This is a genomic window from Curtobacterium sp. MCPF17_047 (genome assembly GCF_003234045.1).
GTDB lineage: Bacteria > Actinomycetota > Actinomycetes > Actinomycetales > Microbacteriaceae > Curtobacterium.
In genome coordinates this window covers 56,292-111,356 of sequence record NZ_QKSF01000010.1, presented here as the reverse complement: position 1 = coordinate 111,356, position 55,065 = coordinate 56,292, and the positions used below count along the sequence as shown (strand labels likewise).

Here is a 55,065-nt window from a genome sequence, read left to right as displayed (position 1 = left end):
CGGTACTTCATCGAGGTTGCGACGGAGGGCTCGATCAGCGCGGCAGCTGACTTGCTCTACGTCGCGCAGCCGACGCTGTCCGCGGCGATGAAGGACCTCGAGACGCGGATCGGACGCCCGCTCTTCACCCGCTCGGCCCGGGGAGTCGTGCTCACCGTCGACGGCGTCGAGTTCCTCGGGTACGCACGACAGGTCGTCGAGCAGGTCTCCCTCCTCGAGCAGCGCTACGTCGGTGGGCAGCCCTCGCGTCGGCTGCTCGGGGTGTCGGCACAGCACTACTCGTTCGCCGTGGAGGCCTTCGTCCGGATGGTCGAGGCGGCCGCTGCGGACGAGTACGAGTTCTCCCTCCGCGAGACGCGCACGTGGGACATCATCGAGGACGTCCGCACGCTGCGCAGCGAGGTGGGCATCCTCTACCGCAACGACTTCAACCGCCAGGTCCTCGGCAAGCTGATGCGTGACGCCGGCGTCGTGTTCACCCCGCTCTTCGTCGCGCAACCACACATCTTCGTCGCCCGGCGGAACCCGCTCGCGTCACGGGAGCGCGCGACCCTCGCAGACCTCGCCGATCTGCCTCGGCTGACGTTCGACCAGGGCGCGAACAACTCCTTCTACCTGGCGGAGGAGATCCTGTCGACGATGTCGAGCAAGCGGGAGATCCGCGTCTCGGACCGGGCGACGATCTTCAACCTCATGATCGGCCTGGGCGGGTACACGATCTCGACCGGCCTCATCAGTGACGACCTCGACCCGGAGATCGTCGCCATCCCGCTCGACGTCGACGAACGCATCGAGATCGGGTGGATCGCCCACGCCTCGGTGCCCCTGACCGTGCAGGCGCAGGCCTACCTGGACGAGCTGCGAGCGGTGGTCATCGGCTACGGCGTCGAGCCGCTCGGGTAGGCGGGCCGCTACCTCGCGGGAACGGGCAGGATCCGCCGCCGACCGAGGTCGTCGAGGAGCTCCACGAGCCGGTCCGCCGAGTCGTGGCACTCCGCGAACCCCGCCTGCCGGATCTTGATCAGCGACGAGACGTTGTCCCACGTCGAGTTCAGGATCATGTCCGCGAACCGCCAGTCGACGAGGTCCGCGTACGGGGTGGCGACCAGCCCGTGCCGTTCGACCATCCGCTGCCACAGGTCCTCCCGGGAGGGCATCACCTGCGCGAGTTCCATCGACTGGGGTTCGGCCAGGTCCAGGCCGTGGTGGTCGGCGAGGCGTTCGAACAGGTGGCTCCAGCGCACCACGTCGCCGTTGGTGAGGTTGAACGCCTGCCCGGCTGCAGCCGGCGTCGTGCCGGCCCAGTCGGTGGCGCGGGCGAGGAGCTCCGCGTCCGTCATCTGGTAGAAGATGCCGTCGTACGTGGTGCGGGCGCCGGGGAACCGCAGCGGCAGCCCCAGCTCCTTCGTCATGCTCACGTACGTCCCGATCGCCATGAGCAGGTTCATGGGCGTGCCCTGCGCGTACCCGATCACGGCCTCGGGCCGGAGCACGGTCATCGCGAAGCCTCGGGAGGCTGCGCGCTCGCGGAGCAGGTCCTCCTGGTCGTAGTAGAAGTTCGGCACCATCAGGCGCGGGTCGTCCTCCTTCGCCGGCGTCCTGAAGCGCCCGAGGTGTGCCCCGTAGTACTTCATCCCCTGGTAGAGGGTGACGTGCCGGAGCGGAGCGCCGAGACGGTCGAGGGCGTCGAGCGTGTTTTCGAGGAGGGCGACGTTCGGGGCGATCTGCTCGGCGAGGTCCGCGTGCTCCACGTACGCGGCGAACGCGAGACGCGTCGTGTCGGCAGCCGGGCGCAGTCCGTCGACGGCCGCCTCGGCGTCGGACAGGTCGACCGGCAGGTGGTCCCACCCGGACACGGGCCCCTGCGGAGCGCGACGACTGGCCCCACGGGTGCGGACACCACGGCGGGCGAAGTGCTCGACCACGCTGCGCCCGACGACACCACCGGCTCCGACGACGAGGACCACGTCGCTGCTGTCTGCTGGTGTCCCTGAGGCGGGCGATCCGTCGGTCATGATGCGGCTCCTGTCGGGTGGTGAACGCTGCGCAGCTGCTGCCGCGCCGGTGCCGATCCTGCCCGGCGGACCCCGGCCGCAGTCCAGGAACGGTCCGCGATGAGCGACGAGCGACGAGCGACGAGCGGGAGGCACGGTGCCAGCTGGCACCGTGCCTCCCGTCCGTCACACGGACCGCCCGGCGTCGAGACGTACCGCCTCATCCGACAGCGAGGCTGACCGAGCGCATGGCTGCTCCGCGGAGGACGCCGTCCTGCCCGAAGCCACCGCCGGCGCCGGGGAGCCCGTGACCTCGACACACCGATTCGTGGAGTCCCCGTCAGGATCGCCCCGCACCCGACACTTCTGTAGTGAGAGGGGGCATCCGTGGAAGAGGACACCGAAGCCGACGCAGCACTGACTCGTCGGCTCGCGAGCGGGGAACGAACGGCGTTGGCCGACGCGTTCGACCGGTTCGCGCCGACACTGACCCGGTACGCGTGGGCACTGGCCGGCAGCAGGCAGGACGTCGAGGAGCTCGTGCAGGACACGTTCCTGACGCTCTGGCAGAAGGGCGGCGAACTCGACCTCGCCACGAGCGCACTGCTGCCGTGGTTGCTGGTCGTGTGCCGGAACCACGCACGCAACCAGTCCCGGCGCCTCGCGAAGGGGGCCGCTGACGAGCTCCCCGAGGACCTGCCGACGCCGCCCGACGCCGACGAGGCCCGCGAACGCCTGCGCTGGGTCCGCGACGAGATCGCGACCCTGGCCCCGACGGACCAGCGCATCTGCGAACTCTGCCTGCTCGAGGGGCACTCGTACGCGGAGGCTGGGCAGATCCTCGGCCTCAGCGTCGGGGCCGTCACCCAGCGGGTCTCCCGCTCGCGCGCACGACTGAAGAAGGCGGTGATGCACGATGAACACTGAGCCCCCCACCGGAGACGACCTGCAGCGGATGCTCGTCTCGATGAAGCAGACCGTCCTCGACCGCGCCGAGGACCGTCGCCCCGCACCACGCCGACGAGGCCGCCGAGCCGGCATCGCCATCGGCGTGATCGCCCTGCTCGGCCTCGGTGCCACGAGCGGCGGTGTGGCCCTCGGGATGATCCCGCAGCCCTTCACTGCATCGGCACCGGCTCCTGCCCCGAGCCCTTCCGAACCGGCGATGCCCAGCACCCCGGCGTCCGCACCGGTCCAGGAGACGCCGGACCCCGTGCCGACACCGACCCCCACGCCGACACCCGTGACGCGTGCGGGCACGCTGCCGACGGACTGCCGGGCGCTCGTCCCGGCGTCCGAGTACGACCGGCTGTTCGGTTCGACGCCGCTCCAGGACCCTGCCGGCAGCGAGGCGGGCAGTGACGGAGACCACCAGCCGACCGTGGACCTCTCGTGCATCTGGCGGGACCCGCGTGCGGACGTCAGCGGGCTCAGCGTCGACCTCGGCTCCGACACCGCCGAGACGATCGCGGACTACGAGAGCCTCCTCGTGCGGACCGGGTACACCTGCTCGGACAGCGGCGCTGGTCGGCTGTGCCGGATGACGCGGGCGGACGAGGTCTACCCGGTCGACACCACGTTCACCTTCTACTCGGAGGGATCGACCTGGTTGCTCATCCGCCAGACCAACTTCCCCACGAACGGTCTGCTCCCCGCGATCCAGCAGGAGGTCTGGGGGTAGCGGTGCCGGGGGAAGGCCGAGGTCGCGAGGGCGACGACGGGCGGGAAGCAGCCATTGGGGGGTGCTTCCCGCCCGTCGCGCAGATCACGCGGGTCCTGGGCCGTCCCGATCCTGCGTCCGCGTAGCGTCCCGCGCACCACGTCACCGACCCAGGGAGTCACCTCATGTCCGAGAACAACACCGTCATCCGCAGCATGCACGACCTCGGCCTCGCGGCCTGGTTCGGAGGTCAGCTCATGGGCGCGATCGGCCTCAACGGTGCCGCCGCCGGGGCGAAGGACCCTGTCGAGCGCCTCACCCTGTCGTCCGTCGGGTGGGCGAAGTGGGCGCCGGTGCAGCTCGCGGCGCTCGCGGTCCACGGCGTCGGTGGGATCGGGCTGATCATCGCCAACCGCGACCGTCTCGGTGTCCAGCAGGGCGCACGCACGAACACGGGCCTGAAGCTGGCGCTGACCGGGGCCGCCCTGGTCACGACGTTCTGGTCGGCTGCGGTCGGCAAGAAGATGGCCGAGCACGCCCGGGAGGGCGCCACGGGCACGACCGAGCCGAACGCGAACGCGTCGGACGCGCTCAAGGCGGCGCAGGGGCAGCAGAAGATCCTGCAGTGGGCCACGCCGGTCCTGACCGGTGTGCTGCTGGTGATGGGCGCGCAGCAGGGCGAGCAGCAGCGTTCGAAGGCCGGCATCCTCGACAAGTGGCGTCGCTGACCAGGCCGGCTCCCGTCCGTCACGTCGACGGCCGTGGTGCACCACCAGCAGGAGGACCGCTCACTGCCCGGGGATCGCGACGATCCGCTCGTGGTCCCAGGGCTCGGTCCACCCGACCCGGTCGAACAGGCCGTCCAGCAGGGTCGCGGTGAAGCCCCACACGACGTGCGACCCGGAGTCGGCGTGGACGGTGAACGCCGGCCCGCGCCAGGTGCGACCCGCCCGACGGAACACGGTGGTGCCGCGGTTCGCCGCGTCGAGCAGGTCGGCGACCGGGGTGCGGAAGACAGCGGCGGATTCGGCTTCGTCCACCACGCGGATCGGGGACGGCGCGCGCCACCAGCCGAGCACCGGCGTGACCAGGTGCCGGGAGTGCGCCAGCGGCACGGGTGCAGCCGACCCGAGCACGTCGACGCCCGTGACGTCGAGGCCGGTCTCCTCACGCGCCTCCCGCAGTGCGGCAGCCACGACGTCGGTGTCACCGGGGTCGACGCGTCCGCCGGGGAAGGCCACCTCGCCGGCGTGGGAGCGCAGGGTGCTGGCACGGGCGAGGAGGAGGACGTCCAGGTCCCGCGAGACCTCGGCCGCTCGTGCCGGTCGCTCGCTCGGCACACGGTCGAGCGGGCCGAACAGCATGAGCACCGCAGCCTGCCGTGGGTCCGGTGCCGACGGCATCCCGCTGACCAGAGGTGCGGCGCCGGGCGCGACGGCCGCCGCGAGCTGCGCCCGCGCGGTCACGACGCGAGCCGGTGGAAGCGGGCGGACGACGTGCTGGGCAGGACCACTCCGTCAGCCTAGGCATGTGTCGGGAGCGCTGCCCGTTGCCCACGGCGGGCGCGGTGCGCGAGACTCGGGGCATGGGGAACGAGGGAACAGGCCGATCAGAGGTCGTGGCCGTCAGCCGCGACCACGACCACCGGTTCAGCAAGCCCGTCGTCGACGAGGTGACGCTCGTCGAGGGGTGGGGCATCGAGGGCGATGCACACGCCGGGACGACCGTGCAGCACCGGTCCCGCGTCGCTCGGGACCCCTCGCAACCGAACCTGCGCCAGGTGCACCTGATCCACGCCGAGCTGTTCGACGAGCTCGACGCGTCGGGCTACGTCGTCGAGCCCGGGCAACTCGGCGAGAACGTCACCACCCGCGGGGTCGACCTGCTCGGGCTGCCCACCGGAGCGCTGCTCCACCTGGGCGACGACGCGTGCGTGCGGGTCACGGGCCTCCGGAACCCGTGCCAGCAGATCAACGGGTTCGAGCCGGGGCTGCTCCGCCAGGTGCTCGGCCGGGACGAGGACGGGTCCGTCTCGCGCAGGGGCGGAGTGATGGGCGTCGTCGTGACCGGGGGAGTCGTCCGGCCCGGCGACGGGGTGCGGGTCGAGCTGCCCGAGGGCGACCTCCAGCCGCTCAGTCCGGTGTGACGACGGCAGCGGTGCCCGGTCCGCCGTAGAATCCCGTGTGATCTCCGAGCGTCTCGAACCCAGCGGCATCGACCCGGCCGACCTGAGCGTCACGCTCCGGGTCCTCGAGCAGCTCACCGACATCGACGAGACGCACGCTGACTTCGTCCGCGTCCGTCAGGCGACGGCGAAGATGTTCAAGGCCGTGAAGCGCGCCCACCGTCTCGAGAAGCGGGCCGTCGTCGCCGACGCGGATCGTCGCGTCATCGCCGCCACCGCGACCGGGGCGTCCGACCGCATCGACGACGAGACCCGCGGCATCCAGATCAGCACCTCGTCCGGGTCGTCCACCGCCGGCACCCTGCTGAAGTCCCGCCCCTGCTACATCTGCAAGCAGCACTACACGCTGGTCGACGCGTTCTACCACCAGCTGTGCCCCCGCTGCGCTGCGATGAGCCACGCCAAGCGCGACGCCCGGACCGACCTGACGGGCAGGCGGGCGCTGCTCACCGGCGGACGCGCGAAGATCGGCATGTACATCGCGCTCCGGCTGCTGCGCGACGGGGCGCACACCACCATCACCACGCGGTTCCCCCGCGACGCGGTGCGCCGGTTCGCCAGCCTGCCCGACTCCGCCGAGTGGATGTCGCGCCTGAAGGTCGTCGGCATCGACCTGCGTGATCCCGCCCAGGTCATCGGGCTCGCCGAGGACGTCGCCGCGGCCGGCCCGCTCGACATCCTGATCAACAACGCCACGCAGACGGTGCGCCGGTCGACCGGGGCGTACCAGCCCCTCGTCGACGCCGAACTCGCACCGCTCCCGGACGGCCCGCTGCCGGAGCTGGTCACCTTCGGTCACACGAACGACCGGCACCCCCAGGCCCTCGCACGCTCGGTCACGGCGCACCCGATCCTCGCCGCCGCCGCAGCCCGCGCGGACGAGCTCACCGAGCAGGCGATGGCGCCGGGCTCGAGTTCGCTCGAGCGGCACGCTGCGGGCACCGCGATCGACGCCGGTGGGCTCGTGCCGGACCTGCACGACGAGAACTCCTGGACGCAGCGCGTCGACGAGGTCGACCCGCTCGAGATGCTCGAGGTCCAGCTCGCCAACACGACGGCGCCGTTCATCCTCATCTCGAAGCTGCGTCCCGCGATGGCGGCGAGCGCTGCGCGGCGCACGTACATCGTCAACGTGAGTGCCATGGAGGGGGTGTTCGGTCGTGCCTACAAGGGGCCGGGGCATCCGCACACGAACATGGCGAAGGCCGCCGTCAACATGCTCACGCGGACGAGCGCGCAGGAGGTGTTCGAGACCGACGGCATCCTCATGACGAGCGTCGACACGGGCTGGATCACCGACGAACGCCCACACCCGACGAAGGTCCGGCTGGCGGAGGAGGGCTTCCACGCCCCGCTCGACCTGGTCGACGGAGCCGCCCGCGTGTACGACCCGATCGTGCGCGGCGAGGCGGGCGAGGACCTGTTCGGTGTCTTCCTGAAGGACTACGTACCGAGCTCGTGGTGACCGTCGCGGTCAGTCCTCGATGGGCTTCTGCGTCAGGGTGAACGTCAGGCCGCTGAGGTCGATCGTCTGGTCCTCGCCCGTGGTGACGTCCGACGACAACCCGATCGTGGCGGTGACGTCGAGGACCGAGACGCCCGCCGAGGGCCGCACGAGCCACGAGGTCCGACCGGCCGGGGTGAGCGCCGCGCTGTCGGAGGTGACGGCGAGTGAACTGGTGACGGCCTGCCGGAGTTCGGCGTCCCCGGTGATCTCCAGCGGCGTCCAGCTCAGGTCGGCCGACAGGTCGTCGCCGGTGGCCGTGACGTCGAACGTCTGGTGGAACTGGTACGCGTTCCCCGGGACCATCCGGACCGCGGAGATGTCGACCGGGTCCGAGCGACCGTTCGTGATGTCCGTCCAGACGCCGTCCGGGTTCGCCGTCAGGGCGAGGTCCCCCGCGTGCACGGTCGACGAGCGTGTGCTCGCGTCGGCGTTCCAGAGGGCGAAGCTGCCGGCGCCGCCGAGCAGCAGCGTGATGCCGGTGGCGGCGGCGATGGTGCCGGTGACGATCGAGCGCACGGGGTTCCGTTCGGTCCGGGGAGGCGCGGGATGTCCTGAACCTACTGGTCCCCCGAAGTGCGGACACGGGCACCATCCACTTCACCGGCCCCCAGAACGCGGGACAGTGGCTGCACCTGTGGGTTCCTTCACACGTCCGTGCGGGGACGGGAGGATCGTGCCCGGCTCCCCGGGGCGGCGAGCCTAGCGTGGAGCGGCCATGACAGCTGAACACCGCACCCCCGTCGAGCCCGATGCGGCTCCCCAGCCCGACCCGAACCGCTGGAAGGCGCTCGTCATCTGCCTGCTCGGCGGTGGGATCGTGCTGCTCGACGTGTCGATCGTCAACGTCGCGCTGCAGTCCATCTCGACCGGGCTGCCGGGCACGACCCCCGAGGCCGTGCAGTGGATCCTCTCCGGGTACGCCCTGTCGTTCGGCCTGCTGCTCGTCCCCGGCGGGCGGCTCGGCGACGCGACCGGACGCCGCCGGATGTTCGTCATCGGTGTCGGCCTGTTCACGCTCGCCAGCGCCCTCTGCGGTTTCGCCCCGAACGGCCTGGTCCTGGTGATCGCCCGGCTGGTGCAGGGCCTCGCCGGTGGTCTGCTCACCCCGCAGGTCACCGCGCTGATCCAGCAGCTGTTCCGCGGCAAGGAGCGTGGCACCGCGTTCGGGCTCTTCGGCGCGACCGTCGGCATCGCGACCGCGATCGGTCCGCTGATCGGCGGCCTGCTCATCACGGCCTTCGGCACCGAGAACGGGTGGCGGTTCGTCTTCTTCGTGAACCTGCCCGTGGGACTCGTCACGATCCTCCTGGCCTTCCGCTACCTACCGGCGCCCTCGGGCGCCGAGCGGGGCAGGAAGCACGACTTCGACCCGGTCGGCATCGCGCTGCTGGGTGCCGCGGTGGTCGCTCTGCTGCTGCCCTTCGTGCAGTCGCAGGTGTGGAAGGGCAACGCGAAGTGGTGGCTGATCGTCGTCGCCGTCGTGTTCGGCGTGCTGTTCGTCCTGTGGGAGCGGCACTACCAGCGGACGAAGGAGCCCGTGGTCGACCTGCGACTCTTCCGCCGCCGGTCGTTCTCGCTGGGTGTCGGGCTGGCGACGGTCTACTTCGCCGGCTTCACGCCGCTGTTCTTCGTCCTGACGCTCGCCCTGCAGTCCGGGCTGCACTACTCGGCGCTGACGGCAGGTCTGTCGACGGTGCCGTTCGCGATCGGGTCCGGTGTCGCCTCCACCGTCGGCGGCCGCGTCGTGCACCGGTTCGGGCGGCAGCTCATCGTCATCGGGACGATCCTGGTGCTCATCGGCCTCGGCGTCGTGGTCTGGGTGGTCGCGAACCACTTCGAGGCCGACCTGGGCTGGTGGCTCGTCCTGCCGCTGCTCGTCGCGGGCATCGGCTCCGGCCTGACCATCTCCCCGAACCAGACCCTCACGCTGTCCGAGGTGCCGGTCGAACAGGGCGGCTCGGCGGGCGGGCTCATCCAGGTCGGTGCCCGTGTCGGTTCGGCGGTCGGGATCGCCGCGGTCGGCAGTGTCTTCTACTCGACGCTCGCGACGTCGCACGGCGACTACGCGACGGGCCTGCCGCTCGGACTCGCGGTGTCGCTCGGCTTCGTCGGGGCCGCGCTGCTCGCCGGGATCATCGACGTCGTCGTCGGCAAGGTGCGGGGAACCGAGGCGTCTGTCTGACGGTCGCCCTGCCCGTCTGCCGCGTCGTCCGTCAGAACCGCGTCGTGCCCCGTGACACGCGCGGCCGCCCGTCGGGGTCGACCACGAGCTTCGCCGCCGGCGCGGCCCACAGCCGCTGCAGTGCTGACACTGGTTCCGGCTCGTGCCGGCGGATCCGCCCCGGCGGCCGGGCGCCGGGCTGGCCGTCCTCGTGCCAGTGGTCGAGCGCCCGGGCAAGCGACCGCCAGAGGGCCAGCAGCTCAGTACCCGTGCCGTCGAGCCGCGGGTCGTCCGGCGTCGTCGCGAGGTGCTCGGCCCACAGTTCGTGTCGCAGGTCGCGGGCGAGTGAGCCGTCGGCAGTGTCGACGACCGCGCAGGTCAGCTCGCTGTCCGACGTCCAGGAGCGACGGTTGAAGTTGTCCGACCCGATGGTGAACCACTCGTCGTCGACGATGCACACCTTCGCGTGGATGTAGATCGGCCGACCGGACTCGTGCTCCAGGTCGAACACCCCGACGCGGTCCGGGGCCGTCCGCCGGAGGGTCGCCATCGCGTCGATCTGCCCGAGACGGCTCGGCGGACCGCTGAACACCCCGTCCGAGTTCGGGTACCGGGGCACCAGGATGATGACCCGGAGCTCCGGGTTCTGTTCGAGGGCCTCGGCGATGCCGGTCGCCACCTCGCGGGACCACAGGTACTGGTCCTCGATGCAGATCAGGGACCTCGCGGTGCGGAACGCCTTGCCGTACGCACGGGCGATGCTCCGTTCGCCCTCCGGCGCGAAGGGGAACGGCGGCCGCTTCACCCCGTAGGTCCGGAGGAGCTGCACGGCGTGCTGCCCGGCGGTCGGTGGCGGTGGAGTCCGCTCCGGCAGCGGCTCCGGGCGGCGCGGCATCCGGACCAGGCGCTGCAGCAGCATCCGGTACGGCAGGCTGCGGTCCAGCGGGTGCGGGTCGTCCCAGCGCTCAGCGAACACGGCGAGCACGTCGGCGACGACCGGGCCGCGGAGCTCCATCGACGCGTCGTGCCACGCGGGGCGGTCGCCGTACCGGGAGTCCATCGAGATCGCCTGCGGGTCGCCCTCGTGCCCGGCGTCGTCCCGGCGGCTGTGGCACAGGTCGATGCCGCCGACGTAGGCGACGTCGCGCGACGGGTCGTCGCGGTGCTGGATGACGAAGGACTTCTGGTGGTGCGAGCCGAAGAACCGGACGCGCTGGTCGAGGAGGACCTCACCGCCCGCGTCGTTGATCTTCCGCCCGAGCAGCTCGTTCGCCTTCGCGCTGAGCGACGCCGAGATCCGCTCGCCGTGGGAGCGCCAGATGAGCCCGCGGACCTCCACGCCGGCGCGGGCGCGGTCGGCGAGCAGGTCGCCGATGGTCGGGCCGTCCGGCAGCAGGCGCTCGTCGGCGTCGCCGCGCCAGTCGGTGAACCAGACACGGTCGCCGGGCTGCAGCGCCGACAGCTCCGCCTCGATCCGCGCGAAGTACGGTGCCCCGTGCACCAGGGGGCGGACGAGGTTGCCGTCGGACCACGCGGGGCCGTCATCGGTGCCGGCGTGCACCTCGGTCGCGGTGTTGCCGCGTTCGTCGCGGGTGAGGAACCAGTGACGCGCATCAGTGGGCACGGTCGAAGGATAGGGCCGCGCCCGGCCTCGGGCAGGACCGCCCCTCCGGGCCTGTGGGGGTCCTCAGCAGGCGGACGGGAGGCGGGGGACGGGTCCACACGTGCCTCCCGTCCGGCGGTGCGACGGCCGGCACCGGAACGATTCGCGGTTCTCGGAGCAACTGAGCCCTTCGTTGGAGGCGAGGGCCAGGATGAAGGGCGGAAGGGGAACAGCACCGATGAAGACCATCCGATACGACAACACCGCGATCCTCACGAGCGACGACGTCGCGGACGCCGTCATCGAGTACGCGGCAGCGCTCTCCGGCGGGGACCGGGCCGACACCGTGGCAGTGCCCGCAGTCGCCGACGACGGCACGATGACGACCACGAAGATCCTCATCGGCCCGACGAGCGAAGTCGTGGTGGAGGACGCCGAAGAGGACGAACTCGAGCTCGAGAACGACGAGTTCGTCGCCCGGCTCCGCGCCGCCGCCCGGACGTTCGGGCACGACACCGTCATCCACGCGGACACCCGGGCGGACCTCACCGAGGGCGACGACCAGACGGAACCGCCGACGGCGGAGTGAGCCTGCGCTGCTCGACGGAGGAGTGCGGGACGGACGGGCGGGGCGCTTGCCGCGCCTCCCGGCCGTGGCTCCGTCAGGACGGGGTGGCTGCCGCCCGCAGGATCCGCTCCGCGTCGTCGAGGTAGTCGGCGAGCAGTGCCGAGGCGCCGTCCCGGTCCCCGGAGCGGAGCGCTGCGACGATGGCGTCGTTGCGCTCGACGAACCCGCCGTGGAACGCCCCCGGGTCGTCCGTCGTGAGGAACGCGAGTCGCATCTCGGCGAGCAGGGAGTCCATCAGGCCGTGCAGCCGCGTGCTCGGGACGGCTCGGACGAGTTCGGCGTGGAAGCGGATGTCCGCGCTGCCCACCGCTCGCCAGTCGTGCGCTGCTGCGGCCGTCCGGGCCTCCGCGACGGCGGCTGCAGCAGCGGCGACGGCGGGTGAATCCGGCGTGCAGGCGTGGATGCCGGCTTCTTCGAGCACCCGACGAGCGGCGTAGAGGTCGGTGACGTCCGCCGCCGACAGCCGCCGCACGAAGACCCCGCGGTTGAAGACGTGCTCGACGAGTCGGTCCCGGGCGAGCAGCCGGAAGGCCTCGCGCAGGGTGTTCCGTGAGACGCCCAGCTGGTCGCTCAGGCGCTCCTCGGACAGCTGCGTGCCCGGCATGAAGGCGCCGTCCGCGATCGAGGACCGCAGGCGTGCCGCGGTGGACTCTGCGCCGCTGACGGTTCGGGTCATGTGCCGATCCTCGCAGAGCCCGACAGCGCGGCCCGTGTGACCGCCGTGTTACAGATCACGGCAGGGTCTTGAGATTGTTGAACAATGCGGGCCAGACTGTCCCGCATGTTCGTCCTCATCGGCGTCGCCGTCGTGATCATCGGCTTCGCGTTGCGCGTCAACGCGCTGCTCGTCGTCACCGTGGCGGGCATCGTCACCGCAGCCATCGGCGGGATCGACCCCGTCGGCATCCTCACCGCGTTCGGCAGCGGCTTCGCGTCCAGCCGCAGCGTCACGACCTTCGCGCTCGTGCTGCCGGTCATCGGCCTCATCGAGCGCTACGGCCTGCAGGACCAGGCGAAGCGCCTCATCGCGAAGCTCGACAAGCTCACGACCGGGCGCATCCTCGCCGGGTACCTGGCCGTGCGACAGATCACCGCCGCGGTCGGCCTGACGAGCATCGGTGGCCCGGCGCAGACCGTCCGCCCGCTCGTGCACCCGATGGCCGAGGGAGCCGCGACCAAGAAGTACGGCCGGATCGACGAGCGGATGCGCGAGAAGATCAAGGGCTTCTCGGCCTCGTCGGACACCGTCGGGGTGTTCTTCGGCGAGGACGTCTTCGTCGCGGTCGGGTCGATCCTGCTCATCACGACCTTCGTCGACACCACCTACGGGCTCGCCCTCGAGCCGATCGACCTGGCGCTGTGGGCGATCCCCACCGGCATCGCCGCACTGCTCGTGCACGGCACCCGGCTGCTGCTGCTCGACCGCAGGCTCGACAAGATGGCGGCCGACCTCCACCAGGCCCAGGGGGTCGCAGCATGATCACCAGCGAATGGCTCTACTGGCTCATCGGCGCGTTCTTCATCGCCGTGTCCGTGTTCATCGTCACCGACCGCACGCACGCCAAGCGTCTCGGCAACGCGGCGTTCTGGGGCATCCTCGGGCTCTCCTTCTTCGCCGGCACCTTCGTGGTGTCCGGTGCGATCCCCGCATGGGCGCTCGGGATCGCCGTCCTGGTGATGGTGGCGCTCGCCGGACTCGGGTTCACCGGGACCACGAGCCGCACCCGTGTCGCGAGCGTCCCCGGTGCCGGAGTCGGCGCGGCGACCGGGCCGGCCGAACCGACCGCGGTCACCACCCGGCCGAGCTCCAGCACGAGCGTCCTCGCCACGACGAGCCCGGACGAGCGCGCGGGCTTCGCGCAACGGTTCGGCAACCGGCTCTTCATCCCCGCGCTGGTGATCCCCGTCGTCGCGGTGCTCGTCGCGACCCTCGGCCCGCTCGTCCGGATCGGTGGGGAGCCGCTCCTCGCCGAGGGGAGCGCGACCCTGACCGGGCTCGGCATCGGATCGGTGCTCGCCGTCGTCGTCGCGGTGCTCGTGCTCCGCCCGCCACGGCTCGACACCCCCGTCCGCGAAGGTGCCCGGCTGCTGCAGGCGATCGGCTGGGCGGCGCTCCTGCCGCAGATGCTCTCCACGCTCGGCATCGTCTTCACCCAGGCCGGCGTCGGTTCGGCCGTCGGGACGATCATCAAGGCGGTCTTGCCGGACGGGTCGCTGTTCGCCGCGGTGATCGTCTACTGCCTCGGCATGGCCCTGTTCACGGTGATCATGGGCAATGCGTTCGCCGCCTTCCCGATCATGACCGCGGCGATCGGCTGGCCGGTGCTCGTGCAGGGCTTCGACGGCAACCCGGCTCCGATCTTCGCGATCGGCATGCTGGCCGGCTTCTGCGGCACGCTGGTGACCCCGATGGCCGCGAACTTCAACCTCGTGCCCGCTGCCCTGCTCGAGATGCGGGACAAGTACGGGCCGATCAAGGCGCAGATCCCGACCGCCGGGATCCTGCTCGTCGTCAACATGGGAGTGATGTACCTTGTCGCATTCTGACCGCGAACCGACGGACCTCGGGCGTTCGGCCTGGGCTGCGGGCTTCGCCGCCGTCGCCCTCGACAACGTCACGCGCGAGTACCCGTACGCCGCGCACCACACGACGTCGGGCCCGGACGACTGTGCGCTGCCGGTCGAACTGCACCCCGCCTTCGCCACGTCCTACGACTGGCACTCGTCGGTGCACATGCACTGGCTCGCGACCCGCCTGGTCGCGTACGGGGTGCCGGCCGACCTGGAGGCCCGGATCACCTCGGTCCTGCAGGCCCACCTGTCGACGGAGCACCTGGCCACCGAGGCCGCGTACCTCCGCGAGACCCCGCATTACGAGCGCCCGTACGGCTGGGCGTGGTTGATGCGCCTGGCTGCCGAGGTGTCCGCCTCCGAGGTGCCCGCGATCCGCGCGCTCACCCCCGGCTTCGCTCCGGTCGTCGAGGTGCTCGAGGACCTCGTCACCCGGTGGGTCGACGGCGCCGCGCACCCGGTCCGGCACGGGGTGCACTCGAACTCGGCGTTCGGGCTGCTGCTCGTGCTCGACGGTGCCCGGTCGCTCGGGCGGCACGACCTCGCCGCGACCGTCGAGCGCGCTGCCCGTGCGTGGTTCGGCGACGACGCCGGATGGCCCTTCGCGTGGGAGCGGAGCGGGCACGACTTCCTGTCCGCCGGGCTGGCCGAGGCGGACCTGATGCGGGCGGTGCTGCCGACGGCCGAGTTCGGTCCCTGGGCGCGGAGGTTCTTCGCCCAGGTCTCCGCCGGGGACGCGATCCTCACGTCGACGACCGTCCGCGACGAGAACGACCCACAGCAGGTGCACCTCTTCGGGCTCGACCTGTCCCGGGCCGGTTCAGCGCGGCGCATCGCGGACGCCCTGCGCTCCGCCGGGGCCGAGGACACCGCGCTCGCGGACCTGCTGGACGGCGCGGCCGACCGGCTGCTCGCCTCGGGTCTCGCCGCGAGCGTCGGCGAGGAGTACTACTCCACCCACTGGCTGGCGAGCTTCGCCTGGGACGCCATGGAGGCGCGCGAGCACGCGGCCCGCTGAGCCCCGCAAAACGCAACGTCGGCGGTTCCTCGCAGCGGTATTCCGCTGCGCAGCGCCGCCGACGTTGCGTTTTGCGGGGCTAGGCGAGGGGGATCGTGCGGGCGAAGGTCTTCGTGACCGGCGGGGCGGCGAGGACGGCGCCGAGCGCTTCCGCGGCGCCCTCGGGGGTGGCACGCCAGGCGACGTAGGCGTCGTGGTCCTCGGTGGTGGTCCAGCGCTCGACCACGACCATGCGCGTCGGGTCCTCGTCGTCGACCAGGACCTCGAGCGACTCGTTGCCCTGGCGGGCTGCGGTCTGGGCGAGGGTCTCGCGGATCGCGGCCTCGACCGTGTCTGCGGCGACGTCGTCACGGATCTGGACCTCGAGGAAGACGGTCATCGTCATGGTGTGCACCTTTCGTCGTCGGACCGCCGTCCGCTGACGGAGTCCGGTGACGCCAACCACCGCCGACGGGTCGTTGTTCCGAGTGCGACGCTCAGCGGGCGGTGCGGAAGCGCAGGGTGTCGCCCGGGCGGAGCTGTGCGGCACGGTCGACCGACTCCGGTGTGAGGACGGCCACGACCGGGTACCCGCCGGTGACCGGGTGGTCCGCCAGGAACAGCACCGGGAACCCGGCCGGCGGGACCTGCAGTGACCCGGTCTCGACACCCTCGCTGGGGAGCTCACGGGTGACCGCGCGGAGCAGCGGAGTGGCCGCGGTGGTGCGGACCCCGACCCGGTCGCTGTCCGGGCTGACGTGGAACTCCTGGCCGGTCAGGGTCGTCCGCCACCCCGGGGTGAACCAGTCGTCGCGGGGTCCGGGCACCACGTCGAGGACCACCGGGTCCCCGGGCCACGGCAGGAGCGGCGGCGGCACCGCGTCGACGACCGGCCAGGCACCGTCCGACGCGGGCATGACCGGCAGGACGTCCCCGACCGACAGCGGCGCCGGACCGAGCTGCGCGAGCGAGTCCCACGACCGACTGCCGAGCACCTGCTCGACGGCGATGCCTCCGCGGACCGCGACGTAGGCACGGAGTCGGTCCTCGGCCAGCCCGACCCGCAGGGTGTCGCCCGGCTCGAGCAGCAGCACCTCGTACGCGGCGGCGCCGCGCACCCGGCCGTCGGCCCGTTCGACCGACACCGGGCACGGGGCACCGGTGACGGCGGCGACCGTGTACGCGTCGGTGCGGACTGTGACGGAGCCGAGGAGGGCCTCCAGGACGGCCGCGTCCGGATGGTTGCCGACCATCCGGTTCGCCAGCGCGGCCGATCCGCGGTCCGCGGCACCGGCGGCACCGAGCCCCATGTCGCTGAGCCCGGGACGGCCGAGGTCCTGCGTCGTCACGCCGTACCCGACCTGCACGACGGTCAGGGTGCTCACGAGCGTGCCTGGGCGTCGACGAAGCGCAGACGGACGCCGGCCGGGGCGAGCGCGGGCGGGGTGCGGTCCAGCGACCACATCGGCACCTCGGTCCGCCCGATCAACTGCCAGCCGCCGGGCGAGGTCCGCGGGTACACGGCGCTGAACTCGCCGGCCAGGGCGACGGCGCCGCTCGGGACCGCGGTACGCGAGGTGTCCCGGCGGGGCAGCTCGAGCGACGCCGCGGTACCGGTCAGGTAGCTGAAACCCGGGGCGAAGCCGCAGAATGCGCTGGTCCAGACCTGCCCGGTGTGCCAGGCGACGAGGTCCTCGCGGGACATGCCGGTCAGGGCACCGACGGCGTCGAGGTCCGCGCCGTCGTAGGTGACCGGCACGACGACGGGTGCGTGTTCCCGGCCGTCGTCGGCGGGACGGGAGGGCCGGACCTCGGACAGCAGGGAGCGGACCCGTCCGGCGTCGGTCACGTCGGGGTCGAACCGGAACAGGAGCGTCCGTGCGCCGGAGACGACCTCGGTGACACCGGCACCGGGCGTCGCGTCGGCCCCTGTGCCGGCCAGTCCCGCGCCCGCCAGCCCGGCGCGGAACGCCACGACCTCGGCCAGGGAGCCGAACGTCGCCAGTACCGCCGAGGCGCCGGCGGAGCGGAGGTCGAGGCTCATGCTGACGCCGACGCCGACGCCGACGCGAACGCCGTGGTGCCGATGCCGTGCTCGGTCAGCAGCGCGCGGATCGCCCGGGCCATCGCGACCGCGTCGGGGGAGTCACCGTGCACGCAGACCGACTCGGCACGGACGCTGATGTCGGTGCCGTCGACCGCGGTGGCGACGCCCTCCGTCACCATCCGGAGCAAGCGGGCCGCGACCTCGTCCGGGTCGTGGAGCACCGAACCCGGACGGCTGCGCGACACCAGGGACCCGTCGGGTTCGTAGGCGCGGTCGGCGAACGACTCGCTCACCGCGCGCAGCCCGTGCCGTTCCGCCGCGAGGAGCAGCTCCGACCCGGGCAGGGCCAGGACCGCCAGCGACGGCTCGACGTCCGCCACTGCACGGACGACCGCCTCCGCCGGCACCGGGTCGGCGCAGGCGGTGTTGTAGAGGGCGCCGTGCGGCTTGACGTAGGTGACGCGCGAGCCGGCGACGTGCGCGGCAGCGGTCAGCGCACCGAGTTGGTGGACGACGTCGGCGTACAGCTCGTCCGGGGTGACGTGCACCGGCCGTCGGCCGAAGCCCGCGAGGTCCCGGTAGGCCACGTGCGCCCCGATCGCGACACCGCGCTCCGCCGCGGCCCGGCAGGTGTCGAGCATGATCGTCGGGTCGCCGGCGTGGGCACCGCACGCGATGTTCGCGCTGGACACCACGTCGAGCATCGCGCGGTCGTCACCCGCGGTCCAGGCACCGAAGCCCTCACCGAGGTCGCTGTTCAGGTCGATCGTGGGCATGCGGACCTCCTGTCGGGATTGTTCAACAACCTAGCGCGCGCCGTCGACCGTGTCACCGTCCGGGGGTCGGCTTCGCCGCCGGGCGCTGGCTTCGCCGTAGGGTCGGGAGATGGACGAGCTGACGATCCGGACCACGACCGAGGACGACTGGCGGGAGGTCCGTGCCCTCCGCCTCGCGATGCTCGAGGACACGCCGATCGCGTACGGCGAGCACCGCGCGGACGCCGAGCAGTACGACGAGGACGAGTGGCGCTCGCGGGGTCGACGCGGCCAGGCTCCGGGCAGCACCTCGCTCGTCGCGATCGACGCCTCGGGGGAGTGGGTCGGCATGATGAACGGCTACGTCCCCGACGCGACGACCGGCCCACTGCTGGTCGGCGTGTACGTCGCACCCGGGCACCGTGGTCGGGACGCGGGCGTGGCCGACGCGCTCCTGGACGCCGTGGAACGCTGGGCTGCCGGACACGGGACGACCCTGCGGCTGCACGTGCACGAGGACAACCCCCGAGCCCTCGCCTTCTACGAGCGCCGCGGCTTCGTGCGCACCGGGCACACCGAGCCCTACGGGCTCGACCCGACGCGGTCCGAGATCGAGATGGTCGAGCAGCTCGACGGGGCATCGCCGGCCTGACCCGGCCGTAGCGGTCCGGCGGAGCGGGCCGCCCCGCCGGAGCGGGCCGCCTGCCGGACGGGAGGCCCGTGGCCGGGCCGCCGCGCGCCTCCCGTCCGGCGGTGCCAGCGCGCCGGTCCGACTCCAGGGCGTCGAACCGACTACAGCGCGTCGACGAACATCTGCGTCGCGAGCGGCACGTTCGTCGTGTTCGACGCCTGGTCCCACCCGACCAGCGCGACGACGTCGCCATCGACCCGCGCGGTGAGCCCCACGAGCGTGAACGGGTTCCCACCGACCGTGCCGCGCACCCGCCAGCCGAGCGCTTCGTCGGTGCCGGTGAGGGTCGGCTTCGTCGTCTCGACCGTGGTCTCGACCGGCTTGCCCTGCATCGAGAACAGCGCCGTGCCGTCCGCGCACCGGCTCAGCGCGTCGCGGGCGTCACCGACCAGTGTCGTCGCGGCGGCGGAGTCACCCGTGCTGGCGACCACGGCGGTCATCGACCGGTCGTTGCTCGTGCCGAACACCACCGCTCCGGCGTCGTCCGACTTCTCCCAGCCGACACCGAACGGGGCGAGGCAGCTGGCGTCGGAGACCGTCAGCCCCGGGTAGACGGAGTCGAGCATCGCGTCCGTCGAGCTGAACTCGGCGGGCTTGAACTGGATGCGCTGGAAGACGCTCGTCAGTTCGGCGTCGGTGTGCGCGGCGGCGCTGGTACCCGACGACGAGGACGCGGTGGGCGTCGCGCTCGCCGCGGGGGCGCTCGTGACGGGTGTCGAGGTCCGCGTCCCCGCATCGCCGGCGGAGTCGTCCCCGCCGGAGCAGCCCGCCAGCGTCAGGGCCATGACGACCGCGGCCGCGGCGACGGACATGGTGGTGGTGCGCATCGGTGATCCCCCTCGTGTGGACGGCCCCCTCGGCCGCCCGACGCCCCCGAAGTCACCCGGAGACATCCTGAGGTTACCCGGCGACCGAGCCGGACGGCAGCGTGAGCACCTCGGCCCCGTCCTCGGTGACCGCGATGGTGTGCTCGCTGTGTGCGGTCCGGCAGCCGGTCGCGCTGCGGAGCGTCCACCCGTCCGGATCGGTGACGAGCTCGTCGGTGTCGACCATCACCCACGGCTCGAGCGCCAGGAGGAGCCCCGGCCGCAGGGCGTACCCGCGGCCCGGGCGTCCGTCGTTCGCCACGTGCGGGTCCTGGTGCATCGTCGACCCGATGCCGTGGCCGCCGAACTCCAGGTTGATCGGGTAGCCGGCCGCGCTGAGCACCGTGCCGATCGCGTGCGACAGGTCACCGAGCCGTGCTCCCGGCCGGGCTGCTGCGATGCCGGCGGCGAGGGCACGCTCGGTCGTCTCGATGAGTGCGACGCTCTCGGCCGGCCGGCTCGGCCCGACGATGAAGCTGATCGCCGAGTCCGCCGCGTACCCGTGGTGCACGACGGCCAGGTCGAGGGTGAGCAGGTCCCCGTCGGCCAGCACGCGGTCGTGTGGCAGCCCGTGCAGGACGGCGTCGTTCACGGCGGTGCAGATGTGGTGGCCGAACGGGCCGCGTCCGAACGAGGGCGCGTAGTCGACGTAGCAGGAGGTCGCCCCGGCCGCGCGGATCATCTCGGCCGCCCAGCGGTCGAGGTCGAGCAGGTTGGTGCCGATCGTCGCCCGGGTGCGGAGCGCGTGCAGGATGTCGGCGACGAGCGTGCCCGCGGCACGCGCCCGGGGCAGTTCGGCCGGGGTGAGGATCTCGATCATGCGGCGCTTCCTCCGTCGGGATAGTTGTACCGGTATTACTATCAGATCATGGTCCGACTCCCGCTCACGCCGCTCGACCTCGAACGCGGCCTCCGGCTGGGCCGAGTGCTCCGATCGGCGCGGGGCGACCGGTCGATGCTCGACGTCGCGCTCGCCGCCGGGCTGTCGCCCGAGACGCTGCGGAAGATCGAGACCGGCCGCATCGCCACGCCCGCGTTCTCGACGGTGGCGGCGCTCGCCGGGGTCCTCGGCTTGTCGCTCGACGCACTGTGGGCCGAGATCGACCCGGCGGCCGACGCCGGGATCGGCGACACGTCTGGTATCGTTATGGTTTCAGAACCAAGGGGGCTGCCTGTCGCGTGAGGTCGACGGACGGCTCGTGTACCGCTGGAGTCGGTGCCACCCCCGCGTCCTTCGGTTCGCACCCCTCGTGCCCCTCGCCGCACGGCCCAGCCGTCGGAGCACGATCCGTGTCGTCCGAAGGAGCTCCCCATGGGCACAACAACGCCCGGAACCCGCCGCACCCTGCGCGGCAACCCGATCGCCACCCTCGTCGCCGTGTGCTTCGGCCTGTTCATGGTCGGCCTCGACGCCACCGTCGTCTCGATCGCGAACCCCGCGATCGCCGCCGACCTCGGCACCACCTTCACGCAGCTGCAGTGGATCACCAACGCCTACCTGCTGGCCCTGGCCGTGTTCCTGATCCTCGGTGGCAAGCTCGGGGACCGCTTCGGCCGTCGTCGGATGTACCTCATCGGGGTCGTCGCGTTCGCGCTGTCCTCGGTCGCGATCGGCCTGGTCGGCACCGCCACCGGCGTCATCGTGTTCCGCGCCGTGCAGGGCCTCAGCGCCGCACTGCTCATGCCGCAGACCCTGGCGTTGCTCCGTGCGACCTTCCCGAAGGAGAAGTTCGGCGTCGCCGTCGGGGTCTGGGGTGGTGCGTCCTCGGTCGCCATCGCCGCCGGACCGATCGTCGCCGGGGTCCTCGTGGCCACGCTCGGCTGGGAGTCGGTGTTCTTCGTGAACGCCCCGATCGCCGTCGTCGGCCTGGTCTTCGGCGGCCTCGTCCTGCGCGAGTCCACCGCCCCGCACCGCGGACGCTTCGACGTGCCCGGCGTGGTGCTGCTCGCCCTGGGCCTCTTCGGCATCGTGCTCGCCGTCGTCCAGTCCGAGTCGTGGGGCTGGACGAGCCCGCTCACCCTCGGCGTGCTGCTCGCCGGCGTCGCGCTCCTGGTGGTGTTCGTCGTCGTCGAACTGCGCGTCACCGACCCGCTGCTGCCGATGTCGCTCTTCCGGTCGTCGTCCCTGTCGATCGGTGGCCTGGCCGTCGGGGCGAACTTCTTCGCGATGCTCGGCGTGACGTTCTTCCTCTCCCTCTACATGCTCAACCTGCGCGGGGTGACCGGTCTGCAGGCGGGGCTCATGCAGCTCCCGCTGAGCGGCGTCTCGATCATCGCGTCGCCGATCGGGGCCGCCCTGGTCGCCAGGCTCGGCATCCGCCGCACCCTGACCATCGGCCTGCTCATGGTCGGCGTCGCCCTGTTCCTGCTCACCGGCACCACCCAGGACTCGCCGTACATCGGCATGGCGATCCCGTTCGTGGTCTTCGCCCTGGGTGCGGGCTTCACGATGACCGCCGGCGCGGAGGCCGTGGTCGGCGGGGCCCCGGTCCAGCTCGCCGGTGTCGCGGGCGGGTTCCAGGCGACCGCACTGCAGCTCGGCGGCGCACTCGGCACGTCGGTCCTGTCCGCGGTCGTCAGCGCCGGGGTGCTCTCCGGCACGACGGGCCTCGGACTCGGAACCGCCGCTCGTCAGGGCCTGGTCCAGGGGATCGTGCCGGACGGGCTGGGCGCTGCGGCGTCGGCCGTCGCCCGGGACGCGTTCCTCGGCGGCATGCACACCGCCTTCGTCGTGGCCGGGGTGGTCGCGGTCGTGGTGGCGGTCCTCGCCGCCGTCTTCGTCCGCACCCGCTCGACGCACGCACCCGCCGAGGTGCTCGAGGAGACCGCCGAGGCGTCGGCAGGGCACGCCTGACCGTGACCCGCACTGCGGTCGCTGGTCGCGGTGGTGGCCGGTCGACGGACGGGAGGCCCGTGGCGGATCCGCCACGGGCCTCCCGTCCGTCCGGGGTGCGGTCCTGGCCGCTCGACGCGGTGCGCCCGGACGGGGGACTGGCGCCGCGGACGGCGACAGGTGAACCTGTCCCTCCGTGCGGAACCGTCGCACGCGATGGAGGAACCGTGCAGCGAGACGACCAGCAGCAGACCGACCACCCGGACGACGGGTCCGGCGGGATCGACCGCCGTCGCCTGCTGACGCTCGGTCTCGGAGCTGCCGCGGCCGTCGGGACGGCCGGAGCGTCCGGTCTCCGTCCGGATGCAGCGAGCGCAGCGACCAGCCCGACCCTCCTGGCCGCCGACGAGTTCGACGGACCCGCCGGCAGCGCCCCGAACCCCGGGATCTGGCGGTACGACCTGGGTGGCGGCGGCTGGGGCAACGGCGAGCTCGAGGTCTACACGGACTCGCGGCGGAACTCCGCGCTCGACGGCAGCGGGAACCTCGTGATCACCGCGCGGCGCGAGGCCGACGGGTCGTACACGTCTGCGCGGCTCACCTCGCAGGGCACGTACACCGCCCAGTACGGGCGGATCGAGGCGCGCATCAGGATCCCGCGCGGACAGGGGATCTGGCCGGCGTTCTGGATGCTCGGCGCGGACCTGCCGCAGGTGGGTTGGCCGGCGTGCGGCGAGATCGACGTGATGGAGAACATCGGTCGTGAGCCCGCAGCGGTCCACGGCACCGTGCACGGCCCGGGGTACTCGGGCACGGAGGGCATCAGCGGCACGGCGACGCTGCCGACCGGCGCCTTCGCCGACGACTTCCACGTCTACGGGGTGGACTGGCGACCGGGGTCGATCAGCTGGACGCTCGACGGCGCGACGTACCGCACCGTCACGCCGGCGGACCTGGGTGGCGACCGGTGGGTGTTCGACAAGCCGTTCTTCGTGGTGCTGAACCTCGCGGTCGGCGGGGGATGGCCGGGTTCCCCGGACTCGTCGACCCGGTTCCCGCAGCAGATGACCGTCGACTGGTTGCGGGTCTGGCAGAACGCCTGACGCCGAGCGGACGCGGAGGGGGACGCGACGCGGTCGCTGTGCCGGCGGCCCGGCAACGGGTGAGGGCCCGGCAACGGGTGAGGGCCCCGCAGCCGAAGCCGCGGGGCCCTCACTCTGCCTGACCGGAGGTCAGCGCACCCGGACCGAGAGGACCGGGCTGGTGCTGCCGGCGATCGTGCCGGTGCCGCTGAAGACGACCGTCAGCTTGTGCGTGCCGCGCTTCAGGGCGAAGCGGGTCGCGGCGGTGTCGCCGGAGACCTTGACGGTCTTGATGTGCTTCTTGCCGTCGTAGATCTTCGCTTCGCCGTTCACCGTGTTGCCGGGCGAGGTGACCCGGACGACGGCCTTGCCCTTGGCGTAGGTCATGGACGACGCCGAGGTGGCCTTCGCGACCGTGACCACGACCGCCGTGGTGGCCGCCGTGTCCTGGCCCGAGTAGGCAGAGGTGCTCGTGAAGGACGCGGTGATGCTGTGCTTGCCGACCGAGGTGGTCTTCGGCAGCGTGAACGTCGCCGTGTTCTTCGTCACCGGTGCGGTGCCGAGCGTCTTGCCCGCCTCCGTGAAGGTGACCGTGCCGCTCTTGTCACCGAGGCCGCCGCCGATCGTGGCGGTGAGGGTGACCGGCTTGGCCGTGCCGTAGGACTGCTTCGTGGCCGAGGCCTTCAGCGTGGTGGTCGTCGCCGGCAGGGCGGCGTCGAGCGTGAACTGGTCGACGGTCGAGCCGATCGCTGCCGGGTCGGCCGAGGCCGTCGGCTTGAGGGTGACGCCGCAGCTGTCGACCTTGCCGTGCTGGACGGCCGAGTTCAGCGTGGTGCAGTCGCTGGCACGGACGGTCGTGACGGCGAGGTTGTCGTCCGTGACGCCGACCTTGACGTAGGTGCGGACGTGCTCCTGGTTCTCCACCGAGTTGGCGAAGTGGCGCTGACCGGTCGGGTCGAGCGGGTCGGCTCCGTAGCCGCCCTGCGTCGGGTCCGGGGTGGTCAGGTCGTAGTACTTCGAGCCCGACGCGGAGTTGGCGGTCAGGTAGATGACGCCACCGGGGCCGGCGAAGACCTCGTCAGCGCCCGGCTGCTCGGCGGGGTTGGCCTTCTTGCCGTTCTTGATCGCGTAGCTGCGCGAGTACGAGTGGTCGTGACCCTGCAGGACGAGGTCGACACCCATGTCCGAGAACGCGCGCGTGAAGTCGAACCGGCGCTGCTGGTTGTCCTTGTCGTTCGCGTGGTCGGCCGGCGAGTAGATCGAGTGGTGGTAGACCAGCGCGGTCCACTTCGCGTCGTCGCCGTGACGGGTGATCACGTCGCGCACGTAGTTGACGTGCGCTGCGTCCGAGCCGCCCGCGTAGGCGTTCGAGTTGATGTCGATGAACAGGACGCCCTTGTACATGTACCAGTAGTCGCCACCCGAGTTCGTGGTGGTGTTGCCACCCGGGTAGAAGTCCGGGACCTTGAGCGAGTTCGGCAGCTGGTTGTGCTGCTCGTACGACTTGCCACCGACGTCGTGGTTGCCGATGGTCGAGGCCCACGGGTAGCGCTTGAGGACGTCGCTGCTGTCGGCGAACGCACCCCACTGGTACTCGTTGTTGGCGTTCTCGACCTGGTCGCCACCGGAGACCAGGAGCTCGGCGTCCTTCTCCTTCGTGGTGGCGTACTTCAGGGTGTCGGCCCAGCCGGCACCGTCGTCGTCGACGAAGCCCGACGACCCGATCTGCGGGTCACCGAAGAACAGGAAGTCGAAGTCGCCGCTGAAGCTCTTCGTCGTGAAGGTGTAGGACGTCGACCAGGCCGAACCGTCCGCGGCACCGACGTGGTAGGTGTACGTCGTGTTCGGCTCGAGGCCGTCGATGACCGCGTGCGCGTTGACGTAGCCGGCCTCGTTGGTGATGCCCGGGATCGCCTTCGTGCTGCTGTCGGTGGTGCTGGTGTCGGCCGCGGTGTTCGCGGACTTCTGCGCGGCGATCGTCTTCTTCGCGTCGGTGAAGACGCCGCCGGTCATCGTGTCGGTCTTCTGGATCTCGACCGACTGGTTCACGTTCGCCGGGAAGTACCACGAGGCGATGCGCTGGCTCTCGGTCGCGCCGACGCCGAGCAGGATGTGGATCGGGCCACCGGACGAGATGTTCGTCGTCGGGGTGGCGGTCGCCGCGCTCGCGGAGCCGGTGCCGACGAGGCAGGCGCCCGCGATGAGGGCGGCGCCGATGACGGCCCCGCCGAAGCGGAGGGTGGTGGTTCTGCGCCGGGAGGGGGCGCCGGACAGGAGACTCATGTGTTTCCGTTCTCAGTGACAGGGATGGTGCAGCAGACAGACTCTGCATCGCCTTCGTAGATCGTGGGTGAACGCTGTGTGTCCATACGGGTTCCGGCCCGCAGGTGGTAAGTGACCCAGGCGTCGTCAGCCCTCGACGAGCCGTTGGACGAACCAGATCATCCCCATCACGAACACCCCGGCCGTCACGGCGCCGGTGACCCAGAGCGAGACCCGGTGGGCCTTCCGGCGGAGCAGGGACAGCGGCGGGAACACGATCACGATGATCGCCAGTTGGACCGCCTCGATGCCGACGTTGAAGACGAGGAGCGACACGAGCAGCTGCCACGAGAACGCCTCGTGGATGCCCAGCGCTCCGGCGAACCCGAGACCGTGGATGAGCCCGAACGCGAACACCACGGCCAGACGGGACCACCCGGAGCGGTCCAGCGCGAACCGTCCCCGGTCGGTCAGGACGAGCGCGTCAGCCTGCGACCGCCGGGTCGCCAACCGCCAGAGGTACCAGCCGGCCACCGCGGCGATCGAGAGGGCGATGAGCGGCTCGACCACGATCGACGGCGGACTGACGACGCCGAGCGCCGCCAGGATGAACGTGATCGAGTGCGCGATCGTGAATGCCGACGCCGTGTACACGACCTCGCGCAGCCGTCGGGAGCCGGCGATCAACGCGATGAGGAACAGGATGTGGTCGATCCCGGTCAGCAGGTGCTCCGCCCCGAGGGTGAAGAACTCCCAGAACCGCTGCCCCGCCGACTGCTCGGTCGAGAACGTCGGCTGGGATGCGTCGAGGGTGGCTGTGCCCTGCTTGCCGTCGACGTCGTACGTGACGATCGTCTTCGTGTCCCGCACGAACGTCTCGCTGTCCGGGAAGAGCGTCGACTCCACCACGTGCCCCGGGTCGGTGCGTCCCGGTGTCGGGCAGGCGAAGTCCGCGACGACTTCGGCGTAGGGGACCTCGTCCTGCACGTCGACCTCCATGGTGTCGTGGAGCGTGCCGGTGCACGCCCGCCCGCCGGAGGTCACCGAGAACCGGTCGAACAGGTACTCGCTGATCGCGTCGTGGTGCGCCTCCGCCGCCCTGACCATGCCGGGGTCGTCACCGTCGTCCCACGCGGCCTGGCCCTGTCGGTACAGCTCGTCGTCGTGCTCGCTCGTCGCCACGGACACGAGCATGAGGTCGTACTCCAGCCCCAGTCGGGCCCGCACGACGTCGGACCCCTTCCCGCTGACGTCCGCGTAGACGACGGAGCTGAAGCCGTGGGCGCTCGCCGCGGACACTCCTGTCAACAGGCTCACGACGACCGTGCCGAGGAGCACGAGGACGGCGACCAGCCGCGCGACGATCCGGGGGAGGACGGGCCGCGGGAGGAGCGGCCGGGGGCGGACGGGTGCGGGGAGGAGGTGGAGCCCGCTGCGAGCGGGACGGGTGGTTCGGTGCATCACCGGCCTGACCATCGCGGCCGAGATCGACGCGCAGGCGAACAACGGGTTACGAACGGCTGGACGGGCTCTGGACAGCGGCTCCCACCGGTCCGTCGCGGCCTCCGGCTGTGCTTGCATGGCGTCTCGTGATCCGTCTGACTCGTCGTGCCACCACCGTCCTCGCCGCCGCTGCCCTGGTGGCGACCGGCTCGGTCCTCGTCGCCGGCTGCTCGACCGGGGCGGAGCAGACAGGCCGGAGCGGCGACGCCGAGCAGGCGACGGGCCTCCGGACCGGCGCCGCCACCACGGCGGTGCCGACCGACGCGCCCACCCCGGTCCGCGGGACCGGCGCGCTCGGCCCGGGCTTCGTCGACCCGGACTCGCCGCCCGCGCCGGAGGCCACCGTCAGCCCCGCACCGCACTCGTGGGACGACGTGGCGCCACCGTCCGGGTACCGGGTGGTCCTGCTGTCCCCGGGGAAGCCGGACGCACAGACCGAGACCCTCGTCGACGCCGTCCGCTCGTGGGCCCGGTCCGAGGACGTCACGGTCGTCCCGGTCGTCGCGGACACCGCCGAGGACCGGCTGCCGTCCGTCGCCGCGGCCATCGGCAAGCGCACCGACCTGGTGATCAGCGTCGGCGACGAGCTGGTCGACCCGATCGCCGCGATCTCGCCGTCCGCGCTGCACCAGCAGTTCCTCGTCCTCGGTGCCGAGATCGCCGAACCGACGGCGAACGTGACGGCGGCGGACTGGACCGGCGCCGGTTTCCGCGGCGAAGGGCTCGGCACCTCGAGTCACCACGACCCGTCCACGTTCACGGACGAGCGTGCCGGCCGCGCCCTGCGCGCGGGGGTGGCAGCGCTGCTGAACGGCTACAACGGCATCGTCGTCTGGGTCGCCTGACCCGTGCACGGCGCCGGTGGCCGCGGGCACGGGCGCGGGCCGGGACACGGGCACGGCTACGGGTACGGGTACGCAATCGGGATCGTCCGTGCGCCGTCCCGACGGGTGCGACGTATCCTCGACGACGGAAGCAACGTCGGTTCCGGCCAAGCCTCGTGCGTCTCACCCGCGCCGAGACAGACACTCGCCACCCTGAGCTCCTCGTGACTGAACACATCATCGAATTCGTCGCCCGCGACCGCACGGGCATCACCACCGTGGTGACCGCCAACGGGGTCACCGACGCGGACACCGTCATCCAGGCGATCACCGCCGGCCACTCCGGCTACGCGGTCGCCGCCTCGGGCGTGCGCCCGGCACCGGTCCGCAGCCTGATGGCGCTCGGCACGCCGTACCTCTTCGCGAACTGGGACGGGTCGAAGCGCAACAACCTGCACGACCTCGCCTTCACCGCACCGATCCGGACCCTGCCGCCGGCCCCGCCCGCCGGCGTCCGGCTCCGGATGGCGATCGTGGCGACGCTCGCATCGCTCTTCGGCCGGCAGCCCGAGACGCCGCCGGGTCGCTGAGACGCCGCCGGGTCGCTGAGACGCCACCGATCCCGGCGGCGTCTCGCGCGACCGGCGGCGTCTCGCCGACCGGGCCCGTTCAGCGGGTCAGTGCGTGACCTCGTCGAAGTCGTCGACGCCCGCGGCGACCGCAGCGGCCCGGCGGGCGCGCATCGACGGGGCAGCGAGGGCCGCGACCACCGCGAGGACCGCCACTCCGGTGCACGCCCAGAAGCCGATCGTGAACGCGTCGTCGGTGGGCAGACCCTGCGGGGTGCTGTGCGAGGTGATGAGGGCCGCGATCACGGCCGTGCCGACGCTGGAACCGATCGTCCGGACGACGGTGTTCGCGCTGATCGCCTCACCGGTCTGGTTCGCCGGGACGCTCTCGATGATCGCGTTCGAGCAGGCGGCCAGTGCCAGGCCGATGCCGATGCCGGTGAGGATGCCGGACACGACGATCTCGGCGATCGCCGCGTGTGAGACGGCCGGGACGGCGAACGCGGCGACGATCGCGATCCCACCGATGAGCATCGGCGGCTTCGGCCCGACCTTGCGGACCAGGATGCCGGCGATCGGACCGGCGATCACCATCATGACCACGGTCGGCAGCAGGAACAGGCCGGCCTGGGTCACGTCCTTGCCGAAGCCGTAGCCGAGCGCGGTGGGCAGCTGCAGGATCGTCGGGACGAGGACGAACGTGCCGAACATCGCGAAGCCGAAGACGAGCGCGACGACGTGGGCGGTCCAGACCCCGCGGACGGCGAAGAGCCGCACGTCGATGAGCGGCTCGGCGACACGCAGCTCGACGAACACGAACGCGACGAGGGCGACGGCGCCGACGATCAGCAGGCCGACGGTCTTGACGTCGCCCCAGCCCCACGTCTGGCCCTCGCTGACGGCGAGCAGGATCGCGACGAGCGACACGGCGAGGACGGCGGTGCCGGCGACGTCGAGACGGCCGGGCTTCCGCACCGGGGACTCGGGCATGCCGAACACGGCACCGAGCAGGGCGATCACGACGAGGACGGCGGGCAGCCAGAACAGCCAGTGCCACGACAGGTGCTCGACGATGGGCCCGGCGGCCACGATGCCGACGCCGGCTCCGATGCCGAAGATCGCGGAGAGCAGGCCGATGGTGACGCTCACCTTCTCCTTCGGCAGTTCGTCGCGGACGATGCCGATGGACAGCGGCATGACCGCACCCGCCGCGCCCTGCAGTGCTCGGGCGACGATGAGCACGCCGAGGTTCGGGGCGAGCGCGGCGAGGACGGCACCGACCAGGAGGATCGTGAGGACCACGATGAGCACCTTGCGCTTGCCGACCATGTCGCCCAGGCGACCGAGGATCGGGGTGAGCACCGACGCGGAGAGCAGGTAGGCGGTGAGGACCCAGCTGGCGGCGCTGGTCGAGGCGCCGAGGTCCGTGCCGATCGTCGAGAGCGCGGGTGCGACGAGGGACTGCAGGACCGCGAACGACAGGCCACCCAGGGACAGGTAGACGATGATCGCGGTGCTGTTCGGGCGCCGGCCGTGGTCGGTGGTCGGGGTCGAGCCCGTGCGGGGGCTCGCGGTGGCGGTGGACATCGTGCTCCGTCGGATCGGGGTGTTCTGGGCAAGGGGGCCGACGACGCTGTCGATGTCAACAACTGCTGACTTGACGAGGGTACGCGTTCTCCCGCCGATGTCAACAGGCGCTTACATCACGATCGGCCGCACCGATGCGGGCGCTACGCTCGGGCCATGAGCAAGGACGCCGCCGCCACTCGCCTGGCCCTCGTGCAGGCTGCCCGGCGCCGATTCGCCTTCGACGGCTACCGGGCCACGACCGTGCGGGTCATCGCCGCCGACGCCGGGGTGAACGTCGCGCTCATCAACCGGTACTTCGGATCGAAGGAGGGGTTGTTCCGCGCCTGTCTCGACCGAGCAGCGCCGGACCAGGACGCTGCACCTTCCGGCTCGGACCTGGAGCGAGCGCTCGGCGGCCTCATCCGGCACATCATCCGGTCGCCTACGGACGAGGACTCGATGCAGCTGCTGCTCCTGCTCCGGAGCTCCGGAGACGAGGTCGTGGACCGCATCCGTCGTGAGACCCTGCGCGGCTACGCCGAACGGCTCGCCGGCGCGGTGCGAGCCGGGAGCGCGGACGAGGTCGACGACGACCTGCTGGTCCGCGCCGAGATCGCCCTGTCCGTCGTGCTCGGCATGACCATGATGCGGACCTCGACGCGCGTCGAACCCCTGGCGTCCGCCGAGGTCGAATCGGTCGCCGTGCCGTTGGAGGACGCCCTGCGCGCACTGCTCGGCGGCGGTCGGGGCTGAAGTGGCGTTGGATGGCGGGACGGTCGGCCACACGGCCGACGATGTCCGGAGGTCATCGATGGAAGTCGTCTTCGTCCACGGCGCACTCGTGCGCGACGGGCAGTGGTGGTGGCAGCCGACAGCAGCCCTGCTCGAGGAGCGCACCGGTGTCCGGAGCCGATCGGTCGCGCTGCCGTCATGTGGGGAGACCGGCCAGCGCGGCGGCCTCGAGGCCGACGCCGCGGCCCTCCGTGCGGTCCTCGACGAGGTCGACGACGCGGTCCTCGTCGGACACTCCTACGGCGGCACGGTCATCGCCGAAGCCGGGCGGCACGAGGCCGTCCGGCACCTCGTCCTCGTCTCGTCGTACCTGCCGGACGCGGGACAGGCGCAGGCGCAGATCATGGCCGCCGAGCCCGACCCGGTCGGGGTGGCCGACGCCGGGGACGGACTCGTCACTCTCGCGGGGTACGACGCCGCTCGTTTCGGAGCCCGGTTCCTGCAAGACGCCGACGACGCAGTGCAGCACGAGGCGTGGGCACGGGTGACGGCGCAGTCGGTGGCCGCCCTCGGGGCCCCGACGACTGCCGCCGGCTGGCAGGGCGTCGACTCCACCTACCTCGTGTGCACGGCGGACCGGAGCACCTCGCTGGGCCTGCAGCGGTACCACGCGGGGCGGGCCTCCCGGTCGGTCGACCTGCCGACGGGGCACCACCCGTTCACCACACGGCCGGACCTGGTCGTCGCGGTGCTGGCACCGCTCGTCGTCTGACGGGCCATGCGCGTTCCTCCGGACGTCGTCAGTGCTCGGTGGGACCGATCTCGATGGACGCCGGCCGGGTCTGCTCGGGCAGCAGGTAGCGGGCGACGGAGCCGTCCTCGTCCTGTTCGTCGACGTCACGCTCGGTGATGATCGCAACCGGGGTCGCGGGGGAGATGAGGAGCACGGCGGGCGTCGCCCGGCCGTCCCCGTAGTTGACCTGCAGCCACATGAACGGCTGGTCCCGCAGGCCCGAGTCGATCCGTGCCTGGACGGTCTCGGTGTCCTCGTTGGCGATCGTGTACTGCGTGCCGCCGTAGGTCAGGACCGTGCGCTTCACAGGGTGTCTCCGGAATCGGTCGGTTCCGGGACGATGCGGAGGCCCGCGGACGACCCGGCGGTCAGGCCGAGGGCTTCGACCCAGGCGCGGTTCACGGCGGGGATGCGACTGCCCGAGTAGCGGAAGACCAGCGGCATCGAGCGGTCGAGCCAGATCGCGGTGCGGCCGTCACCGAGCTCCACGTCGTCCTTCCACGAGAACATGAAGGACTCGCCACGGCGGAGCTTCATCCCGATGACGATCTGCAGGTGGGTCAGCAGGCGGTCGTCGAACTCCGCGGTGAACGTCGAGTCGTAGACGAGTTTGCCCATGGTGGTGTCCTTCCGCGCCGTCTGTCCGGCTTCGGCAAAGCCTAAGCGTCGACTCAGGGGCCGTCCGACACCCTGGCCGACATGCGCCGCATCCACTACGTGAACAGCTCCTTCCTCACCGGGGACCGCACCTGCAAGGCCCTCCTCCGGTACTGCCGCGCCCTGGCCGTGGCGAACAAGTCCGACGTCGTCCAGATCCCGGTCATCACCGAAGGCGGCGGGACGGTCTACGCGCACCTGCTCATCGGCCCGGCCAGCGAGATCTTCTCGACACCGGTGCCGGACAGTGCCGACGAGCCGTTCGACCCGGAGGTCATCGAGTACCTCGAGGCGGAGACCCTGCGCCTGCAGCCCGCCCGGCCGGCGTGGAACGAGGAGATGACCGACGTGCCGGACATCGGCGAGGACTTCTGAGCGCCGGCACGACCCCGAGCGCGACGACCACCGCGGCGGCGACGAACACCGGTCCCGTCCCGGCCGTGAGGACTGCGCTGCCCGCTGCCGCCGCCCCCACCGCCTGCCCGAGGACCAGGACCACGAAGAGCACCGAGGTGCCGGCCGCCGCGCGGTCGCGGTCGAGTTCCGCCGTCCACGTGATGAGGGCACCGGTCGCGGCGGTGTAGCCCCACCCGAACAGTGCGCAGCAGACCAGTGCCGCCGCGGTCAGGGCCCCACCGTGCAGCTGCGCGGCCAGGCCGAGGCCGAGGGTCGCGATCGCCACCACGGATGCGGTCCGGGTCCACGCGGACCGGGCCGGCAGCCGCCCGAGCCGCCTCGACGTCAGGGCGACCGCGGCGCCTCCGGCCCCGAGGGCGATCCACGCCACGACCGACAGGGTCGTCGGTGCGCCGGCGTCGACGAGCAGGGTCCGACCGTACGTCCACACCGCGGCCGATCCGGCGCCGAGGAGCAGTGCCACCAGGACGGGGCGGCGGTGTGCGGCGAACCAGGGGCGGGGTGGGACGGTGGTGGCTCCGGTGTCGGTCGGGGGCTCCGGTGCTGGTGGTGATGCCGGTGCCGGTGCTGCTGCGCCCGCTCGGTCGGTGAGCAGGACGGCCGCCCCGGCGAGCACCGTGACGAGGGCCGCCACGGCCCAGGCCGTCCGCCAGTCCGGCAGCAGCACGAGGGCCAGGACGCCCGCGGCGACGAGACCCGGCCCCGTGCCCGAGTTGACCACGGCCTGCGCCCCGTTCGCACGCTCGGTCGTCAGGTTCCGCTGGACGAGTCGGACGAGTGCGGGGGAGGCCAGCCCCGCCCCCGCCGAGCTGACGACCGCGGCGACGCCGAACCCGAGTGGGCCGGTGCTGGCGGCCATCCCGGCGACACCGAGGCCGGCCGTGAGCACCGCCAGGACGACGGCGGTCCGGGGGTGCGTCGGTGCGACCAGGAACCCGGCGAGCGCGCCGACGCAGTACACGACGGAGGAGCCTGACGCGATCCAGCCGGCCGGGCCGTCGCCGAGCCCGATCGCGTGCTGGACGTCGGGCAGGAACAGTCCGTAGGCCAGGCGGACCAGCCCGTAGGTGGCCGCGATGAGCGCGGTACCGCTGCCGACCAGCGCGGCGGGCGAGCCCAAGAACGAAAACGTACGTTTCACTTTTGAGAGCCTAGGGTGCTGGCATGACGATGCGTCCAGGAACGGAGCGGAAGCTCCTCGACGCCGCGGAGGAGCTGTTCTTCACGCGGGGCATCGCCGCGACCCCGATCGACGCCGTCCTCGAACGCGCCGGGGTCTCCGCCGCCACGCTCTACCGCGGGTACGCCAGCAAGGAAGCCCTGGTCGCCGCAGCGCTCGACCGGCGGCACGACGAGTGGCTGCGGGTGTGGGACGACGCCGTCGCAGACGCGCCCGACGACCGGGGCCGGCTGCTGGCGGTCTTCGACGCGCTCGACGACTTCCGGTCGACGCCGACCGGGTCGCGGTGGTGCGCGTTCCTCGGCACGGCGTCGGAGTACGCGGACGCGCCCGACGAGATCACGGTCGTCCTGCACCACGAGACGGCCACGCTGCGGTCGCGCCTCCGGCAGGCTGCGGTGCCGCTGGTCGGGCCGGAGGAGGCCGGCGTCCTCGCCGACCGACTGCTCCTCGTGGTGTCCGGGGCGCTGGCGATGCGCCTGCGGGGCGGCGCCGGCGACACCACGACGGCCCGAGCGGTGGCCGCCGCGCTGCTGCCCTGAGCGCTGCCGACAGCACGAGACGCCGCCGACAGCACGAGACGCCGCCGGATCCGGCGGCGTCTCGGGGACGTGCGGGCGTCTCGCGACGCGGGGTGACGGCTCAGCGCGGGGTGACCGCTCAGTCGCGGACGAACTGCTCGATCGCCACGTCGCCGGTGTTGACGCGGAAGGTCTTGCCGACCGACGCGTCGTCGTGCAGGGCTGCGGCGACCAGTGCGGCGACGTCCCCGCGGGCGATGCTCGAGGACGGGTCGGCGGTCTCGACGGACCCGGTCGGCTCGTCGTCGGTCAGGGTGCTCGGGGCGACGATCGTCCAGTCGAGGGCCGAGTCGCGGAGGACCGCGTCGGCGACGGTCTTCGCCTCGGCGTAGGCGAAGAAGTCGTCGTCCTCGGGGACGCCGTGACCGAGGCCCGCGTCCGACCAGGAGACCAGGACGAATCGCTGGACGTCCGCCTGGAGCGCAGCGTGCATGGAGCGGATCGCGGCGTCCCGGTCGACGGCCCAGGTGCGCTCGGCGGAACCCCCGCCGGCACCTGCTGCCCAGACGATCGCGTCGTGTCCGCGGACCAGGTCGGTGAGCCCGGCGATGTCGAGCTGCTCGATGTCCGCGACGACGGGCTCCGCACCGGTGCCGCGGACGTCGTCCTGCTGCTCGGCCTTGCGGATGACCGACGAGACGGTGTCGCCGCGGGCCGTCAGGAGCTGCGCGGTGAGGAGGGCGACGCGGCCGTGGCCGCCGAGGATGATGACGTTGCTCATGGTCTGGACGGTACGCGCGGGGCCTGACGACGGGGTGGTCGGCGATGGGCCGGGAGGGTCGTCCAGCTCGCCCGCGCACGTCCTTCGGGCAGGATGGCCGGTATGGGCAGCGACGAGGGGACGGCCGCGGTCGGACGGGGCAGCGCGGCGGGCGCGGCACGGACGGCGGTCGCGTCCGCCGTCTGGGGCCCCACGGCCCCGACGTACCGGCGGTACGAGCGGCGGTCTGTGGTCGGGACGGGCGAGGCGGTGTGGGAGCGGGCCTCCCGGTCGGTGCTCCGCTGGGGCGTGAAGACCCGCAGCGGTTTCTCGGTGCCCGACGACACGGAGGCGCGGCCGGGTCAGCGGCTGGACGTGCGCTTCCGGATCGGGCCGGTCGTCGTGCGGGAGCCCGTCGAGGTCGTCGAGGTCGTGCGCACCGCCGACCGCGTCGGGTTCGCCTACCGGACGCTGCCCGGCCACCCGGTCGACGGCGAGGAGGCGTTCGTCGTCACCCGTGAGGGCGACGCGGTGTGGCTGACGCTGCGCTCCCTGACCCGGCCGTCCACGACCCACCGCTGGGCAGTCGTGTTCCCGCTGCTCCGGGTCGCGCAGGTCGTCGTCCGCTGGCGCTACCGGCGCGCACTGCGCTGACCGGCCCGCCGCGCGATGCGCGGAACACGCGTGACCCCGGTCGGGATGCGCGGTCCGCACCCGTCGCGAGTCGCGGATCCACGAACGCGTTCGTGTCCCGCCGGACGGGTGTCGTAGCGTCGCAGACACCAGGACGAACATCATCCCGAGTGCCCCGACATCCCCCGCGATCTGCGGTGGCCTGGCCGCAGCGGTCGCCCTGGTCGACGCGGGACCGTCCGAGGTCCCTGTAGAGGAGGCGAAGCTCATGCCCGCCACCATCACTGCCATCCCGACACCTCTCGCCGGAGGCCCGGCCGTTCGCCGCCCGAAGCGCACCGAGACCTTCTCCGAGGTCCGCGAGGCGACCCGTCGCCGGATCCTGACCGCCAGCGCGCTCGTCGCCGGCCTCGCCGCCGTCACCGCGTTCACGCTCGCCGTGATCGCCCTGGTGGTCGCCTCGTGATCACCGCCGCAACAGCGCCGTACGACACCGTCGCGCTGACCGAACCCATCGACATGACCGCGCTGCTGCGCGAACAGGAGGCCCCCCGTGCGTGACTCCACCATGATGCAGGAACTCCGCTCCGACCCCCTGGAGTGGCACCGACGAGGCATGTCCTCGCCCGTCGAGATCGACCGGATCGTGATCAGCCGACTCGGCATCGGCGTCAGCACCGACCCCACGTACGCCGACTTCTTCCAGGCCGCCGCGTGAACGCCCTCCAGCAGGGGAGCACCCGTGTGACGGCGGACGCCAGCGGGCTGACGGCCGAACACCGGGTCGTCTGGGCTCGGCTGGGCAGGCTCGAGGCGCTGTGCGCCGAGCGATCTGCTCGCGGCAACGCTCTCCGCACCACGACGACGACCATCTGACGTGGGCGTCGACGTCGAGCAGGCACCGCACCGCTGGGACCGTGCTCGCGTCGTCGACGCCGCCGATCGGGTCTTCACCGCCGAGGGGGCCGTCGGTCTCGACCACGCCGCCATCGCCACGCTCGCCGGGGAAGACCAGGCCACGGTCCGTGCCCTCTTCCCGGAACGGATCGACGTCGTCGTCGCCGTGCTCGAGCACCGCCACGAGCGGTGGAACGAAGGGCTCGCCGATGCCGCCGTCGGGGCTGCCGACGCCCGGGACGAGATCCTGACGGTCTTCGCACACCTCGAGTCGTGCTTCGAGGACGAGACCTGGACCGGGTGTGCCTTCATCAACGGCTACGGCGAGCTCGGGCGCTCCGAGTCGCGCGTCGCCGCCCTGGCTCACGAGCACCTGCGCGGCATCGAGGCCCACCTGCACGCGCTCGCCGGTCGCGCAGGACTGCCCCTGCACGTCGCCGACGCCTTGTCGCTGCTGGTCGAAGGCGCCAACGTCGAGGCTGCGATCCACCGCACGACCCGTCCGGCGCGCTCCGCCCGGCTCGCCGCGGCGACGCTGATGACGGCCTACGCGCCGAACGCGCACACCGACTTCATCTGAGACCTGCCGGACCGACGGTCGGGAGGCGCGGCCTCCTCCCGTCGACCGGTCCGGTCACGGGGGCGGCCGGGTCAGTCCGCTGCCGAGTCCCGCGCCGACCGCTCGAGCGTCGCCATCGGGGTCTCGCCGACCTCGGCGACGTACTGCTGCGCGAAGCGACCGAGGTGCGCGAAGCCCCACCCCGCGGCCACTTCGCGGACGGTGACGGCGGTCGGCTCGGAGGAGAGCAGCTCCTGTCGCACCCGGTCCAGGCGCACCTGCCGGATGTAGGCGTTCGGCGTGGTCTGCAGGTCCCGCTGGAACGCCTCCTGCAGTGCACGCAGGCTCACGTCGAGGTGTCGCGCCAGCGAGCTCGTCGTGATCGGCATCCGGGCGTGGTCGTTGACGTACTCGACGGCTGCGCGGACGTGCACCGACAGTGCCGTGCCCTCGGGGCTCCGGCGTGCCGGGCGCTGCTGCGGGTACATCTCGAGCAGGGACGCCGCGGCCAGCCGCGCCATCTCGGCGTGCAGCAGACGGCCGGGTGTGCCGTCGCGCAGGGTGTGCGAGATGAGCGACACCGTGTTGTGCCAGGTCCGCACGGACTGGTCGGACGGCGGTGTCGTGTGGTCGAAGCGCAGGCCCGCGGTCAGGTCCGCACCCTGCTCGGCTGCGACGCGTTCGACGACCTCACGGGACAGGTGCACGAGCCGCTGCTCGTAGTCCTCCATCGTGAACGAGAACGTGCGCTCGGGCAGCAGCGGCACCGGGATGCCCGGTTCCATGTCGAGGACGCTGCCCCCGGTGTCGAGCCGGGAGGACCCGGACTGCAGCCACTGGACGATGACGGCGTCCGACGGCGGCAGTTCCCCGTCGACGCGTCCCGCGAACCGCGCGGTGTGCAGCGACATCGTGCTGTCGCCGACTGCCGCGTACCGGAACGAGAACGGCGTCGCAACGGGCTCGACGCGGAGTTCCGCGCCGTAGAGGTCCGCGATGAAGGTCGCGGCCTCCCCGAGGTCCGTCCCCGTCACGTCGAGACGCACCGGCATCGCGTCGTCGATCGGCATCACGCGAAGCATCCCACGAGAGCCGTCACCCGCGGCAGTCGGGTGTCCGGGAACCGCCACGGGGGACCGACCGATCGCGTCCTCCGGAGCATCGGCGACCAGGGTCAGCCGCGGATGGCCTCGGCCAGCTTCACCCGGCCACCGGTGCGGAGCAGCGCGTTCTCGTAGACCCGGGCACCGAGGAGCACCACGACGAGGGCGGACGACGCGACGACGACCAGTGAGAGCACGGGCTCCCACCACTCGGCCGTCCCCAGGAAGATCCGGACGGGCATGCCGATCGGGGCGCTGAACGGCACGTACGACATGATGCCGAGGATCATCGGGTCGTCCGCGGCGAACACGATGAGGAAGTACGGGATCATCAGCAGCATCATCACCGGGGTGGTCACGCTGCCGACGTCCTCCTGACGGGACACCAGGGCCGCCGACGCCGCGAACAGCGCCGCGATGAGGACGAACCCGATCGCGAAGAACCCGACGAACCACAGCGCGCTCGGGCCGAGCAGTGTGAAGAGGTTGTCCTGGCCGGTCACCGCGAGTGCGACGGCGGCGGCGATCGCGATCGCGACGATCTGTCCGAGGGCCATCGCGCTGTTGCCGATCACCTTCCCCGCGAGCAGTGCCCGTGCGGGGATCGCCGCCATCAGGATCTCGACGACCCGGGTGGACTTCTCCTCCACCACGCTCTGCGCGATCGACTGTCCGAACGTCACGGCCGAGGCGAAGAAGACCACGCCGAACGCGATCCCCACCAGGGACACCAGCCCGGGCGGCAGCGCGCCGGGGTCGAGCAGGTCGACCTCGGGGGAGACGCTGAGCGCCTGCACGACGTCGGTCGGCGCGCTGTCGAGTCCGACGACCCGGAAGCCGAGCTGTCCGCCGTCGGGGACGATCGCGGCGTCCACTTCGCCGTCGCGCACGAGCTGCTCGGCGGCTGCGCGGTCGGACGCCCGTGTCACGTCCAGCCCGTCGGAGCTCGGCAGGCTCACACCGCTGACCACGGCGACCGGGGTCGTCGCGTTCGCCGTCGACCTGCCGACGATGCCCGCGACGACGATGCCGGCCACGACCATCACGAGCAGGATCGCCGCGGAGACGACGAACGCCTTGCTGCGGAGCCGGGCCTGGATCTCCCGCACGGTGACGAGCCGGACCGCGTCGACGGTGCTGCGCTGGACGACGCTCATCGGACGACCTCCGTGAAGACCTCGCTGAGACGGGGGACCCGCGGACCGAACGACGCCACCGCGCCCCGGCCGACCGCGCGCTGCAGGACGGCCTGGGCGACGGACTCGTCCGCTTCGAACAGGGCGTAGCCGCCGTCGAACTCCCGGATGGTGACGCCCGGTTCGTCGCGGAGCCAGGCGGCGTCGTCCGCCACCAGGATCTCCCACGCCGCCGGCCCCGCCTTCCGTCGGAGTTCGTCCTGCGGCCCGGCCGCCCGGATGCGACCGCCCGCGATCACGACGACGTCGTCGCAGAGTCGCTCGACCACGTCGAGCTGGTGGCTGGAGAACAGCACCGGCACGCCGTCCGCCGCGGTCTCGCGGAGGACGCCGAGGACCGTGTCGACGGCCATCGGGTCGAGGCCGGAGAACGGCTCGTCGAGCACCAGGACCTCCGGCCGGTGGGCCAGGGCGGCAGCGACCTGCACGCGCTGCTGGTTGCCGAGCGAGAGCTTCTCCACCGGGTCGCCGGCGTGCGGGCCGAGTTCGAGCCGCTCGAGCAGCTCGGTGGTCCGCGCCGTCGCGGTCCGGCGGTCGACACCGTGCAGCCGCGCCAGGTACGTGACCTGTTCGGCCACCGGCATCTTCGGGTACAGGCCGCGTTCCTCGGGCATGTACCCGAACCGACGCCGGTCGGCCGGGCCGATCGGGACGCCGTCGATGGCGACCGTGCCGCTGTCGGCGTCCAGCACGCCGAGCATGATGCGCATGGTGGTGGTCTTGCCGGCGCCGTTGCCACCGACGAACCCGGTCAACCGGCCCCGACCGACCGTGAAGCCGACGTCGTCGAGCACGCGGCGCTCGCCGAAGTGCTTGGTCACTCCCTCGATGCTGAGCATGACGGGTCCCTTCCGCAGCGACCGTCGCTGCGCCTCCGACGGTACGAGGGCGGGTGGGGTCGGCGCGTCCGGCACGAGACGGGGATCGTCACCCGGGCTCCTCCGCCACGCGGGGGAGACGGTCCCTTCCGCGAGACGCAACGTGGGCGGTTCCGCGCAACGGAACACCCTTGCGCCGTGCCGCCGACGTTGCGTCTTGCGGGGGAGGGCTCAGTCGGCGGAGCGGACCACGCCGTTCTCGTACGCCCACACCACGGCCTGGATCCGGTCCCGCACGCCGAGCTTCTGCAGCACGTTCGACACGTGGGTCTTCACGGTGGCGTCCCCGACGAAGAGCAGTCGGGCGATCTCGGCGTTGCTCAGTCCGCGCCCGAGCAGCCGGAGCACCTCGGTCTCGCGGTCGGTCAGGCCGGCCACCGGACCAGCACCGGGTCCCGCGTCCACGCCGGCGGTCGCGGGCTCGGTCACCGGCGCCACCACCGGCACGCTCGCGCTCGTCGCGCGGCTGATCACCCGTCGGGTCACGTCCGGGGAGAGCAGGGCGTCCCCGGCGGCGACCGTGCGCACCGCCTCGATGAGCTTCTCGGGGGAGGCGTTCTTCAGCAGGAACCCGCTGGCCCCGGCGGCGAGGGCGTCGAACAGGTACTCGTCGGTGTCGAACGTCGTCAGCACGAGCACCGCCGGCGGGTCATCGGTGGCGGTGATGCGCCGAGCGGCCTCCAGCCCGTCGACGCCGGGCATCTGCACGTCGAGGCAGACGACGTCCGGCCGGTGGGCGGCGACGGCGGCCACGGCTGCGGCGCCGTCGGCGGCTTCGGCCACGACCTGCACACCCGGTTCCGATTCCAGGATCACCCGGAAACCGGCCCGCACCAGGTCCTGGTCGTCGGCCAGGACCACCCGGATCACGCCGTCGGCAGCCATGCCCGCACCAGGTAGCCGCCGCGGGCACGGGGCCCGATCTCGATCCGTCCGCCGACCGCGGCGACGCGCTCGCGCATGCCGACGTGGCCGAGTCCGCTGCCCGCGGTGGACCGGGAGGCCCGTGCCCCGGCCCCGGTGTCCGTCACCTCGAGCTCGAGGCCGTCCGGCAGGTACCGCAGCCGCAGGTCGGCGCGGGCGTCGTGCCCCGCGTGCTTGAGGACGTTCGTCACGGCCTCCTGCGCGATCCGGTAGGCGACCGCCGCGACGGTCGGCGGAACGGGTCGGACGTCACCGACGATGCTGAAGCCGGTGTCGTGCCCGGCGGTCGTCGCGGCCGCGGCCAGTTCCGGCAGCCGCGCGAGCCCCTCGGTGCTCGGCGCGTCGGCGGGCAGCGTGTGACCGTCCGCATCGGACTGCCGGAGGGTGCCGAGCATCCGCCGCAGTTCCTCCACCGCGGTTCGGGCGCTGTCCTCGACGACCCCGAGGGACGCCGCGGCCTGTACCGGGTCGCGGTCGATCACCCGTCGGGCGGCGCCGGCCTGCACGCCCATCAGGGACACGTGGTGGGCGACGACGTCGTGGAGCTCGCGGGCGATGCGGACCCGTTCGAGGGCGACCGCCTGCGCCGCGGACCGCTCCCGCTCGGCGGCCAGTTCGACCGTGCGCTCGTCGAGGTCGTGCTTGGCGACCGCGGCCGTCCACGCCCGGTTGCCGGAGTACCAGGCGGCGCCGAAGTACACCAGGTTGATGATGATCGACAGCAGCGAGTTCGCCACGAACGGCGGGATCACCGAGTCGCCGTCGCCCGGCAGCGCGCTCGGCACCGACCACCGGAACACGATCGCCAGGAACACCCACGCGAATATGCCGAGGATGAGGAACCAGCGCACCGCCTCGGCGCGGACCCGGTCCGAGCACCAGGCGCCGACCGTGTACAGGGCGATGAAGAGCGTGAAGTTGACGAACAGTCCTTCGGGCACCCGCAGGAGCTGGGTCGCGGCGAACGCCAGCGCGGCGACCACGGCGACCGACATCGGGAAGCGCCGCCGGACCGCGAGTGGTCCGGCGTTCGCGACGACCATGAGCGCCGACACCCACCAGGGGGCCGGGTCGTCGTACAGGCCGAGTGCGCCGTAGAGGGTCATCGACACCGTCAGGGCGGCGGCGAGCACGAGCGCCAGGACCACGTCCTGTCGGTGTTCGCGCCGCCCCACCGGGAGTCGCGACCACTCCTCGCCCCGCGCCGGGTCGTGCCCGGCGGTCACCCCCGTGCCCGTCATGAGGACCACGGTAGCGGCTCACGTCGGCCGGGCGGCCGGGGCGATCCCGACCTGTGGACGGCGGTCCGGGAACGGCCGTCTGTGGAGGGTGACGGACGGGAGGCGGTGGTGCGGGCCTCCCGTCCGTCACCCGCGCAGCGGGATCAGCGGTAGGCGCGCTCGTACGGTGCGGGCTTGTACGGCAGGTCCACCCGGAGCGCCTGCGCGGCACGGATCGGGAAGTTCGGGTCGCGCAGGGCACCACGACCGACGAGGACCACGTCAGCCTGCCCGAGCGCGACGATCTGCTCGGCCTGGAACGGGTCGTCGATCATCCCGACGGCCGCGACCGGCACGCCCGTGGCCTGCCGGATCGCGGTCGCGAACGGCAGCTGGTAGCCGGGACCGACCGGGATCGGGGCGTTCTGGACGTTGCCGCCGGTCGACACCGAGACCAGGTCCACGCCGTGCTCGCCGAGCCAGGCCGACAGCTGCTCGGACTCGGCGAGGTCCCAGCCACCCTCGACCCAGTCGGTCGCGGACAAGCGGACGACGAGGGGGACGTCCTCGCCGACCTCGGCCCGGACGGCGTCGACGGTCTCGAGCAGCGCACGGGCGCGGTTCTCGAGCGAGCCGCCGTACTGGTCGGTGCGCTCGTTCGACAGGGGCGACAGGAACTCGTGCAGCAGGTACCCGTGGGCGCCGTGCAGCTCGAGGAGGTCGAAGCCGGCGTCGACCGCGCGACGGGCGGCGGCCGCGAAGGCGCGGACCACCTCCGCGATGCCCTCGACGGTCAGCTCGGTGGGGACGTGCAGTCCGGGGAACGCGATCGGCGACGGGCCGACCGGCTGCCAGCCGCCCTGCTCCGGCGCGACGTTGCCGCCACCCGCCGTGGGACCCCACTCGCGGCTGGTGGAGGCCTTGCGGCCGGCGTGCGCGAGCTGGATGCCGGCGACGGCGCCCTGGCTGTGGATGAAGTCGGTGATCGGGCGGAACGCGTCGCGCTGCTCGTCGTTCCACAGGCCCAGGTCCTGCGGGCTGATCCGGCCCTCGGGGACGATACCGGTGGCCTCGACGACCACCGCGCCGGCACCGCCGCGGGCCAGGCCGCCGAGGTGCACGAGGTGCCAGGGGGTGGGGACGCCGTCCTGCGCCTCGACCATGTACTGGCACATCGGCGGGATCCAGACGCGGTTCCGGATCTCGAGTCCGCGGAGGGTGATGGGGTCGAAGAGTGCGTGGGTCACGCGGGTCCTTCCCGGTTGTTCGGTTCGTGGGCCTGTCCACAGTACGACTGTCGTCGTACCGATTGCCCGGGAACGTCGCCGCGGGGCCTCAACCGCAGTACTCGTACGGCGGCCGCGGGTCGTCGCCGACCCACACCCCGGTCACGAGTTCCCCGCCCTCGTCCATCTCGAATGTCACCGACCGGTCGCCGTCACGGACGCTCCAGTAGGCGAACGCGGGGGACGAGTCGTCGCCGTACCCCGGGGTCCGGGTGAGGTCCGGGTACGCGGCCCGGAGCTGGTCGATGCTGTTCCCCCGGCCCATCCCGGCCGCGGTGGTCAGGCCGCTCGCGTCGACACCGACGACCTTCCCGCCCGCCTGCACGACGATGACGTGCAGGTCACCGGAGTCGAAGAACCCCACGTTCGGGTTCGGGCAGGCGCCGTTCGTCTGCGGCAGGACGGGTTCGACCTCGTCCACCACGTCCTGGTACGAGCTGCCGATGGTGATCGGCCCGACCCCCGCGCCGCTGACGACCCAGGAGCCCGGTCCGACCCGGTCGGACGAGAGCCCGGCGATGGTCGCCGGCAGCAGGCCCGAGGTCGGGAAGTTGACCTGGTCGATCGTGATCCACCGACCGTCGCTGTCCCACCACGAGGTCTCGGCACCGACGAAGTCCGGGTCCGCCGCGTCCGGCAGCCGGCAGACCGTGCCACCGTCACCCGGCGCGCAGTCTGCGCCCGCGGCGCGGAGCCCGTCTTCGCGCTCAGCGAGAGCGGTGGCGGAGGCACTGCCGATGGTGACGTGGACGCTGCCGACGTCCGTGCGTGGCTGCGCCCAGTCACAGGCGAGCCACGTCGCGGCCGTCCAGGTGCCACCGGAGTACGTGGTCGACGCGGGTGCCGGAACGGTCGTCCCGTCCGGGTGTGCGGGTGTCTGGGCGAGTGGCGTCGCGCCGAAGAACCGCTGCCGGTCCGCGTCCGAGTACAGCGCCCGGCAGTCGTCCGGGTACCGAGACGGTGCCGCGGCGCTCGATGCGGACGGCTTCGGAGCAGGGGTGTCGACGACCGGCGCGGACGCCGGAGTGCTCGCGGGCACCGAGGGCTCGGCGGTCGGGCTCGGCGCCGGGGCGGCCTGCTGGACCTGCGGGACGACGGCGAGGGCGACGGCGCCACCGGCCGTGCCGAGGGCGAGGAGGGCGACGGTGGCGATGACGATGCGGCTGCGGTGCCGCCGCGGTTCCGGGTGCCGCTCCTCGGCACGGTCGAGGACGGTCTGCTTCATCGAGACGAGCATCCGCTGCAGGTCGTCTCCGGTGGGGGGCTCAGTGTTCATCGTGCGTCACCGCCTTCTTCAGTCGTGCTCGGGAGCGGGACACCCGCTGGGTCACGGCGCCGACGCTCAGCCCGAGCATCGCGGCCGCGTCGCTGTACGAGTGGCCCTCGATCAGGCACAGCTCGCAGATCCGCCGGTCGAGCGGCGTGAGCGCGTCGATCTCGTCACGGACCCACCGGAGGCGCTCACGGGCCTCCTGGTCGGCTTCCGGCACGGCGAGCTCGGCCGGCAGCTCGTCGGCCGCCCGTCCGGCGATCGCCCGCGCCTGGTTCCGCGCGTGGTTCCGGCACACCACCAGCAGCCAGGGGAGGAGCGCACGGGTCGACAGCTGCAGGGTGTCGGCCTTCTGCCAGAGCGTCAGGAACGTGTCCTGGACGAGCTCCTCGACGTCCTGCCTGCTGCCGGCCAGCGCCCACGCGTAGCGGGTGAGCGTCGGTGCGAACCGGTCGAACGCGTCCGCCAGCGCGGCGCGGTCCCCACCCGCCAGTCGTCGGGTGAGGGCGACGTCTGCGTCGGTGTCGGTCTCGGTGTCCACGGTGCCTCCTTCACTACAGCAATGTCGAGGGAGCGGCGATCCTGACGAAGTCGTGTCCGGCGGATCCGCGTCCTCCACCGGTGACGCGGTCCTGCGCCCACGGTCGGCGCGGTCCTGTGCGCGAGGTCAACGGAACGGCACTACGCTCGGACGCGGCCCGCGACGCGATGCTGCGCCAGGTCTGCGGGCCGTCCAGCTCTGGCGTCCAGGAGGACCGAAGTGACCGATTCCGCACCCGTCGACCCCACATCGACCGCAGGATGGAAGCAGCTCGACGGCATCGCCGCCGGCTTCTCCCCGGACCTCCGGGGGTGGTTCGACGCCGACCCCGGTCGTGCCGAGAAGTACACCTTCCAGGCCGCGGACCTGACGGTCGACCTGTCGAAGGGCCTGGTGACCGAAGAGGTCCTGCAGGCACTGCTACAGGTCGCCGAGGACACCGGCGTCGCCGAGCGCTACCAGGCGATGATCTCCGGCGAGCGCATCAACGTCACCGAGGACCGCGCCGTCCTGCACACCGCGCTCCGCCGACCGAAGGCGACCGAGGGCCTGGTCCCCGCCGCACCCCTGACCGTCGACGGCCAGGACGTCGACGCCGACGTGCACGCCACGCTCGACAAGGTCTACGGCTTCGCCGAGCAGGTCCGTTCCGGCGCCTGGACGGGCGTCACCGGCAAGCGCATCGAGACCGTCGTCAACATCGGCATCGGCGGGTCCGACCTCGGCCCCGTCATGGTCTACGAAGCCCTCAAGCCGTACGTGCAGCAGGGGCTCGAGGTGCGCTTCGTCTCGAACATCGACCCCGCCGACATCCACGAGAAGACCGCGGGCCTCGACCCCGAGACCACGCTTTTCATCGTCGCGTCGAAGACCTTCGGCACCCTCGAGACCCTCACGAACGCCCGTCTCGCGCGCCAGTGGCTCTGGTCGGAGCTCGGCCTGTCCGACGCCGGCGACGACGAGAAGAAGGACGCCGTCGCGAAGCACTTCGTCGCCGTGTCCACCGCGCTCGACAAGGTCGCCGCGTTCGGCATCGACCCGGAGAACGCCTTCGGCTTCTGGGACTGGGTCGGCGGCCGCTACTCGGTCGACTCCGCGATCGGCACCAGCGTCGTCATCGCGATCGGCAAGGAGAACTGGGAGCAGTTCCTCGCCGGTTTCCACGCCATCGACGAGCACATGCGCACCGCCCCGCTCGAGCAGAACGTCCCCGTCCTGATGGGCCTGCTCAACGTCTGGTACACGAACTTCCTCGGCGCCCAGAGCCACGCGGTGCTGCCGTACACGCAGTACCTGCACCGCTTCCCGGCCTACCTGCAGCAGCTCACGATGGAGTCGAACGGCAAGCGCGTCCGCTGGGACGGATCCGACGTCGTCACCGACACCGGCGAGGTCTTCTGGGGCGAGCCCGGCACGAACGGCCAGCACGCGTTCTACCAGCTCATCCACCAGGGCACCCGGCTGATCCCGGCCGACTTCATCACGGTCGCCAAGCCCGCGCACGCCCTGCAGGACCTGTCCGGCGACGGCAAGGCCGTGCAGCCCGGCCAGGACGTCCACTCCCTGTTCCTGGCGAACTTCTTCGCGCAGTCCAAGGCGCTGGCGTTCGGCAAGACCGCTGACGAGGTCCGCGCCGAGGGCACCACCGACGAGATGATCGTCGCGGCCCGCACCTTCACCGGCAACAAGCCGTCGACGTCCATCCTGGCGCCGGAGCTCACCCCGAGCGTCCTCGGCCAGCTGATCGCCCTCTACGAGCACATCGTGTTCACCGAGGGCACCATCTGGGGCATCGACTCGTTCGACCAGTGGGGTGTCGAGCTCGGCAAGCAGCTGGCGCTGCAGGTCGCCCCGGCGGTCGACGGCGACCAGGACGCCCTGGACGCGCAGGACTCCTCGACGAAGGCGCTCATCGCCAAGTACCTTGAGCTGCGCGGCTGATCCGACGCACCTGACACGAGAGGCCCCGTCGCTCCGGCGACGGGGCCTCTCGTGCGGTGTGGAGCCGGCTGTCAGTCCCGCCGCACCAGCAGCACCACCGAGTCCTCGAGCGTCGCCGGGCTGCCGTCGGGCGCGGCGATGTGCCGCGTGCGGAGCTCGGCGACCTCGACGGCCCACCGGTCGTCCAGCGCGAGCTGCTCGACCTGTTCCGCCGGCCCGACCAGGGGTTCGGCGTGCGCGTGCTCCCCGTGCGACGCCCACGACGGGGACCCGGCGTGCCCGACGACGACCAGGTGGCCGCCCGGCGCCACGAGGCGCGTCGCCCGTCGGAGCACCGCCGTCCGCGGGAACGACACCGACGAGTGCAGGAACGACGCCGCGACGAGGTCGAACCGGTCGTCGGTGTCCCAGGTGGCCAGGTCGGCCTGCACCCAGGTCACACGGTCGCCCAGTCCGACGCGCTCGGCCTCGGTCCGGCCGCGCGCGAGGGCGTTGGATGCGATGTCGACGGCGGTGACGTGCCACCCCTGCGCCGCCAGCCACAGGGCGTCGCCACCCTCACCGCTCCCGAGGTCGAGCGCGCGGAGCGGATGATCCGAGCGAGTGGGGGAGAGCGGGGCCACCGTGTCGACGAGCGAGGCGTTCGGTGCCCCGGACCAGATCGGGGCGTCACCGTAGCGGGCGGTCCAGAAGGCCTCGGCATCCGCGCCGGGAGCGGGTTGTGCGGTCATCCGCGCAGCTTCGCACCGGCGCTCGGGGACGGCCAGTACGATTGCCGGATCGGCAACGGCGACGACGTTCCCGGGGTCCGTCCGGCGCAGTCGCAACGGAGACCCAGCATCGATACGGAAGTATGTGCAAGTGACGATCATGACCGAGCGGCCTCAGCAGGACACCCCGAGCGCCGAGACGGAACGACCCGGCAACGCGACCGTCCGTTTCCAGAACGCCGCGATCCTCGCCGTGGAGACCACCGTCGCCGAGCGCGTGACCACGTCCGCGGACATCGAGGAGAAGCTCCGCGGTGTGCTCCGCCGGCTCCGCCTGCCGATGGGGCTGCTCGAACGCGTCGCCGGGGTGCGGGAGCGCCGCAACTGGGGCGAGGACCAGTCCTTCCAGACCGCCGCGATCGACGCCGGACGTCGGGCGATGGCCGCCGCGGGCATCCAGCCGGAGGACGTCGGCCTGCTCATCAACACCTCGGTGACCCGTCCGCACCTCGAGCCCTCGGTGGCCGTACGGCTGCACCACGGCCTCGGCCTGCCGACGTCGGCGATCAACTTCGACATCGCGAACGCCTGCCTCGGCTTCGTCAACGCGATGAGCGTCGCCGCCAGCATGATCGACTCCGGTCAGATCAAGTACGCGCTCATCGTGGACGGCGAGGACGCCGACCAGGTGCAGCTGAACACGATCGACCGCCTGAACCAGGGCGGCCGGAACCGCAAGGACTTCATGAGCGAGTTCGCCAGCCTGACGCTCGGCTCCGGCGCTGCTGCCGCCGTGCTCGGCCCGGCGGACCTGCACCCGGCCGGCCACCGCATCGTCGGCGGAGTCACGCGCGCGGCCACCCAGTGGTACGACCTGTGCGTCGGCAGCGTCGACGGCATGTTCACGGACGCGAAGATGCTGCTCAAGGGCGGCATGGAGCTCGTCGTCGCCGCCTGGAACGAGGCCCGTGCCCACTTCGACTGGGCCGACATGGACCGCTACGTCCTGCACCAGGTCTCGGACGTGCACACGAACGCCTTCGTCCAGGCCATCGGTGTCGAGCGTGACAAGGTCCCGACCACCTACGAGCGCTTCGGCAACGTCGGCCCGGCGTCGATCCCGATCACTCTCGCGGACGAGGTCACCCGTGGCTCCATCCGCCCCGGAGACCGCGTGTTCCTCGGCGGTGTCGGCTCCGGCATCAACACGGCGATGATGGAACTGCGCTGGTGACACCGCGGTTGCCCCGCGCCGCCGCGACCACGGCTCCGGCGATGCTCCCGCCGCCCCTGCCCGGACTCGACCCGGCCTGGTCCCGCCTGGTCACGGTCCCCGCGACTCCCGACCGCTCGGGAGGCCCGGCTCGCCCCGCGCGGACCTGGCACCTCCTCGACACGGCCGCGTCCCTGGCGGAGCTCGGCGTCGAGCCCGTCGGCACGCTGCTCTGCGTGCACGGCAACCCGACCTGGTCCTACCTGTGGCGCTCGGTCGTCGCGCGGTCCCTCGAGGTCGCCGCTGCCGGCGGTCCGGTCTGGCGCGTCGTCGCCGTCGACCAGCTCGGCATGGGCTTCTCGGAGCGCACGGGTGTCGACCACCGCCTGGCGGACCGGGTCGCCGAACTCGGCGCCCTGACCGACGAACTCGGGCTCGCGGGTCCCGTCGTCACGCTCGGCCACGACTGGGGCGGAGTCGTCTCCCTCGGCTGGGCCGTGGACCACCCGGACCTCGTCGTCGCGGTGACGACCTGCAACACCGCCGTGCACCAGCCGGAGGACGCGCCGATCCCGGCGCCGCTCCGCCTGGCGCTCCGTCCCGAGCTGCTCGGCCGGGCAACCGTCGTCACGCCGGCGTTCATCGAGACCACCCTGGCGATCGCGCACCCGCGGCTCGACCGAGCGACCGCCGATGCCTACCGTGCGCCGTACCGCGGTGCAGCACGGCGGGGCGCCGTCGGCGGCTTCGTCGCGGACATCCCCGTCGACGCCACCCACCCGAGCGCTCGCGAGCTCGATCGGATCGCGGCGGGCGTCGCGGCGCTGGACGTCCCCGCCCTGCTCCTCTGGGGCCCGCGCGACCCGGTGTTCCTCGAGCGCTACCTCGACGACCTCGCCGCACGGCTGCCGCTGGCCGACGTGCACCGGTTCGAGGGCGCCGGACACCTGCTGCCGGACGACGCCGACGTCGCCGGAACGGTCTTCGACTGGCTCGGTGACCACCTGCCGGACGATGTCGTGCCCACCTCGGCCGCACCGGGCCTCCCGGCCGACGACGTCGCCGGCACGGCCGACGCCAGCGCCGACCGGGCAGAGCACGCGCACCGCCCGCTCTGGACGCACCTGACCGGACTCCGCGACAGCGACGAGCCCGCCCTGGTGGAGATGGCCGCACCCGGCGGCACGCGGACGATCAGCTGGCGGCTGCTCGCCCGACGCATCGACGAGGTCGCCGCCGGGCTCGTCGACCTCGGCGTCCGACCCGGCGACCGGGTGTCGCTCCTGGTCACGCCCGGCGCGGACCTGACCGCCGCCCTGTACGCCTGCGTCCGGATCGGCGCGGTCGTCGTCGTCGCGGACGCCGGACTCGGCCTCGGCGGGCTGACCCGCGCCGTCCGCGGTGCCCGTCCGGACTGGATCATCGGCGCCCTGCCGGGACTCGCCGCCGCTCGGGCCCTCGGTTGGCCCGGGCGTCGGATCGCGACCGTGGCGCTCCCCGCACCGGCACGCCGGGCCCTGCGGGTCGAGCACACCCTGGCCGCCGTGGCCCGCCGCGGGGCCGCACGGCTCGCTGCCGGAGCCGCACTGCCGTCCGCACCCGCCTCCGACGCTCCGGCAGCGGTCCTCTTCACCTCCGGGTCGACCGGACCGGCGAAGGGCGTCGTCTACACGCACGGCCAGCTCGGCGCGGTGCGGGACGCCCTCGCCGGCCAGTACGGCGTCGGCGTCGGCACCGGCCTGGTGGCGGGCTTCGCACCGTTCGCACTCCTCGGCCCCGCCCTCGGAGCCCGCTCGGTCGCACCCGACATGGACGTCACCGCGCCCAGGACGCTGACCGCACGAGCGGTCGCCGACGCGGTGGTCGCAGCGGACGCCACCGTGGTGTTCCTCTCCCCGGCGGCCCTGGCGAACGTCGTCGCGACGGCGTCCGCCCTCAGCGACGACGACCGGCGGGCACTCGGCCGCGTGCGGCTGTTCCTGTCCGCGGGTGCCCCGGTGTCGGCGGCGCTGCTCACCGCGGCGACCGAGCTGATGCCGAACGCCAGTGCGCACACCCCCTACGGCATGACCGAGGGGCTGCTGATGACGGACGTCGACCTGGACGGGGTCCGCGCCGCCGGGTCCGGCGACGACGGGACGTCGGCAGTCGGCATCTGCGTCGGCCGACCAGCTGCGTCGGTGCGGGTGCGGATCGCCCCGCTCGACGCCGACGGCCGCGCGACCGGAGCACTCACCGAGACACCGGACGTCACCGGCGAGATCGTCGTCGTCGCCCCGCACGTGCGCGACCACTACGACCGCCTCTGGCGGGCCGACCGCGCCTCGCGTCTCGGCGTCGACGACCCGCGCGGCCACCGGACGGGCGACGTCGGGCACCTCGACGCGTCCGGCCAGCTCTGGGTCGAGGGCCGCATGCAGCACGTCGTCACCACCGCGGACGGCGTCGTCACGCCGGTCGGCCCGGAACAGCGCATCGAGCGGGTGGACGGCATCGGCCGTGTCGGCATCGCCGGCATCGGCCCGGCCGGCACGCAGCAGGTGGTCGCCGTCATCGAGACCGTCCCCGCCGCTCGTCGTCCCGGCCTCGCGGACCCCGCACTCGCCGAGCGCGTCCGTGCTGCGGCCGGGGTGCCGGTCGCGGCGGTCCTCGTCGTCCCGGTGCTGCCGACGGACATCCGGCACAACTCGAAGGTCGACCGGGCCCGACTGTCCCGCTGGGCGGCGACGGTGCTCTCCGGGGGACGGATGACCCGCCCGTGAGGGTCCTGGTCACCGGTGCGAGCGGCTTCCTCGGTCGTGCGGTCGCCGCCGCCGTCCGGGACGCCGGGCACGAGGTCCGGACGTTCCAGCGCCGGCCCTCCCGTGTCGAGGGCGTCACCGACTCGCTCGGCACGATGACCGATGCGGCCGCGGTCCGTTCCGCGGTCGCGGGGGTCGAGGCGGTCGTGCACCTCGCCGCCAAGGTGTCGCTCGCCGGGGACCCCGCCGACTTCGCGCGGATCAACGTCGACGGGACGCGTGTCCTGCTCGCCGCCGCACGCGAGGGCGGAGCCACACGCTTCGTGTTCGTCTCGTCGCCCTCCGTCGCGCACACCGGGACGTCGATCGCCGGTGACGACGCCACCCCCGCCGCCTCCGAGACCGCCCGTGGCGACTACGCCCGGACGAAGGCCGCCGCCGAGCGCCTGGCACTGGACGCCGACGCCCCCGGCTTCGCGGTCGTCGCCGTGCGCCCGCACCTGGTGTGGGGGCCGGGCGACGAACAGCTCGTCGGCCGGATCGTCGACCGGGCCCGCAGCGGACGCCTGCCGGTCCTGGATTCCGGTGCCGCCCTGATCGACACCTGCTACGTCGACAACGCCGCGACCGCGATGGTCGCCGCGCTGCACCGCGCCGAGGACGTGCACGGCCAGGCGTACGTCGTGACGAACGGCGAACCCCGCCCGGTCGGCGAGCTCCTGGCGGGGATCTGCACGGCCTCCGGCGTCCCCGCGCCCCGCCGACACGTGCCGGCCGCGCTCGCCCGGATCGCGGGGTCCGCCGTGGAGGCCGTGTGGCGCGTCCGCCCCGGCACCGACGAGCCGCCGATGACGCGGTTCCTCGCCGAACAGCTCTCGACGGCGCACTGGTTCGACCAGCGCCGCACCCGGTCGGACCTGCGGTGGTCGCCGTCGGTGTCGATCGACGAGGGACTCCGCGCGCTGGCCGCCGCCGCACACTGACCGCGGCGCGGCGCGGCGCGGCGCGGTGCGGTGCGCGGTGGTGCCGGCCCGTCCCGGTCGGGAGGCCCGTGGTGGCGCCGCCACGGGCCTCCCGACCGGGAACGGTGCACGCACGCGCGCCGGTGGTGTGACACGGGTACCGTTCCCGGGGTGCGCGACCTCCGGAGCCTGCCCGCGACCATCGGCCTCGCCGTCGCACTCGTCCTGATGACCGCCGCGGTGCTCGTCCCCGGTCTGACCGGCTGGGACGTGCACGTCCGGTACTTCCCGCCGCTGCACGCCTCGTGGGAGCCGCGCGTCGGACCCGGGACCGTCCCGGCCGTGCTGCTGGCGCTGCTGGCGGTCGTCGCCGCGCCCCGACTGACGGCGCGACTGCGCTGGCCGTGGCTGCTGCTCATCGGGTACGCCGTCACCGTGGCCTGGTTCGCCGCCCTGGCGCTGGTGGACGGGACCGACGGCGTCGGGCGCATCCTGGACACCGGATACGAGTACATGGACACGGCTCGCGACGTCGCCGGTCGGCCGTTCGCCGAGACGCTCGACGGCTACATCCCGCGGATCGTCGGCGGCCCGGGCAAGTGGCCGGTGCACATCGCCGGACACCCGCCGGGCGCACTCCTGTTCTACGTGGTCCTCGTCCGGCTCGGTGTCACCACGGGTCTCGCTGCCGGGTGGGTCACGCTGCTCGTCGCGGCGACGACGCCGGTCGCCGTGCTGCTCACCCTCCGTCGGCTCGGAGCGGGATCGGCGGCCCGTCGGGCGGCACCCTTCCTGGTGCTCGGGCCCGCGGCGGTGTGGTCGGCGGTGTCCGCCGACGCGGTGTTCGCCGCCGTCGGGGCATGGGCCGCGTGCCTGCTGGCCGTGGCGGCGTCGAGCAGGACCAGGACCGCGACCGCGGGGTGGGGGATCGGCGCCGGACTGCTGTTCGGGTACGCCGTGATGATGTCCTACGGCCTGCCGTTGCTCGGGGTCCTCGCCGTCGCGGTGCTGCTCGCCGCGCGCAACTGGCGGCCGTTCGTCTGGGCGGTCGGCGGGGCGGTCGTCGTGGTCGGGGGCTTCGCCGTCTGGGGCTTCGCGTGGTGGCAGGCGTACCCGGTCCTCCGCGTGCGCTACTACGCGGGTGTGGCGCACAACCGGCCGATCACGTACTGGGCCTGGGGCAACCTGGGCGCGTTCGGCTTCAGTGCCGGACCCCTGGCCGGTGCGGCCGTGGCGCAGACCGTCGCGGTGACCGCTCGGACGCTGCGCGGAGCCGCGGGCGGCATCCGGGCCTGGTTCCGCCTGCCGAGACCGGTCGTCGTGCCCGTCCTGCTGTCGCTCGCGGGGATGGCGATGGTGTTCCTCGCCGACGCGTCCGGGATGAGCAAGGCCGAGGTCGAGCGCATCTGGTTGCCCTTCGCGCCCTGGGTCCTCGTCGGCACCGCCCTGCTGCCCGCCCGCTGGCGTCGTGTCGGTCTGGCGGTCCAGGTGCTGGCCGCGCTCCTGGTGCAGCACACGCTCGACACCGGGTGGTGACCGCGCTGCCCGCCGGGCGTCCGGGTGGCAGGACCTGAGCGGTCGGCGATGGTCACCCGTAGCGTTGTCGACATGACCACCTCTGTGC

General features: G+C 72.5%; 59 protein-coding genes (2 of these 59 running past the window's edge). 32 read left to right on the top strand and 27 right to left on the bottom strand.

Annotated features, from left to right (window positions below):
* Window positions 1-903, top strand: the 3' portion of a protein-coding gene (locus DEJ33_RS11730; protein WP_111043938.1) for a LysR family transcriptional regulator. 39 nt of this gene lie to the left of the window's left edge; only the last 903 of its 942 coding nucleotides appear in the window; its start codon lies beyond the left edge, outside the window; its stop codon occupies window positions 901-903.
* A gap of 8 nt (window positions 904-911) precedes the next feature.
* Here the strand turns inward: DEJ33_RS11730 and DEJ33_RS11725 are convergent, their stop codons facing one another.
* A complete protein-coding gene (locus DEJ33_RS11725) occupies window positions 912-2,015 on the bottom strand; it encodes an SDR family oxidoreductase (protein WP_111195058.1) in 1,104 nt (367 codons plus the stop codon).
* 366 nt (window positions 2,016-2,381) lie between these two features.
* Here DEJ33_RS11725 and DEJ33_RS11720 point away from each other — a divergent pair, with 366 nt between their 5' ends.
* The 3 genes from DEJ33_RS11720 to DEJ33_RS11710 all read left to right on the top strand — a co-directional run bounded on the left by DEJ33_RS11720 (window position 2,382) and on the right by DEJ33_RS11710 (window position 4,382).
* On the top strand, window positions 2,382-2,921 hold the full coding sequence (locus DEJ33_RS11720; RefSeq protein WP_111195057.1) for an RNA polymerase sigma factor: 540 nt from the start codon (window positions 2,382-2,384) through the stop codon (window positions 2,919-2,921).
* Complete coding sequence (locus tag DEJ33_RS11715) at window positions 2,911-3,675, top strand: hypothetical protein (protein ID WP_146242604.1); 765 nt, start codon at window positions 2,911-2,913, stop codon at window positions 3,673-3,675. The genes DEJ33_RS11720 and DEJ33_RS11715 overlap by 11 nt, the downstream gene beginning before the upstream one ends.
* A gap of 164 nt (window positions 3,676-3,839) precedes the next feature.
* Complete coding sequence (locus DEJ33_RS11710; protein ID WP_111195055.1) at window positions 3,840-4,382, top strand: hypothetical protein; 543 nt, start codon at window positions 3,840-3,842, stop codon at window positions 4,380-4,382.
* A gap of 60 nt (window positions 4,383-4,442) precedes the next feature.
* On the opposite strand, the gene DEJ33_RS11705 is transcribed toward DEJ33_RS11710, so the two are convergent.
* The gene (locus DEJ33_RS11705; RefSeq protein WP_375342150.1) at window positions 4,443-5,120 is read right to left on the bottom strand and encodes an NUDIX hydrolase; all 678 of its coding nucleotides are present in this window, start codon (window positions 5,118-5,120) and stop codon (window positions 4,443-4,445) included.
* A gap of 119 nt (window positions 5,121-5,239) precedes the next feature.
* Between DEJ33_RS11705 and DEJ33_RS11700 the strand changes: the two genes are divergently transcribed.
* Complete coding sequence (locus DEJ33_RS11700; protein WP_111078539.1) at window positions 5,240-5,800, top strand: MOSC domain-containing protein; 561 nt, start codon at window positions 5,240-5,242, stop codon at window positions 5,798-5,800.
* A gap of 37 nt (window positions 5,801-5,837) precedes the next feature.
* A complete protein-coding gene (locus tag DEJ33_RS11695) occupies window positions 5,838-7,304 on the top strand; it encodes an SDR family oxidoreductase (RefSeq protein WP_111195054.1) in 1,467 nt (488 codons plus the stop codon).
* 9 nt (window positions 7,305-7,313) lie between these two features.
* Here DEJ33_RS11695 and DEJ33_RS11690 read toward each other — a convergent pair whose 3' ends face one another.
* Window positions 7,314-7,862 carry an alternate-type signal peptide domain-containing protein gene (locus DEJ33_RS11690; RefSeq protein WP_111195053.1) on the bottom strand — a complete coding sequence of 183 codons (549 nt, stop codon included), beginning with the start codon at window positions 7,860-7,862 and terminating at the stop codon, window positions 7,314-7,316.
* A gap of 199 nt (window positions 7,863-8,061) precedes the next feature.
* Here DEJ33_RS11690 and DEJ33_RS11685 point away from each other — a divergent pair, with 199 nt between their 5' ends.
* On the top strand, window positions 8,062-9,528 hold the full coding sequence (locus DEJ33_RS11685; RefSeq protein WP_111195052.1) for an MFS transporter: 1,467 nt from the start codon (window positions 8,062-8,064) through the stop codon (window positions 9,526-9,528).
* A gap of 31 nt (window positions 9,529-9,559) precedes the next feature.
* On the opposite strand, the gene DEJ33_RS11680 is transcribed toward DEJ33_RS11685, so the two are convergent.
* Window positions 9,560-11,131 carry a phospholipase D-like domain-containing protein gene (locus DEJ33_RS11680; protein WP_111195051.1) on the bottom strand — a complete coding sequence of 524 codons (1,572 nt, stop codon included), beginning with the start codon at window positions 11,129-11,131 and terminating at the stop codon, window positions 9,560-9,562.
* A 217-nt stretch (window positions 11,132-11,348) separates the two neighbouring features.
* On the opposite strand from DEJ33_RS11680, the gene DEJ33_RS11675 reads away from it, so the two are divergent.
* Complete coding sequence (locus tag DEJ33_RS11675; RefSeq protein WP_110904181.1) at window positions 11,349-11,699, top strand: hypothetical protein; 351 nt, start codon at window positions 11,349-11,351, stop codon at window positions 11,697-11,699.
* A gap of 73 nt (window positions 11,700-11,772) precedes the next feature.
* Here the strand turns inward: DEJ33_RS11675 and DEJ33_RS11670 are convergent, their stop codons facing one another.
* Window positions 11,773-12,414, bottom strand: a complete 642-nt coding sequence (locus DEJ33_RS11670; protein WP_111195050.1) for a GntR family transcriptional regulator — start codon at window positions 12,412-12,414, stop codon at window positions 11,773-11,775.
* Between the two features lie 105 nt (window positions 12,415-12,519).
* Here DEJ33_RS11670 and DEJ33_RS11665 point away from each other — a divergent pair, with 105 nt between their 5' ends.
* From DEJ33_RS11665 to DEJ33_RS11655, 3 genes are read left to right on the top strand one after another with little or no spacing between them, the layout of a single operon-like run.
* Entirely contained in the window at window positions 12,520-13,218 is a 699-nt protein-coding gene (locus tag DEJ33_RS11665; protein WP_111195049.1) for a DUF969 domain-containing protein, read from the top strand.
* The gene (locus DEJ33_RS11660; RefSeq protein ID WP_111195048.1) at window positions 13,215-14,285 is read left to right on the top strand and encodes a DUF979 domain-containing protein; all 1,071 of its coding nucleotides are present in this window, start codon (window positions 13,215-13,217) and stop codon (window positions 14,283-14,285) included. Before DEJ33_RS11665 ends, DEJ33_RS11660 begins: the two co-directional genes overlap by 4 nt.
* Complete coding sequence (locus DEJ33_RS11655; protein WP_111195047.1) at window positions 14,272-15,327, top strand: DUF2891 family protein; 1,056 nt, start codon at window positions 14,272-14,274, stop codon at window positions 15,325-15,327. Before DEJ33_RS11660 ends, DEJ33_RS11655 begins: the two co-directional genes overlap by 14 nt.
* Window positions 15,328-15,406: 79 nt before the next feature.
* Here DEJ33_RS11655 and DEJ33_RS11650 read toward each other — a convergent pair whose 3' ends face one another.
* The 4 genes from DEJ33_RS11650 to DEJ33_RS11635 all read right to left on the bottom strand — a co-directional run bounded on the left by DEJ33_RS11650 (window position 15,407) and on the right by DEJ33_RS11635 (window position 18,129).
* Window positions 15,407-15,712: a putative quinol monooxygenase gene (locus DEJ33_RS11650; RefSeq protein ID WP_111195099.1), complete on the bottom strand. Its 306-nt coding sequence runs from the start codon at window positions 15,710-15,712 to the stop codon at window positions 15,407-15,409.
* 91 nt (window positions 15,713-15,803) lie between these two features.
* Entirely contained in the window at window positions 15,804-16,691 is an 888-nt protein-coding gene (locus DEJ33_RS11645; protein WP_111195046.1) for a biotin-dependent carboxyltransferase family protein, read from the bottom strand.
* Window positions 16,688-17,350 (bottom strand): allophanate hydrolase subunit 1, encoded by a 663-nt coding sequence (locus DEJ33_RS11640; protein WP_111195045.1) that lies wholly within the window; start codon window positions 17,348-17,350, stop codon window positions 16,688-16,690. The genes DEJ33_RS11645 and DEJ33_RS11640 overlap by 4 nt, the downstream gene beginning before the upstream one ends.
* The gene (locus DEJ33_RS11635) at window positions 17,347-18,129 is read right to left on the bottom strand and encodes a LamB/YcsF family protein (protein WP_111195044.1); all 783 of its coding nucleotides are present in this window, start codon (window positions 18,127-18,129) and stop codon (window positions 17,347-17,349) included. The genes DEJ33_RS11640 and DEJ33_RS11635 overlap by 4 nt, the downstream gene beginning before the upstream one ends.
* 109 nt (window positions 18,130-18,238) lie before the next feature.
* Here DEJ33_RS11635 and DEJ33_RS11630 point away from each other — a divergent pair, with 109 nt between their 5' ends.
* A complete protein-coding gene (locus DEJ33_RS11630; RefSeq protein WP_111078529.1) occupies window positions 18,239-18,760 on the top strand; it encodes a GNAT family N-acetyltransferase in 522 nt (173 codons plus the stop codon).
* A 140-nt stretch (window positions 18,761-18,900) separates the two neighbouring features.
* Here the strand turns inward: DEJ33_RS11630 and DEJ33_RS11625 are convergent, their stop codons facing one another.
* Together DEJ33_RS11625 and map are read right to left on the bottom strand one after the other, a co-directional pair.
* Complete coding sequence (locus DEJ33_RS11625) at window positions 18,901-19,626, bottom strand: hypothetical protein (RefSeq protein ID WP_111195043.1); 726 nt, start codon at window positions 19,624-19,626, stop codon at window positions 18,901-18,903.
* Window positions 19,627-19,699: 73 nt separating this feature from the next.
* Window positions 19,700-20,485: a type I methionyl aminopeptidase gene (gene map, locus DEJ33_RS11620; RefSeq protein WP_111195042.1), complete on the bottom strand. Its 786-nt coding sequence runs from the start codon at window positions 20,483-20,485 to the stop codon at window positions 19,700-19,702.
* Between the two features lie 48 nt (window positions 20,486-20,533).
* On the opposite strand from map, the gene DEJ33_RS11615 reads away from it, so the two are divergent.
* The 3 genes from DEJ33_RS11615 to DEJ33_RS11605 all read left to right on the top strand — a co-directional run bounded on the left by DEJ33_RS11615 (window position 20,534) and on the right by DEJ33_RS11605 (window position 23,601).
* Complete coding sequence (locus tag DEJ33_RS11615; RefSeq protein ID WP_111195098.1) at window positions 20,534-20,848, top strand: helix-turn-helix domain-containing protein; 315 nt, start codon at window positions 20,534-20,536, stop codon at window positions 20,846-20,848.
* A gap of 129 nt (window positions 20,849-20,977) precedes the next feature.
* The gene (locus DEJ33_RS11610; protein ID WP_111195041.1) at window positions 20,978-22,519 is read left to right on the top strand and encodes an MFS transporter; all 1,542 of its coding nucleotides are present in this window, start codon (window positions 20,978-20,980) and stop codon (window positions 22,517-22,519) included.
* A gap of 206 nt (window positions 22,520-22,725) precedes the next feature.
* On the top strand, window positions 22,726-23,601 hold the full coding sequence (locus DEJ33_RS11605; RefSeq protein ID WP_258378157.1) for a glycoside hydrolase family 16 protein: 876 nt from the start codon (window positions 22,726-22,728) through the stop codon (window positions 23,599-23,601).
* 129 nt (window positions 23,602-23,730) lie between these two features.
* On the opposite strand, the gene DEJ33_RS11600 is transcribed toward DEJ33_RS11605, so the two are convergent.
* Together DEJ33_RS11600 and DEJ33_RS11595 are read right to left on the bottom strand one after the other, a co-directional pair.
* Complete coding sequence (locus DEJ33_RS11600; RefSeq protein WP_181437297.1) at window positions 23,731-25,863, bottom strand: Ig-like domain repeat protein; 2,133 nt, start codon at window positions 25,861-25,863, stop codon at window positions 23,731-23,733.
* Between the two features lie 126 nt (window positions 25,864-25,989).
* Complete coding sequence (locus tag DEJ33_RS11595; protein ID WP_111195096.1) at window positions 25,990-27,303, bottom strand: HupE/UreJ family protein; 1,314 nt, start codon at window positions 27,301-27,303, stop codon at window positions 25,990-25,992.
* 128 nt (window positions 27,304-27,431) lie between these two features.
* Between DEJ33_RS11595 and DEJ33_RS11590 the strand changes: the two genes are divergently transcribed.
* Window positions 27,432-28,190 (top strand): hypothetical protein, encoded by a 759-nt coding sequence (locus DEJ33_RS11590; RefSeq protein ID WP_111195040.1) that lies wholly within the window; start codon window positions 27,432-27,434, stop codon window positions 28,188-28,190.
* 203 nt (window positions 28,191-28,393) lie between these two features.
* Entirely contained in the window at window positions 28,394-28,759 is a 366-nt protein-coding gene (locus DEJ33_RS11585) for a hypothetical protein (protein WP_146242603.1), read from the top strand.
* An 87-nt stretch (window positions 28,760-28,846) separates the two neighbouring features.
* On the opposite strand, the gene DEJ33_RS11580 is transcribed toward DEJ33_RS11585, so the two are convergent.
* On the bottom strand, window positions 28,847-30,325 hold the full coding sequence (locus DEJ33_RS11580; protein WP_111195038.1) for an MFS transporter: 1,479 nt from the start codon (window positions 30,323-30,325) through the stop codon (window positions 28,847-28,849).
* Window positions 30,326-30,481: 156 nt separating this feature from the next.
* Between DEJ33_RS11580 and DEJ33_RS11575 the strand changes: the two genes are divergently transcribed.
* A complete protein-coding gene (locus tag DEJ33_RS11575; RefSeq protein WP_111195037.1) occupies window positions 30,482-31,060 on the top strand; it encodes a TetR/AcrR family transcriptional regulator in 579 nt (192 codons plus the stop codon).
* Between the two features lie 58 nt (window positions 31,061-31,118).
* Window positions 31,119-31,811: an alpha/beta hydrolase gene (locus tag DEJ33_RS11570; protein WP_111195036.1), complete on the top strand. Its 693-nt coding sequence runs from the start codon at window positions 31,119-31,121 to the stop codon at window positions 31,809-31,811.
* 28 nt (window positions 31,812-31,839) lie between these two features.
* Here DEJ33_RS11570 and DEJ33_RS11565 read toward each other — a convergent pair whose 3' ends face one another.
* The gene (locus tag DEJ33_RS11565; RefSeq protein ID WP_111078521.1) at window positions 31,840-32,139 is read right to left on the bottom strand and encodes a hypothetical protein; all 300 of its coding nucleotides are present in this window, start codon (window positions 32,137-32,139) and stop codon (window positions 31,840-31,842) included.
* Window positions 32,136-32,450 carry an ATP-dependent DNA ligase gene (locus DEJ33_RS11560; RefSeq protein WP_110904197.1) on the bottom strand — a complete coding sequence of 105 codons (315 nt, stop codon included), beginning with the start codon at window positions 32,448-32,450 and terminating at the stop codon, window positions 32,136-32,138. Before DEJ33_RS11560 ends, DEJ33_RS11565 begins: the two co-directional genes overlap by 4 nt.
* Window positions 32,451-32,531: 81 nt before the next feature.
* On the opposite strand from DEJ33_RS11560, the gene DEJ33_RS11555 reads away from it, so the two are divergent.
* Window positions 32,532-32,864: a hypothetical protein gene (locus DEJ33_RS11555; RefSeq protein WP_111195035.1), complete on the top strand. Its 333-nt coding sequence runs from the start codon at window positions 32,532-32,534 to the stop codon at window positions 32,862-32,864.
* On the opposite strand, the gene DEJ33_RS11550 is transcribed toward DEJ33_RS11555, so the two are convergent.
* Entirely contained in the window at window positions 32,764-34,047 is a 1,284-nt protein-coding gene (locus tag DEJ33_RS11550; RefSeq protein WP_181432786.1) for an MFS transporter, read from the bottom strand. The two genes, DEJ33_RS11555 and DEJ33_RS11550, sit on opposite strands and share 101 nt — an antisense overlap.
* 23 nt (window positions 34,048-34,070) lie before the next feature.
* Here DEJ33_RS11550 and DEJ33_RS11545 point away from each other — a divergent pair, with 23 nt between their 5' ends.
* The gene (locus tag DEJ33_RS11545) at window positions 34,071-34,628 is read left to right on the top strand and encodes a TetR/AcrR family transcriptional regulator (protein ID WP_111195033.1); all 558 of its coding nucleotides are present in this window, start codon (window positions 34,071-34,073) and stop codon (window positions 34,626-34,628) included.
* A gap of 118 nt (window positions 34,629-34,746) precedes the next feature.
* Here DEJ33_RS11545 and DEJ33_RS11540 read toward each other — a convergent pair whose 3' ends face one another.
* Complete coding sequence (locus DEJ33_RS11540; protein WP_111078516.1) at window positions 34,747-35,388, bottom strand: NAD(P)H-binding protein; 642 nt, start codon at window positions 35,386-35,388, stop codon at window positions 34,747-34,749.
* Window positions 35,389-35,490: 102 nt separating this feature from the next.
* Here DEJ33_RS11540 and DEJ33_RS11535 point away from each other — a divergent pair, with 102 nt between their 5' ends.
* From DEJ33_RS11535 to DEJ33_RS11525, 5 genes are all read left to right on the top strand, one after another.
* Complete coding sequence (locus tag DEJ33_RS11535; RefSeq protein ID WP_111195032.1) at window positions 35,491-36,021, top strand: DUF1990 family protein; 531 nt, start codon at window positions 35,491-35,493, stop codon at window positions 36,019-36,021.
* 247 nt (window positions 36,022-36,268) lie between these two features.
* On the top strand, window positions 36,269-36,466 hold the full coding sequence (locus tag DEJ33_RS11530; RefSeq protein WP_111195031.1) for a hypothetical protein: 198 nt from the start codon (window positions 36,269-36,271) through the stop codon (window positions 36,464-36,466).
* Window positions 36,467-36,553: 87 nt separating this feature from the next.
* Complete coding sequence (locus DEJ33_RS17285; RefSeq protein WP_181432785.1) at window positions 36,554-36,718, top strand: hypothetical protein; 165 nt, start codon at window positions 36,554-36,556, stop codon at window positions 36,716-36,718.
* Entirely contained in the window at window positions 36,715-36,876 is a 162-nt protein-coding gene (locus tag DEJ33_RS17280; protein ID WP_181432784.1) for a hypothetical protein, read from the top strand. Before DEJ33_RS17285 ends, DEJ33_RS17280 begins: the two co-directional genes overlap by 4 nt.
* Before the next feature lies 1 nt (window position 36,877).
* The gene (locus DEJ33_RS11525) at window positions 36,878-37,477 is read left to right on the top strand and encodes a TetR/AcrR family transcriptional regulator (RefSeq protein WP_111195030.1); all 600 of its coding nucleotides are present in this window, start codon (window positions 36,878-36,880) and stop codon (window positions 37,475-37,477) included.
* Between the two features lie 71 nt (window positions 37,478-37,548).
* Here the strand turns inward: DEJ33_RS11525 and DEJ33_RS11520 are convergent, their stop codons facing one another.
* From DEJ33_RS11520 to DEJ33_RS11485, 8 genes are all read right to left on the bottom strand, one after another.
* The gene (locus tag DEJ33_RS11520; RefSeq protein ID WP_146242602.1) at window positions 37,549-38,526 is read right to left on the bottom strand and encodes an AraC family transcriptional regulator; all 978 of its coding nucleotides are present in this window, start codon (window positions 38,524-38,526) and stop codon (window positions 37,549-37,551) included.
* A gap of 104 nt (window positions 38,527-38,630) precedes the next feature.
* Entirely contained in the window at window positions 38,631-39,716 is a 1,086-nt protein-coding gene (locus tag DEJ33_RS11515) for an ABC transporter permease (RefSeq protein WP_111195028.1), read from the bottom strand.
* A complete protein-coding gene (locus tag DEJ33_RS11510; protein WP_111078511.1) occupies window positions 39,713-40,594 on the bottom strand; it encodes an ABC transporter ATP-binding protein in 882 nt (293 codons plus the stop codon). Before DEJ33_RS11510 ends, DEJ33_RS11515 begins: the two co-directional genes overlap by 4 nt.
* 210 nt (window positions 40,595-40,804) lie before the next feature.
* Window positions 40,805-41,518: a response regulator transcription factor gene (locus DEJ33_RS11505; protein WP_111195027.1), complete on the bottom strand. Its 714-nt coding sequence runs from the start codon at window positions 41,516-41,518 to the stop codon at window positions 40,805-40,807.
* Complete coding sequence (locus DEJ33_RS11500) at window positions 41,500-42,798, bottom strand: sensor histidine kinase (protein ID WP_111195026.1); 1,299 nt, start codon at window positions 42,796-42,798, stop codon at window positions 41,500-41,502. Before DEJ33_RS11500 ends, DEJ33_RS11505 begins: the two co-directional genes overlap by 19 nt.
* Before the next feature lie 143 nt (window positions 42,799-42,941).
* Window positions 42,942-44,024 carry an NADH:flavin oxidoreductase/NADH oxidase gene (locus tag DEJ33_RS11495; protein WP_111195025.1) on the bottom strand — a complete coding sequence of 361 codons (1,083 nt, stop codon included), beginning with the start codon at window positions 44,022-44,024 and terminating at the stop codon, window positions 42,942-42,944.
* Between the two features lie 88 nt (window positions 44,025-44,112).
* Entirely contained in the window at window positions 44,113-45,339 is a 1,227-nt protein-coding gene (locus tag DEJ33_RS17695) for a hypothetical protein (RefSeq protein ID WP_146242601.1), read from the bottom strand.
* Window positions 45,329-45,874, bottom strand: coding sequence for an RNA polymerase sigma factor (locus DEJ33_RS11485; RefSeq protein ID WP_111195023.1), 546 nt, complete (start codon window positions 45,872-45,874; stop codon window positions 45,329-45,331). The genes DEJ33_RS17695 and DEJ33_RS11485 overlap by 11 nt, the downstream gene beginning before the upstream one ends.
* A gap of 219 nt (window positions 45,875-46,093) precedes the next feature.
* On the opposite strand from DEJ33_RS11485, the gene pgi reads away from it, so the two are divergent.
* The gene (gene pgi, locus DEJ33_RS11480) at window positions 46,094-47,815 is read left to right on the top strand and encodes a glucose-6-phosphate isomerase (RefSeq protein ID WP_111078506.1); all 1,722 of its coding nucleotides are present in this window, start codon (window positions 46,094-46,096) and stop codon (window positions 47,813-47,815) included.
* Between the two features lie 71 nt (window positions 47,816-47,886).
* Here the strand turns inward: pgi and DEJ33_RS11475 are convergent, their stop codons facing one another.
* A complete protein-coding gene (locus DEJ33_RS11475; protein WP_111195022.1) occupies window positions 47,887-48,546 on the bottom strand; it encodes a cyclopropane-fatty-acyl-phospholipid synthase family protein in 660 nt (219 codons plus the stop codon).
* Between the two features lie 139 nt (window positions 48,547-48,685).
* On the opposite strand from DEJ33_RS11475, the gene DEJ33_RS11470 reads away from it, so the two are divergent.
* From DEJ33_RS11470 to DEJ33_RS11450, 5 genes are all read left to right on the top strand, one after another.
* On the top strand, window positions 48,686-49,759 hold the full coding sequence (locus tag DEJ33_RS11470; RefSeq protein ID WP_111195095.1) for a 3-oxoacyl-ACP synthase III: 1,074 nt from the start codon (window positions 48,686-48,688) through the stop codon (window positions 49,757-49,759).
* 41 nt (window positions 49,760-49,800) lie between these two features.
* The gene (locus tag DEJ33_RS11465) at window positions 49,801-52,500 is read left to right on the top strand and encodes an alpha/beta fold hydrolase (RefSeq protein ID WP_111195094.1); all 2,700 of its coding nucleotides are present in this window, start codon (window positions 49,801-49,803) and stop codon (window positions 52,498-52,500) included.
* Complete coding sequence (locus tag DEJ33_RS11460; RefSeq protein ID WP_111195021.1) at window positions 52,497-53,462, top strand: NAD(P)-dependent oxidoreductase; 966 nt, start codon at window positions 52,497-52,499, stop codon at window positions 53,460-53,462. Before DEJ33_RS11465 ends, DEJ33_RS11460 begins: the two co-directional genes overlap by 4 nt.
* A 150-nt stretch (window positions 53,463-53,612) precedes the next feature.
* Entirely contained in the window at window positions 53,613-54,977 is a 1,365-nt protein-coding gene (locus DEJ33_RS11455) for a hypothetical protein (protein ID WP_111237225.1), read from the top strand.
* Window positions 54,978-55,049: 72 nt separating this feature from the next.
* Window positions 55,050-55,065, top strand: the beginning of a protein-coding gene (locus DEJ33_RS11450; protein ID WP_111195092.1) for an NmrA family NAD(P)-binding protein. Its footprint extends 884 nt past the window's final position; the window shows 16 of its 900 coding nt (coding positions 1-16); it begins with the start codon at window positions 55,050-55,052; the stop codon falls past the right edge of the window.

Bases quoted from the DNA above. Each gene is read 5' to 3' on its own strand.
- map (WP_111195042.1), bottom strand. From the start codon at position 20,485: ATGATCGAGATCCTCACCCCGGCCGAACTGCCCCGGGCGCGTGCCGCG.
- DEJ33_RS11470 (WP_111195095.1), top strand. From the start codon at position 48,686: ATGACCGAGCGGCCTCAGCAGGACACCCCGAGCGCCGAGACGGAACGA.
- DEJ33_RS11710 (WP_111195055.1), top strand. From the start codon at position 3,840: ATGTCCGAGAACAACACCGTCATCCGCAGCATGCACGACCTCGGCCTC.
- DEJ33_RS11535 (WP_111195032.1), top strand. From the start codon at position 35,491: ATGGGCAGCGACGAGGGGACGGCCGCGGTCGGACGGGGCAGCGCGGCG.
- DEJ33_RS11465 (WP_111195094.1), top strand. From the start codon at position 49,801: ATGCTCCCGCCGCCCCTGCCCGGACTCGACCCGGCCTGGTCCCGCCTG.
- DEJ33_RS11675 (WP_110904181.1), top strand. From the start codon at position 11,349: ATGAAGACCATCCGATACGACAACACCGCGATCCTCACGAGCGACGAC.
- DEJ33_RS11560 (WP_110904197.1), bottom strand. From the start codon at position 32,450: ATGGGCAAACTCGTCTACGACTCGACGTTCACCGCGGAGTTCGACGAC.
- DEJ33_RS11575 (WP_111195037.1), top strand. From the start codon at position 30,482: ATGAGCAAGGACGCCGCCGCCACTCGCCTGGCCCTCGTGCAGGCTGCC.
- DEJ33_RS11630 (WP_111078529.1), top strand. From the start codon at position 18,239: ATGGACGAGCTGACGATCCGGACCACGACCGAGGACGACTGGCGGGAG.
- DEJ33_RS11615 (WP_111195098.1), top strand. From the start codon at position 20,534: ATGGTCCGACTCCCGCTCACGCCGCTCGACCTCGAACGCGGCCTCCGG.
- DEJ33_RS11520 (WP_146242602.1), bottom strand. From the start codon at position 38,526: ATGCCGATCGACGACGCGATGCCGGTGCGTCTCGACGTGACGGGGACG.
- DEJ33_RS11540 (WP_111078516.1), bottom strand. From the start codon at position 35,388: ATGAGCAACGTCATCATCCTCGGCGGCCACGGCCGCGTCGCCCTCCTC.
- DEJ33_RS11555 (WP_111195035.1), top strand. From the start codon at position 32,532: ATGCGCCGCATCCACTACGTGAACAGCTCCTTCCTCACCGGGGACCGC.
- DEJ33_RS11510 (WP_111078511.1), bottom strand. From the start codon at position 40,594: ATGCTCAGCATCGAGGGAGTGACCAAGCACTTCGGCGAGCGCCGCGTG.
- DEJ33_RS11580 (WP_111195038.1), bottom strand. From the start codon at position 30,325: ATGTCCACCGCCACCGCGAGCCCCCGCACGGGCTCGACCCCGACCACC.
- DEJ33_RS11715 (WP_146242604.1), top strand. From the start codon at position 2,911: ATGAACACTGAGCCCCCCACCGGAGACGACCTGCAGCGGATGCTCGTC.
- DEJ33_RS11670 (WP_111195050.1), bottom strand. From the start codon at position 12,414: ATGACCCGAACCGTCAGCGGCGCAGAGTCCACCGCGGCACGCCTGCGG.
- DEJ33_RS11660 (WP_111195048.1), top strand. From the start codon at position 13,215: ATGATCACCAGCGAATGGCTCTACTGGCTCATCGGCGCGTTCTTCATC.
- DEJ33_RS11685 (WP_111195052.1), top strand. From the start codon at position 8,062: ATGACAGCTGAACACCGCACCCCCGTCGAGCCCGATGCGGCTCCCCAG.
- DEJ33_RS11475 (WP_111195022.1), bottom strand. From the start codon at position 48,546: ATGACCGCACAACCCGCTCCCGGCGCGGATGCCGAGGCCTTCTGGACC.
- DEJ33_RS11640 (WP_111195045.1), bottom strand. From the start codon at position 17,350: ATGAGCCTCGACCTCCGCTCCGCCGGCGCCTCGGCGGTACTGGCGACG.
- DEJ33_RS11500 (WP_111195026.1), bottom strand. From the start codon at position 42,798: ATGACGGGCACGGGGGTGACCGCCGGGCACGACCCGGCGCGGGGCGAG.
- DEJ33_RS17695 (WP_146242601.1), bottom strand. From the start codon at position 45,339: ATGAACACTGAGCCCCCCACCGGAGACGACCTGCAGCGGATGCTCGTC.
- DEJ33_RS11650 (WP_111195099.1), bottom strand. From the start codon at position 15,712: ATGACGATGACCGTCTTCCTCGAGGTCCAGATCCGTGACGACGTCGCC.
- DEJ33_RS11505 (WP_111195027.1), bottom strand. From the start codon at position 41,518: ATGGCTGCCGACGGCGTGATCCGGGTGGTCCTGGCCGACGACCAGGAC.
- DEJ33_RS11600 (WP_181437297.1), bottom strand. From the start codon at position 25,863: ATGAGTCTCCTGTCCGGCGCCCCCTCCCGGCGCAGAACCACCACCCTC.
- DEJ33_RS11545 (WP_111195033.1), top strand. From the start codon at position 34,071: ATGACGATGCGTCCAGGAACGGAGCGGAAGCTCCTCGACGCCGCGGAG.
- DEJ33_RS11665 (WP_111195049.1), top strand. From the start codon at position 12,520: ATGTTCGTCCTCATCGGCGTCGCCGTCGTGATCATCGGCTTCGCGTTG.
- DEJ33_RS11530 (WP_111195031.1), top strand. From the start codon at position 36,269: ATGCCCGCCACCATCACTGCCATCCCGACACCTCTCGCCGGAGGCCCG.
- DEJ33_RS11635 (WP_111195044.1), bottom strand. From the start codon at position 18,129: ATGCCCACGATCGACCTGAACAGCGACCTCGGTGAGGGCTTCGGTGCC.
- DEJ33_RS11700 (WP_111078539.1), top strand. From the start codon at position 5,240: ATGGGGAACGAGGGAACAGGCCGATCAGAGGTCGTGGCCGTCAGCCGC.
- DEJ33_RS11595 (WP_111195096.1), bottom strand. From the start codon at position 27,303: ATGCACCGAACCACCCGTCCCGCTCGCAGCGGGCTCCACCTCCTCCCC.
- DEJ33_RS11610 (WP_111195041.1), top strand. From the start codon at position 20,978: ATGGGCACAACAACGCCCGGAACCCGCCGCACCCTGCGCGGCAACCCG.
- DEJ33_RS11625 (WP_111195043.1), bottom strand. From the start codon at position 19,626: ATGCGCACCACCACCATGTCCGTCGCCGCGGCCGCGGTCGTCATGGCC.
- DEJ33_RS11570 (WP_111195036.1), top strand. From the start codon at position 31,119: ATGGAAGTCGTCTTCGTCCACGGCGCACTCGTGCGCGACGGGCAGTGG.
- DEJ33_RS11515 (WP_111195028.1), bottom strand. From the start codon at position 39,716: ATGAGCGTCGTCCAGCGCAGCACCGTCGACGCGGTCCGGCTCGTCACC.
- DEJ33_RS11725 (WP_111195058.1), bottom strand. From the start codon at position 2,015: ATGACCGACGGATCGCCCGCCTCAGGGACACCAGCAGACAGCAGCGAC.